The following is a 56,453-nucleotide window of genomic DNA, read 5'->3' as shown; positions in this document are numbered from 1 at the left end:
CTTCGCGTGCCCCCGGTGCCCCCTCTAGCCTGCCACCGCTTCCTTGAGGGCGCGGCGGCAGAGGGCGTCGGCGAGCCGGGTGGAGTGCGGGAGCCGGTAGCGGGGGGCGAGGGCCAGGGTGTGGGCGCAGGCCGTGTCGAGGTCCGTGCGGTGGCCCACGGAGACGAAGACGGGTTTGACGCCGTCCCTGGTGCGCAGCGCGCTGCCGACCGGCTCGGCGCCGTCGAGCAGCGGCGAGCGGGAGCCGCGTGCGGTGGCCGGGTCCGCGTAGGAGAAGGCGAACGGGTTCTTGGCGACCCCGGCCGTGGGCAGCCCGGTGAGCACCCCGAGGTGGCTGGCGAGGCCGAAGCGGCGGGGGTGGGCGAGGCCGTAGCCGTCGCAGAGGACGAGCCCGGGGTCGGCGGCGAGGGCGGCGAGCGCGGACAGCACGGCGGGCAGTTCCCTGAAGGCAAGCAGGCCCGGCACATAGGGGAACGGCACCCGGCCGACCGCGGTGGCCTCCTCGACGACGTCGAGGGTGGCGGCGTCGAGCACGACGGCCGCGGCCGCCACGGTGTCGCGCTCGTCGTCGTAGGCGACGTCGACCCCGGTGACATGCCCTGCGCCGGGCGGCGGTCCGCTCTCGCCGAGTATGACGCGATGGCGCAACTCGTCCTGGGTCGCCCTGGCTTGTACCTCGGTGGCGGGCCAGCCGGCCGGAATCCGTACGGGTCTCATGGTGCGGCGAAGGGTACGCGAAATCCCGTGGCGCGCCACCGGAGGGCAGGTCACGGGGGGTGTGGGGGTTGTCGGGCCCGGCAGGCATGAAGTCGGTGACACAGGTCACTCGCATTCTCGTGCACTGAGCGCGGCGCCGGGCCGTCCTACCGGTAGAGGCCCGTCGCGACCAGCGTCCGCCCGCGGCGACGAGCCCGCCGTCCGAGCCATCAGGGAGCAGGCGATGTCCACCGTCATCGAGCAGGCCGTAGAAGCACGCTTGGTCGCCGCGGCGCCACGCATGCCCACCATCCCCGCCTCGCTGTGCTACGACAGGGACGACCCGTTCGCCGTGCGTATGCGCTTCCCGGCACCGGCGACACTTGAGGGCGTCGAGGTCTGCTGGACGTTCGCCCGCGACCTGCTCGTGGACGGTCTTGAGGGCCCGGCCGGGCAGGGGGACGTACGGGTGCGCCCCTACGGCTACGACCGCACGGTGGTGGAGTTCCGCGCGCCGCAGGGCACGGCGGTCATCCATGTGCGCACCCCTGCGATCCGGCGCTTTCTGCGCCGCAGTACGGCGCTGGTGCCGCGGGGCCGCGAGGGGCGCTACGGCAATCTGGACCACGACCTCGCGGTGCTGATGCGCGGAGCCTGACGGCGGCGCGCCGAGGGGCTGTTCGGCGGGAGCCCGTCGGCGCGGGGTGCGGGTGCCGGGCGCGGAGGCGGGCAGGGGGCGTGCGGCGGGCCGGGGACGCGGGTGGACCGCTCCCCGGCTCCTTTGTGTGCGGCGTTGCGGGGCGGGCGTGTTGCCGGGTGTGCGGCGGGCGTTTCGGCGCTTGGGCGGGCGGGTGTTTCGGCGGGTGCGCCGGGTCAGGAGTTCGCGGCGGCGCTGCTCGCGGCGGTGGCCGCGGCGATCGCGACGGCGGCGCGTACGTCCTGGATGACCCGGCGCAGCGCGGGCGCCGCGTCCCCGCCGCGCTCGGCGAGCGCCGCGATGCGGTCGCGGTACTGGCGCCGCTCCTTGCCTGAGGCGACGGTGCGCAGTTCGCCCGCGGTGGCGAGCGCGATCACGGCGGCGTCCCTGTCGGACACCTCGGCGGTGGGGGTGTCGCCGAGCAGCACCGCCCTGGCCCGCTTGCGCAGCCCGTCCGCGATGCCGCGGTCGGCGAGTTCGTACTGGTGGGAGGGGATGATTCCGAGCAGGCGGCGGGAGCGGTCGTGCAGCAGCCCGTCCTTGGTGAGCTGCGCGACGACGGCGTCGAGGGTGACCTTGGAGCGTGAGGTCACCCAGGACTTCCACTTGCGGGGACGGGACTCCACGACGAGTTCGAGGAGCCCGTCGAGGGCGGGGTCGCCGGTCTCGGCGTCGGGGCTCGCGGGCGTGGCGACACCGTCCCGGTCCAGCAGCAGGCCCCGCTGGGCGAGTTCCGTGAGGGCGGCGGCGCGTACCAGGTGGGCGAGGTAGGGGGTGCCGGTCGATCTGTCCTTCGTGGTGTCCCAGGAGAGCAGGTAGAGCTGCGCGGGCAGGGAGAGGGCCGGTTCGCCGGACACGGGGGCTCCTTCTGGTGCGGGGTACCCGCCACCACACGGTGCCGGGCGCCCGTCGAAATCCTCACTGGGCATCTTCTCCCCCCTTTCCCGACGGTCAAGGGCCGAAGCCCCCGCCCCTTTCCCCCCACACCCCTCACTACTACGTGACGTGTAGTACGCTGCCCGTACTACGCGCCCCGTACTACGCAACGCGTATCACCGGATGCCGGGAGTCGGCTACGGGCGGGGCCGAGGACCACGGACGGGAGGGCCCCCTTGCCCACGAACGACGCCCAACTGCTGGTGCTGAGCGCACTGGCGGAGGGACCGCTGCACGGATACGCGATCAACGCGGCCATCGAACGCCTCTCCGGCACCCGGCTCGGCCCCGGCAGCCTGTACGGGGCGCTGGCCCGGCTGGAGTCCAAGGGGCTCGTGGAAGGGGTGGAGGGGACGGCCGGGCGGGAGCGGCAGCGCCCGGTGCGGCTCACGGACGCGGGACGCGCGCTCCTGGAGGAGACCGCGCAGACGATGGCACGCGTCTCCGACCGCGTCTTCGAGGTCTTCGAGTCCGCGGTGCCCGACAGGACCGGCTACCTGGACCGGCTCGCCGCCACCGAGGAGGCGCGCTCGTACAAGTCGGTGATGCTCAAGGCGCTGGCGCCGCGGCCCGGACAGACCGTGCTCGACCTGGGCTGCGGTCCCGGCACCGACCTGGAGGCGCTGGCCGGGGCGGTGGGCGGCGAGGGGCGGGTGATCGGTGTCGACATGGACCCGGACATGGCCGCGCGGGCGCGTGAGCGCACCGCGGACGTGCCCGCCGTGCAGGTGCGGCAGACGGACATCACCGCGCTGCCGCTGCCCGACGCGGACGCCGACCTGGCACGGACCGACCGGGTGCTCCAGCACGTCGCGGACCCCGCAGCGGCGCTCGCCGAGGCGCGCCGGGTGCTGCGCCCCGGGGGCAGGCTGGTGATGGGCGAGCCCGACTGGGACTCGCTCGCCGTCGACCACCCCGACCTGGAGAGCGCCCGCGGCTACGCCCGCCACATCACCGACCGGGTGGTGCGGCGCGGCGCCATCGGCCGCCAACTGCCCAGGCTGGCCGAGGAGGCGGGCTTCGAGGTGCCCGCGGTGGTGCCGGTGACCTCGGTGTTCCGGGACGTGGGCGCGGCCGACCGGGTGCTCGGCCTTGAGCGCAACACGCGGCGCGCGGTCGAGGCCGGTTATCTGACGGAGCGGGCCGCGGGGGACTTCCTGGCACACCTGGCCGAGCGGCCGTTCTTCGCGGCCGTGACCCTCTACGTCGTCGTCGCCGAGGTGCCGGCGGCACCCTGAGCCGCCCCTGCGGCTGGGCGGCGGCCCGCTCGGCGACGTAGTCTCCGAGCGGGCGAAAGGAGAGAGGCGCACATGAGCGAGGACGACGTCTGGACCGGCCGCAAGGCACACTCCGCACGGGTCTACGACTACATCATCGGCGGCAAGGACAACTACGAGGTCGACCAGGCAGCGGCCGAGGACTCCCTGAAGGTCTGGCCCGGACTGCGCGACAGCATGCTGCTGAACCGCGCCACCATGCGCCGGATGGGGCACTGGCTGGCCACGGAGGCGGGCCTGCGGCAGTTCCTCGACATCGGCACGGGCATCCCGACCGAGCCCAATCTGCACCAGGTCGTGCAGCACGTCGCCCCCGACTCCCGGATCGTCTACGTGGACAACGACCCGGTGGTCCTCGCGCATGCCGCGGCCCTGATGACCAGCACGGCCGAGGGCCGCACCAGCTACATCTCGGCGGACATGCACCGGCCCGAGGCGCTGCTCGACCACCCGGACCTGCACGCCACCATCGACCTGGGCAGGCCGGTGGGGCTGACCATCATCGCGATGCTCCAGTTCGTCGAGGACGCCAGGGGCCTGATCGAGTCCCTGACCGGGCACCTGGTCTCCGGCAGCTATCTCGCGCTGACCGTCCCCACCCACGAGCTCGCGCCCGAGTCCGCCGCGCTGGCCCGCACCTACACCGACCTCGGCATCCCCATGTACCTGCGCGGCAGGGCCGAGATCGAGGGGTGGCTCGGCGGCTTCGAGGTGCTCGACCCCGGTGTCGTCCCCATGTCGCGCTGGCGCCCCGAGCCCGGCGACCCCGTACTGCCCGACGACGCCACCAACATGTACGCGGTGGTGGCCCGCAAGCCCTGAGCCCGCGGGGGCCGCGCTCAGGGCGGGGGCAGCGCGGAGCACAGGGCGGACAGCGCCTCCGCGAAGGCGTGGTCGGGCAGCCCGCCGAAGCCGACCACCAGGCCGTCGGTGGGCGGCACCGGGCTGTCCGGGTGCCGGTGCTGGGCGAGGCCGTCCACGGCGAGGCCCTGCCGGGCCGCGGCGCGCACCGTGTCGGCCTCCGTGCCGGGCGGCAGGGTGAGCACGGCGTGCAGCCCCGCCGCGATCCCGGAGACCGAGACATGCGGGGCCCGCTCCGCGAGGGTGCGCACCAGCAGGTCGCGGCGGTGCAGGTAGACGCGGCGCATCAGGCGCACATGGCGGTCGAAGGCGCCGCGGGTGAGGAAGTCGGCGAGCGTGAGCTGATCGGTGCTCGTCGACCACATCTCGCGGGGCCCCTTCACCGCGAGGACGTCGGGCACCAGGCGCTCGGGCAGCGCCATCCAGCCGATCCGCAGCGCCACGCTGAGGCTCTTGCTCGCCGAGCCGAGGTAGACGACCCGCTCGGGGTCGAGCCCCTGGACGGCGCCGACGGGCTGGCGGTCGTAGCGGAACTCGCCGTCGTAGTCGTCCTCGATGACCAGTCCCCCGCCCGCCCGCGCCCAGTCCACGACGGCGGCGCGCCGCTCCGGGTGCAGGGTGGCCCCGGTGGGGAACTGGTGCGCGGGAGTCAGCAGCACGGCGTCCGCCCCGGCGCCCGCCAGCTCCTCCACCACCGCGCCGCGCCCGTCCACCGGCAGGGGTACGGTGCGGCGGCCCCCGGTCTCGAAGAAGGCGCGGTGCACGCCGAGTCCGTACGCCTCCACGGCGATGGTGCCGGGCAGCGCCAGGCCGAGGAGGTGCAGGGCGCCCGCGGTGCCCGCGCAGACGACGATGCGGTGCGGCGCGGTGCGCACCCCGCGGGCGCGGGCCAGGTACTCGGTGAGGGCGAGCCGCAGCTCAGGGCGGCCCCGCGGGTCGGGCACGGCGAAGGCGTCGTGGGGCGCGGCGTGCAGCGCGCGCCGGGTGGCCGCGATCCAGGCCGTGCGGGGGAAGCGTGAGGCGTCGGGCGAGGTCGGCCGCAGATCGAGTTCCGGCCGGCGCCGCGGCGGCGCGGCGCGGCTCGGGCGCTCGGCGGGCAGCGGGGTGCTGCGCCGCGCCACCCGGGTGCCGGAGCCCTGGCGGGCGGTCAGCCAGCCCTCGGCGACCAGTTCGCCGTAGGCGTCGCCGACGGTGTTCAGCGCCAGGCCGAGGTCGCGGGCGAGGCCGCGGTACGGGGGCAGCCTGGTGCCGGGGGCGAGCCGCCCCGAGGCGATGGCCTCGCGCAGGGCCCGCATGAGCCGGTCGCGCTTGCCGCCGGGGCCGCGCAGCTCCAGGTGCAGATCGGCGCCGGAGCCGGACGGCCCGCCCCGGTCGGCGGGCTGCTCGGTGGGCATGGGGACACCTCCGGGCCGGGACGGGACGCTCGCCGCGGGCACCGCTCCCCCGCGGGCCCGCTGTCGCAGGGCATGCTATCCGCGGGCCGCGCGGCGCCCCTGCGGCGACATGGCGCCCCGGCGGGCGCCGCGGCCCGGACCCCGCCGCCTGGCCTTGGCAGCGGCGTCAGGGCCTGATGTTCTCCAGGTCCGCAAGCAGGCCCGGGTGCTTCGGCTCCCAGCCGAGGGCCCGCCGGGTGTGGGCGCTGGTGGCGGGCTGGTCGGTCGCGAAGATCGTGCCGAGGGGGCCGTAGGTCTCCGGTGCCACCGCCTCGACCGGCAGGCCGAGCCGCCGCCCGATGACCGCGGCGATGTCGCGCACCCTGTCCCCCTCGTCGGCCACGGCGTGCCAGGCGCTCCCGGCTTCGGCGCGCTCCAGGGCGAGCCGGATGAGGACGGCCGCGTCCAGGGCGTGCACGGCCGGCCAGCGCTGCTCGCCGTCGCCCGGGTAGCCGGACACCCCGGAGTCGCGGGCGAACTGGGTCAGGATGCCAGCGAACCCGCCCGCGCCCTCGTTGTGCACCGTGCGCGGCAGGCGTACGGCAGTGCTGCGCACGCCGCGCGAGGACAGCGCGAGGACCGCCGTGACCGAACGGCTGCGGCCCCCCACCGGCCCGCCGGTCGGCAGCGGGTCGGCCTCGGTGGCGGGGCGGCCTGGCACCGCGGGCGTACCGGAGACGGTGACGAAGGGGCGGTCGCTGCCGACCAGGGCCTCGCCGATCGCGGCGAGGGCGGCGGCCTCCTCGGCGACCGCGCGGGCGACGGCCTCCGCGGTGCTGAAGTCATGGCCGAACGCCAGGTGGACCACGCCCTCGGCGCGCGCGGCGATGTCCCGTAGCACGTCCAGGTCGGCGAGGCCGCCCCTGACGGGCTCCGCGCCCGCCTCCTCGGCGGCCCGTGCGGAGGCGTCGGAGCGGGCGAGTGCGAGGACGGTATGGCCGTTGCCGAGGAGTTCGGCGACGACGGCGGAACCGATCAGTCCGGTGCCACCGGTGACGAAGACGCGCATGGGGCTCTCCCGCAAGTGATGGGACTCTTGTCCCGTCACCCTACCAAAGTGATGGGACAAGAGTCCCATCACGTAGGATGGGCGCATGGGGCGGTGGGAACCAGGCGCACGCGAGCGGCTTGTCGTAGCCGCGGTCGACCTCTTCAACGAGCAGGGGTACGACGCCACGACGGTGGCGCAGATCGCCGAGCGCGCGGGGGTCACCAAGAGCACGTTCTTCCGGCACTTCCCCGACAAGCGGGAGCTGTTGGTGGCCGGGCAGGAGACGCTGAGCCGACTGCTGACCGAGGGGATCGCCGAGGCGCCCGAAGACGCGGGCCCGCTCACGGCGGTCACCGCTGGGCTGCTGCGGGCCGCGGGCATGATGGGCCCCGTGAACCGGCGGCTCGCGCCGCGGCTGCGGGCTGCCGTCGCCGCCAGCACGGAGCTTCAGGAGCGCGACGCCCTCAAGAGCGTCAGCCTCGGGGCCGCGATGACGGACGCGCTGATCGCGCGCGGCGTCCCCGACCCGACCGCGGCGGTGGCGAGCGAGCTGGGCGCCCTCGCCTTCAAGCGCGGCTTCGCCCGGTGGTCCGAGGGCGATCAGGAGGGCAAGGACGACCTCGGCGCCCTCATCCTGACGGCCCTGGACGAACTGCGCGCGGCCAGCGCGTCGTTGACCTGAGCGGGACACGCCGCACGGCGGACGCACGCGCCCGCCGTGCGCGAGCCGCGGCGAGGCCCCGCGCGCCCGACCGGGCCGCGCGTGCCCCCGATGTCGCGCGTGCCGCCGTTGTCGCTAACTCGGCGAGCGGCGCAGTGCCATGCGCTCCTTCTCGGAGAGGCCGCCCCAGACCCCGAAGCGCTCGTCGTGGGTGAGGGCGTACTCCAGGCAGACCTCGCGCATGTCGCACAGTTCGCAGATCCGTTTCGCCTCGCGTACGGAGCTGCCGGGTTCCGGGAAGAAGAAGTCGGAGCCGACCTGGGCACACAGCGCGTGCTGCTGCCAGGCCAGGTCGGCCGCGCCTGACCTGTCGATCTGCATGCGGACGATCCTGGTACGCGCCGAAAAACATTTGAGCAACGCGGCGTCAACGAGGGCGTGTCGCGCCTTGCGCGGGCCGCATACGCGGAGTACAAGCGCGGTCACGGTACGGCCGGGTACCGTATCGCGGGCCCCTGCGGGCAGGGGCCGGGGCGCGGCCGCGTGCGGCGTCAGGCGGTGGCGCGCCTGACGAGGGTGGTGCGGGTGACGACCCTGGTGTCGGCCGGGGCGACCGGGCCACGGCCGCCGCCGCGTGTGGTGTCCAGGAGCATACGTGCCATCATCCGGCCCATCTCCTCGATGTCCTGACGGACCGTGGTGAGCGGCGGGTCGGTGTTCGCGGCCAGCGGCAGCATGTCGTCGAAGCCGACGACCGCCACGTCCTCGGGCACCCTGAGGCCGCGGGCGCGCAGGGTGCGCAGGGCGCCGAGCGCGCTCAGGTCGTTGGCGGCGAAGACGGCGTCGAGGCCGGGGTCGCGGTCGAGCAGGGCGGCCATGGCGCGCTCGCCGCCCGCCGTCGTGAAGTCGCACTGCTCCACCAGCGAGGGGGCGCCGTCGCCGACCACCTCGCGGTAGCCGTCGAGGCGGTCCACGGCCGAGGTCTGGTCGAGGGGTCCCGTGAGGTGCGCGATCCGGCGGCGGCCGAGCCCGGCGAGGTGGCGGACCGCGTCCCGGGCGCCGCCGAGGTTGTCGCAGTCCACGAAGGGCACGTCGCGGGTGGTGCCGCTGCTGTCGGGCCTGCCACCGAACACGGTGGGCACACCGGCGGCCCGCACGATCCCGGGCAGCGGGTCGTTCAGATGGAGCGAGAAGGCGAGCGCGCCGTCTACGTGGCCGCCCGCGAGATAGCGGCCCACGCGCGCGTAGTCGTCGCTGTCCTCGGTGAGCAGCAGGACGAGCTGGCAGTCGTGGGCGGTCAGTTCCTTGCTGATGCCGCGGAGCTGGAGCCCGAAGAAGGGGTCGGCGAACACCCTGGTCTCGGGCTCCGCGACCACGACGGCGACGGCGTCATGGCGCCTGGTGACGAGGCTGCGGGCCGCCTGGTTGGGGACGTAGCCCAGTTCGTCGACCGCGCGCCGCACGCGCTCCGCGAGGTTGCGGCGCACCCCCGTGCTGCCGTTGACGACGCGGGACACCGTGGCCCGGGAGACCCCGGCGCGCTCGGCCACCGCTTCGAGGGTGGGGCGCGCATCGGTCGGCTCGCTCACGTTGGGCTACCTCCGGGCGTTTCGTGGGCTGACCCCTGCCACCCTATCCACGCCCGCACCGTCCTGAGAGCGCTCCCCGGCGGGTGTTCCCAGGCCGTCGGAGGCTCGGGGCCCGCGCGGCGCCCCCTACGCCCCGGCGGCCCGCGGGGGCGCGGGCGTCAGGCGGCCTCCCAGGCGGCCTCGACCATCCGGAAGATCTCGTCCACCGCGGCCTGCGGATCGGCGGCCTCGCGGGCGAGCGCGTAGGCGTCGACCGCGAACCGCGCGATCGTCCGGCAGGCCGTCTGCGAGCGCGAGCAGCCGGGGTCGGCGGCGATGGCGGCGGCCAGTGACTCGGCGTGCCGCAGCCGCATGGACTCCTCGTACTCCCGCAGGGCGGGCGTCCCGTCGACCAAGTGCCAGACCGGCGCGGCGCCCTCCGCCGAGCAGTGCCGCACCAGGGCCTCGATCTCGCGGCGCAACGCGGGGACGAGCGGCTCCTGCGGGGCCCGGTCGGTGACGGCCCCGGTGAGGCGGCGCTCGAAGTCCGCGTCACGCTCGAACACCAGCGCTTCCTTCGCGGCGAAGTGGGAGAAGACCGTGGTCACGGCGACATCGGCCTCGGCGGCCACATCGCGGATGCCCACCGCGTCGTACCCCTTCTCCAGGAAGAGCCGCAGCGCGGTGTCGGCGATCCTCTGGCGGGTCGCGGCCTTCTTGCGCTCGCGGCGCCCCGGTTGCACGGTCATGCGCTCACGCTAGCAGATACAAATCCGTAACCGTTTTTTAAAGCTAACCGTTAGTGCTACGGTCGCGGCATGAAGAAAGTGATATTCGCCGAGTTCGGCGGCCCGGATGTCCTGCGCCTCACCGACGCCGAGAAGCCCCACGCGGGCCCCGGCCGCATCCGCGTCGCCGTCAGGGCGGCGGGCGTGAACCCCGTCGACTGGCGGCTTCGCGAGGGGCAGGTGCTGGCGGCCCATCCGACCGAGCTGCCCTCGGGGGTCGGGCAGGACGCCGCCGGGGTGGTGGACGAGGTCGGCGAGGGCGTCGAGGGGGTCGCGGTCGGCGACCGGGTCTTCGGCGAGGGCGCGAGCACCTACGCCGAGTTCGCGGTGCTGTCCGCGTGGGCGCGCATGCCAGGGGGCCTGACGTTCGAGGAGGCGGCCGGCTACCCCTCCGTGGTGGAGACCGCGCTGCGCGTCATCCGCGAAGTCGGCGTGAGGCCCGGGCAGACGCTGCTGGTCAGCGGCGCCGCGGGGGGCGTCGGTTCCGCGGTGCTCCAGATCGCCCGCGAGCGCGGTATCGCGGTGACCGGCACGGCGGGGGCCGCGAACCAGGACTATCTGCGCGGGCTCGGCGCCGCCGCCACCACGTACGGCGACGGCTGGGTCGAGCGGGTGCGGCGGCTCGGCCCGGTCGACGCCGCCCTCGACCTGGCCGGCTCCGGCGTGGTCCGCGAACTCGTGGAGCTGACCGGGGACCCGCGCCGGGTGGTCTCCATCGCCGACCTCGGCGCGCCCGGCCTCGGCGTCCGCTTCTCCGGCGCGGCCGGGAGCATGCGGGACGCGCTCGCCGAGGCAGTCCGCCTCATCGAGGAGGGGCGGCTGCGCATCCCGGTCGAGAAGACGTACCCACTGGCCGAGGCCGCCGCGGCGCACGCCGACAGCAAGGCCGGGCATACGCGCGGGCGGCGGGTGATGGTGGTCTGAGGAGGCGGGCCCGCGCGCCCCGCCACTCATCGCGCCCCCCGCGCCCCGCGCCTGCGGCGAGCGGCGGGCAGGGGGACGACGGGCGGCGGCCGCGGGCGGGGGCGCGGGGCCGAGCGGGCACGGGAGCCCAAGCCCCCCGGGGACCTTCCCCGCCCCCCAGGAACTCGTTACGCCGAGTGATCCATGTGCTCCATCCCTTCCATCCCTTCCATCCCTTCCATGCCCTCCATGCCCTCCATGCCGTCCATCCCCTCCGCACTCTTCGCGCCGTCGCCGCCGGTGGCGCTCTTGTCCGCCGACGGGCTCTTCTTCTTCGAGTCGCCGGACGCGGTGTGGTCCATGTGCTCGTAGTCGGGGATGGAGCCGTCGGTGTTCTTCACCAGGAGCAGCCCGTACATCCCCTGGTCGGAGTGGCTCTGGACATGGCAGTGGTACATCCAGGCCCCGGCGCCCACGCCCTCGCCCGCGATGATCTGGAAGCCGAACGAGTCCGCGGGTCCGACCGTCTTGTTATCGATGACCGGGCTGGGGTCGTCCGGTCCCGTGAGCAGGCCCGTGCGGTTGTCCGCCCAGCGGTGGCCGTGGATGTGGAAGGTGTGGAAGTACTCGCCGTGCGTGATCATGACGATCTCGACGCGGTCGCCGACCGTGGCCTCGAAGTCCGGTCCCGGCAGGGTGTTGTTGACCTTCATGTCGTTGAACACGATGGTGTGGGTGGCGTCGGGCAGCAGGTCGCCCTTGCGGCGGACGACGACGGGTCCGTACAGGCCCGCCCTGATGCCGCCCGAGCCGTGCTCGCCGCCGACCGCGTGGTCGTGGTAGTGCCAGTAGCCCGCGCTGCCCTCGCGCCAGGTGCCGTCCGCGCGGCGCCCGGCGGCGTGGGTGCGCCAGGTGTAGGTGCGCTTGCCGCCCGGCTCGATCTGACTGTGGTTCATCATCGTGCCGTCGCTGGAGACTTCGTAGTCGAGGCCGTGGACATGCAGGCTGGCGTCCACGTCGAGGCTGTTCGTGACCTCGATGTGCAGGGTGTCGCCCTCGTTGATCTCGATCAGGGGCCCGGGGATGGACGCCTTGCCCGGTTCGAGCCCGTAGCCCATCTGGCCGTCGTCCAGCGCCTCCATGTACAGCGACATGTGTCTGACCTCGCCGCCGGGCGGCGCGAGCGCCGCCTTCGGGGCCTTGGGCGCCGCGCTCGCCGACGTCGCCATCGTGCCGAGGCCCGCCGCGGCGGCAGAGCCCGCCAGCAGCCGCCCGGTGAACGCCCGTCGGCCGAGCGCGCCCTGCCGCCCCTCGCGCGCCCTGCCCGTCGCTTCGCTCATCGCCGAACTCCCCCTTGGTACGGAGATTCACGGGGCGCAGCAGCCCCGGGGACGGCCTCACCGTAGCTGCGCGATGTTCGTTTATCCACACTCAGGACAAAGTTTGTACAACTCCGGTGATACCTATTGGCGAACCGCGAAAAGGGGTCTAGCTTCATCGGCGCTGTTGCTATGACCGACGAGGGGTGGGTGTATTCATGCGGCTCAAACCGCATCAGAAACCCTCAGCCGTACCAGGGTTGAGCAGAGCCACATACAGACCGGCCCGCGCGCGGCGGCGCGCGTGGGCCGCGGTAGCCGCCATCGGAGCGCTGGCCGCGGGACTCCTCACGGGTCCCGCGGCCTCGGCGCGCCCGGCAGGGGCGCTCGATCTGCCCTCGCCGCCGGGCACGTCCGACGTGAAGGTCCTGGTGTTCTACGGGTCGGCCGCGGAGGGCGACGAGTCCCCCGCGGTGAACGCGGGCATCGAGGCGATCGAGAAGATCGGCCAGTCGGGCCCCGCCGACCAGCAGTTCACCATCCAGGCCACCGACGACGCCGCCGTCTTCACCAAGGCCAACAAGATGGGCAAGTTCAACTCGGTCGTCTTCCTGACGGGCGGCGGTGACGTCCTGGACGCCGCCCAGGAGGCCGGTCTCAAGAGCTACGTCGAGGCGGGCGGCGGCTTCGTCGGCATCCACGACGCGGCCTCCGCGGAGCCGTACTCGGACTGGTACACCGGGCTGATCGGGGCGCGCCCCGCGGCGGACACCCCGTCGTCGGCGCAGAAGGCGGTCGTCGAGGTCGGCGACCGCAAGAATCCGGCGACCAAGACGCTGCCGCTGGAGTGGAACCGCACCGACACCTGGCCCAACTGGGCGGAGAACCCGACCGGCAAGGTGCACACCGTCGCCAGTGTGCGGGAGTCCTCCTACAAGCCGGGCGAGGGCGCCAACGGGGTGGACCACCCCATCTCCTGGTGCCGCGACTACGACGGCGGGCGGTCCTTCTACACCGGGATGGGCGGCACCGCGACGACGTTCGACGAGGCCGACTTCCGCGACCACCTGCGTGGCGCGCTGCTGTGGACCACGCGTCTGGTACGTGCCGACTGCAAGGCCACCATCAACGCCAACTACAAGGCCGAGCGGGTCACCGTGCCCAACCAGCCGGGCGAGCACGACCAGATCGCCGAGCCGCACGGCATGACGATCGCCCCCGACGGCCGGGTCTTCTACATCGGCCGCGGCGGCGAGAGCAACGACGCGCCGGTGGTCACCGACTGGGACGACCCTGACATGGGCCGGGGCGTGGGCACGATCCACATCTACGACCCCGACACCAAGAAGGTCAAGCTGGCGGCCGAGCTGCCCGTCTTCGGCAACAAGGGCGGCGGCGACGAGCTGGTCAAGATCGAGGAGGGCCTGCTCGGGATCGAACTCGACCCGCACTTCGCGGACAACCACTGGGTGTACGTGTACTACACCCCGTACCGCGACCTCGACCGTGAGAAGCACATGGACAAGCGCACGGTGTCCCGCTTCACCCTCGACCCGGCCACCGACAAGCTCGACCTCGACAGCGAGAAGGTGCTGCTGAGCTGGCCCGCCCAGGTGCACAGTTGCTGCCACGCCGGCGGCGGGATGACCTGGGACTCCAAGGGCAACCTGTACATCGGGGTCGGCGACAACAACTCCTCGCAGTACAGCGACGGCTACTCGGGCAACAACCCGGAGCCCAACTTCCAGGGCGTCTCGTTCGCCGACGCCCGGCGCACCGCGGGCAACACCAACAACCTCAACGGCAAGATCCTGCGCATCCACCCCGAGACGGACGGCACGTACACGCTCCCCAAGGGGAACCTGTTCACCGGCAAGGAGACCGACGAGGGCGGCGGCAAGACCCGCGGCGAGATCTACGCGATGGGCGTGCGCAACCCGGCGCGCATCTACGTCGACAAGAAGACGGACATCCTGTACGCGGGCTGGGTCGGACCCGACGCCCAGGACCCGTCGCCGACGTGGGGACCTGCCAAGTACGACACCTTCGCGGTGATCACCCACGCCAGCAACCGCGGCTGGCCGTTCTGCATGGGCAACAAGCAGCCGTACCGCGACCGCGAGCTGCCCGACCCGACGGTGCCGCAGGACTGGTACGACTGCGACCACCCGAAGAACGAGTCGCCGAACAACGACGGCCTGGTCAACCTGCCGCCGGTGACCGGCAACAACATCTGGTACTCGCCCCAGGGCGGCGCCCCCGACTACCCGCGCGACGAGAACGGCATCCCGTCGTACGACGTCAACGAGGCGCAGTACCTGGAGCCTTGGCTCCAGGGCGGCGGCCAGGCGACCATGGACGGGCCGGTCTACCGCTTCGACAAGTCGCTGAAGAGCGACGTGAAGTGGCCGCAGTACTGGGACGGCAAGTGGTTCGTCGGCGACTTCTACGACGCCACCAACCCGCGGCACGCCGTGCTGATGGACCCGAAGACCCAGGGCGAGGGCGGCATCCCGGTGCACGCGGACTCGCTGCGGCAGATCATCCCGGTCGGTGACGGCGGCATCAGGAACCTCATGGACTGGGAGTTCGCGCCCGACGGGTCGCTGTACGTCCTCGACTACGGGCGCGGCTTCTTCACCTGGGACGACCAGTCCGCGCTGTGGCGGGTCACCTACCACGGCGGGGCGCCCACTCCGGCGGCCAAGGACCTGGCCAGGAAGGACGGATGATGCGCAGCGCACCCCCCGGACGACGAAGAAGAGGTGCGGCGGGTCCGCCGCGCCTGATGGCCCTGCTCATGGGGCTGCTGCTGGTGCTCGGCCTCGGCTCCACGGCGGCGTACGCCTCCGGGGGCAAGGCGAGCCCCAAGGCGGCCGCGGCGCAGACCCTGACCTGGACCGGCGACAACGACATGACCAAGTACGCCTCCGTCCCCGACACGGCGGTGGCGGGCCCGGCGACGATCGTCTTCGAGAACAGCGAGGCGACCGGCAACACCACGGGCATGGCGCACACGCTGACGTTCGACACCTCGGACCCGGCGTACAACAACGACGTCAACGTCAACATCCTGGCGAGTCCGCTGGACTCGGCGGGCGGCAAGCACTCCGTCGAGGTGACGCTGACGCCGGGCACGTACCACTACTTCTGCTCCCAGCCGGGGCACGCCCAGATGTCGGGCACCCTGGTGGTGACGGACGGCGGCGGCGGTGAGGACACCACCGCGCCCGAGGTCGAGGCCACGGTCGACGGGCAGCAGAACGCGGACGGCGCCTACGTGGGCTCCGCGACGGTCGCCGTCAGCGCCACCGACGACAACTCGGGCGTGGACACCGTCGAGTACGCGCTCGAAGCGGACGGCGAGTGGCAGCCGTACACCGACGCGGTGGTGGTGGACACCGTCGGGGACCACACGGTGCGCTACCGCGCCACCGACAAGGCCGGGAACACCTCCGAGGAGAAGTCGGTCGAGTTCGCGGTCGCGGAGCCGGACACCAGCGACACCACGGCCCCGGAGACCTCGGCGACGGTCAGCGGCGACAAGGACGACGACGGCGCCTACGTGGGCAGTGCCACGGTGACCGTGACGGCGTCCGACGACGGCTCGGGGGTGAACACCATCGAGTACGCGATCGGCGCGGACGGCGACTGGCAGACGTACGACGCGCCGGTGCTGTTCGACGAGCCGGGCGACTACTCGGTGCGCTTCAGGGCCACCGACAAGGCGGGCAACGTCGCCGACGAGAAGTCCACGGACTTCACGGTGGTGGCGGCGCCCGTCGAGGACACCACACCGCCCGAGGTCACCGCGAAGGTGTCGGGCGAGAAGAACTCGGACGGCGCCTACGTCAACTCGGCCAAGGTGACGCTCGACGCAACCGACGCGGAGTCCGGCGTCGACAAGACCGAGTACTCGGTCGACGGCGGCCCGTTCCTCGCCTACGCCGACCCGGTCGTCCTCGACCGGGTGGGCTCGCACAGCCTCCAGTACCGGGCGAGCGACAAGGCGGGCAACACCAGCGACGCGAAGTCGCTGTCGCTGCGCGTCGTCCAGGGCGGCGGGGTGCCGACACCGCCGTGCCCCGAGTTCGACGAGCGGGACCACGTGTTCGTGGGCACGGTGGACACCGGTATCCCCAACCGGCTCACCAGCAACCGCTGCCGTATCAACGAGCTGATCGAGGACGAGAAGGAGTGGACGTCGGCGGCGCTGTTCGTCAAGCACGTCAAGACGGTCACCGACAAGCTCTACCTCGACGGTGTCATCGACAAGCGCGAGTACAAGAAGATCAACAAGGCGGCCAAGCAGTCGAACATCGGCAAGCCCGGACAGACCTCGGGCTACACCACCATCTTCGACGGCACCCAGGCGTCCCTGGACAAGTGGGAGCACGTCGGCGGCGGCGCGTTCGACCTCAACGACGACGGCTCGCTCACCACGAGCAAGACCGTCGGCGGCAGCCTCGGCATGCTGTGGTACCCGCAGCGCAAGTACGGGGACTTCTCACTGAAGTTCCAGTGGCGGGACGACGGCGCGGGTGACTACAACTCCAACGGCGGCGCCTTCGTGCGCTTCCCGTGGGTCCACGACTTCCCCCAGGAGTCGAGGCCGGAGTGGGTCGCCATCGAGTACGGCCACGAGATCCAGGTGTACGACGGACCGACCGGCGACATGTACAAGACCGGTTCGGTGTACGGCTTCGACCGGGTCGGCCTCGCCGGCGCGCAGGTGACGCCGAAGGGCACCTGGAACGACTACGAGATCCGGGTCGTGGGCCAGCACTTCTCGATCTACCGCAACGGTGTGCTGATCAACGAGTTCGACAACAACGGCGGGCAGGTCTTCGAGCCGCCGCGGTCGGACGACCCGGGCACCGACGCGAGGCGCTGGGCCGAGGGCTATATCGGGCTCCAGAACCACAGCACGGACGACGTGGTCTCGTACCGCGACGTCCGGGTGAAGGAGTTGTAGCGCTCCACGCGCGGTGCACCGAGCGGGGCCCGTCCCTTGGGGGGCGGGCCCCGTTCTTGCGTGTGGTGGTTCTTCTTGGACCCCGGGCCCGGCGTTCGTCGGGGTGGCGTTCCGTCGTGCGGAAACGTGGTGTCGGTGTGTTGACTTTGGTCTTACGGTAAATCCAAAATCCATTCACCAGGCCATGTCGGCCACCACGGGGCGCGTCCGTCCGCCCCGGCCGGTTCTTCTCAGGTCCCTCCCCCAACTCAGGGAGTTCCCGTGATCGATCTGCAAGGACGTGCCGCGCTCGTCGCCGGGGTTGGTCCGAACATCGGGCAGCGGGTGGCCACCCTCCTCGCCCAGTCGGGCGCGGCGGTGGTGTGCGTGGACCGGGACCGCGAGACCGCAGGGCGGTGTGCCGCGCTGGTCGCCGCCGAGGGCGGGAAGGCGGTGCCCGTCGCGGGCGACGTGGCCTCGCCCGCCGGGGTGTCCGCCATCTTCGAGGAGGTCGCGGACCGGGTCGGCGTGGTGGACGCGCTGGTGAACAACGCCGCCGTGTCGGTGCCCAGGGGCATACTCGACACCTCGTACGAGGACTGGCAGCGGGTGCTCTCGGTGGCGCTGACCGGCACCTTCCTGATGAGCCAGGCGTTCGCCCGCGCGCTGGTGGCGGCCGGGCGCCCCGGCTCCGTCGTCAACGTCGCCTCCACCTCGGGCCACCGGGGCCGCAAGAACGCGGTGGCGTACTGCTCCGCCAAGGGCGGGGTGCTCAACCTGACCCGGGCGATGGCGATGGACCTGGCACCGCACCGGATCAGGGTCAACTCGGTGTCGCCGACCAAGACGGGGCCCGCGCTCGCCGACGACGGCACCACCACGCGGGACTTCTCGGAGATCCCGCTCGGCCGCCTCGGCACCCCCGACGACCAGGCGCACGCGGTCCGCTTCCTGCTCTCGGACGAGGCCGACTTCATCACGGGACTCGACGTCAGGGTCGACGGCGGCACGCTGGCGACCTGGGGCACGAGGTCGTACGCGTCCGCCCGCTGAGGCACCCACACCGTCCGGCGGCGCCGGGCGGCACCGGCTCGCACCCGCGCTCACCTGGCCCGGCAGGGCCGGGAAGGTGGTGGTTTCCGCATGGCCGTACCTTCACGACCGCCGGGCGACCGGCGGCGCCGCACCACCCGCGGGCGGGCCGCCGCCGCGCTCGCCGCGTGCCTGGGGCTGCTCGCCGCCGGGTGCGGCGAGAGCACGTCGCGGCAGCCGGGCGCGCACGGCATGCCCCGGGAGGTGCGGGTGTTCACCTGCTGCGTCAGCGGCACCGAGATCCCGGTGTGGCTCGCCTACGACAAGGGCCTGTTCGCGAAGTACGGGCTCCCCGCCTCGGTGCTGAAGCTGGTGCCGCCGCCCACCGGGGGCGCCGCCCTGATCTCGGGGAGCACCGACATCGGCAACGACGCCCCCTCCGACGTGATCAACGCGACCGCCGCCGGCAACCACGACTTGGAGCTGGTGGCGGGCAAGACCAGCAAACCGGTGTTCCGGATCATGTCGAAGAAGCTGACCGACCCCCGGCAGATCAGGGGCAGACGGCTCGGTGTCTCGGGGAAGTTCGCGCCGCCCGCCCTCGCCGCGTACGCCTACCTGCACGACAGGTTCGGCCTCGAACCCGACAAGGACTACACCGTCGTGCCCGCGGCCCAGATCAGCGACCTGGTCTCCACCCTCGCGGGCGGCGCCGTGGACGCGGCCGTGCTGTCGACACCGCTCAACATCGCCGCGCGGAAGCAGGGCGCGCACGAGGTGGCCGACCTCTCGGGGCAGGTCGCCGAGGCCAACTCGTACGTGATGACCACCAAGCAGTTCGCGAAGGAGTACCCGGCGGCGGTCGAGGCGTATCTGAAGGCCGTCATCGACGCGATGGCGCTGGCGAGGTCCGACAGGCCCGCCACCGTCGCCAGCATCCGCAGGCACCAGCAGGGCCTCACCGAGCAGGCCGCGGAGACCGTCTACGAGGACTACGCCGACATCCTCGACCCGAACATGTACGAGGACGCGCTGCGCACCTACGTCGACTACCCGAGCACCCCGGATGTGGGCGAGGTCGACGTGAAGCCGCTGATGAACGACACCTTCCTCAGGAGACTCGACCGCCAGGGCTTCCTCAAGGACCACGGATTCGCCCTGAAGACAGGGGATGTGCAGTGAGCAGGATCAGCAAGCCGGGCCAGGCCGGCGAACGGCAGCACCCGAGGGTCGGCGTCGTCGGCCTCGGCAAGATGGGCCGCCCGATCGCGCGCCATGTGGCCGCGGGCGGCTTCCGGGTCGCGGGGTTCGACCTCGACGCGGACGCCGCCGAGGCGGCCCGCGCGGACGGGGTGCCGGTCCCCGGCACCCTCGAAGAACTGCTCGCCGAGTGCGACCTGCTGCTGGTCGCGGTCGACACCGAGGCAGCGGTGCGCTCCGTGACGCAGGCCGCCTGCGCCGCGTGGAAGAGCGGGAGGAACGCCGACGGCGCCGCGGGGGACCCGGGCGGCGGCAGGACGCTGGTGGTGCTTGCCACCATCACCGTCACCGCCATGCGCGAACTCGCCGCGCTGGCCGCCGCGTCGGGCGTCGCCGTGCTCGACGGGCCGCTGTGCAAGGGCGAGAAGGCGGCGCTCGACGGCGAACTCCTCGTCCTGGTGGGCGGGGCGCCCGAGGACTACGCGGTGTGCCGCGGGGTGTTCGCGTGCTTCGGCAAGGAGGTGTTCCACCTGGGCGCGGTGGGCGCGGGGCAGGCCGCGAAGCTGGTGAACAACCTGGTGCTGTGGGCGTCGATCACCGCGACGTCGGAGGGCTTCTGGCTGGCCGAGGAGTTCGGCGTCGACCTGGGTCTGATGCGGGAGGCGCTGCTGGAGAGCAGCGGGCGCACCTGGGCGCTGGAGACCTGGTACCGGCCGCGCGACATGCCCTGGGCCGCGAAGGACATGAGCATGGTCCTCGAAGAGGCGGACCGGGTGGGCCTGAGCCTGCCGATGGCGGGCGTGGTGCACGAGGCGATCAAGACGGTGAAGCGGCTCGGGCTGCCGGGCTCCCGGGCGGGCTCCGGGCCGGATTCCGGGCCGGGCTCCGGGACGGGCGGCGGCGCCGGGAGCGGGGCGTCATGAGCGCGGCGGGGGTGAAGGCGGCGCCCGGCGCCGGGCTCGCGGGCGCGAGGACGCTCGGCGGCTGGGCGCGGGCGCACGAGCGGGCGCTGCTCGGGGTGCTGGGCGTCGTACTGCTGCTCGCGGCCTGGCAGGTGACGGCCGCGCTCGAACTGATCAACCCGTTCTTCATCAGCTCGCCCAAGGACGTGGCGGTGGAGGCGGGCACCTATCTGTCCTCTCCACAGGCCGCGACGGACATGAAGACCAGCGGACTTGAGTTCCTGCTCGGCTTCGGCGGCGCGCTGGTGGCGGGGGTGCCGCTGGGCGTGGCGCTGGGCTGGTACCGGAGGTTCGACGCGCTGGCCGACCCGCTGGTGACGTTCTTCTACGCCTCGCCGCGGATCGCGCTGACGCCGCTGATGGTGGTGTGGTTCGGCATCGGCCTTGAGTCCAAGGCGGTGATCGTCGGCACCATGGCGATCTTCCCCATCATGATCAATATGTCGACGGGGGTGCGGGGCGTCGACCGGCAGTTGATCGACGTGGGGCGCGGCTTCCAGGCGAGCGGCCTCCAGACGCTGCTGACGATCGCGCTGCCCGCGTCGCTGCCGTCGCTCGCGGCGGGCGTCAGGCTCGGCATCGGGCAGGCCCTGATCGGGGTGTTCGTGGCGGAGCTGGTCGGCGCGTCCGCGGGGGCGGGCTTCACGATGAACCAGGCGGGCCAGAACTTCCAGCTCAACCTGGTCTTCGTCACCCTCTTCATCATCGCGGGCTTCGGTGTCGTGCTGACGCTGCTGCTGCGCCGGGTGGAGCGGTTCTTCACCAAGTGGGAGGTGTGATGGGCGCGGCACGGCGGCCGGGGGCCGTACGGGAGGCGGGGGCGCCCGGCGCGGAGGACGGCCGGGAGGCGGGCGCGGACGGCGGCATCGTCGTCGACGGGGTGTCGGTCGAGTATGTGGCGCGCAGGTCGCGCGAGGTGGTGCGGGCCGTCGACACGGTGTCGTTCCGGGTGGGGCCCGGCGAGTTCGTGGCGCTGGTGGGGCCGAGCGGCTGCGGCAAGTCGTCGCTGCTGATGGCGGTGGCGGGCCTCACCCCGTGCCGGGGCACCATCACCACCCAGGGGCGGCGGGTGCGCAGGCCCGACCGCTCGGTGGGCCAGGTGTTCCAGTCCGCGGCGCTCTTCCCGTGGCGGAACGTGCTGGGCAATGTGCAGTACGGGCTGCGGGTGCGCGGCGACGGCAGGGCGGCGGCGCGGGCGCGGGCGATGGAGATGCTGGAACTCGTCGGGCTCACCGAGCACGCGCGGAAGTACCCGCACGAGCTGTCGGGCGGTATGCAGCAGCGGGTGAACCTGGCGAGGGCGCTGGCCGTCGACCCGGAGATCCTGCTGCTCGACGAGCCGTTCGCGGCGCTCGACGCGCAGACCCGCGAGGACATGCAGGACGAGCTGCTGCGGATCTGGCAGGAGACCCGCAAGACCACGCTGCTTGTGACCCATCAGATCGACGAGGCGGTGCTGCTCGCGGACCGTGTGGTGGTGCTGTCCCGGGGCCCGGCGAGCCAGGTCCAGGAGACCGTCGAGGTCGGTCTGCCGCGCCCGCGCGACGAGCGGGTCAAGGACGACCCGCGCTTCCTCGACCGCACCAGGCGCATCGACGACCTGCTGCGCAGGGAGCGCGCCGGGACCCCTGACCGCGCGCGCTAGCGGCACGGCGCGCGTGCCCCGGCGGCGGGGCGCGGGGCCGGGCAGGGGCGTACCGAAGGCAGCCACCAGAAGGGACCTCCCGTGGGAACTGGCCGAGACTGGCTGACAGGTGTCGATGTCGGCGGCACGTTCACCGACGCCGTCCTCATCAGGCCGGGGCACGACCCGGTCATGGTCAAGAGCCCCACCAGGCGCGACGATCCGGTACGGGGCCTCGTGGACTGCCTCGACCGGCTCGCAAAGGCCGTCGGCACCGGGCGCGGCGCGCTGCTCGCGCGGGTCGCCAAGCTCGCGTACGGCACCACCCAGGCCGCGAACATGCTGGTGGAGGGGGACGGCGCCAGGACGGGGTTCCTCACCACCAAGGGCTTCAGGGACACCCTGGCCATCGCGGGCATGGGCCGCGACCGCATCGGCCAGGACCTCACCGCGAGCCGCGCCCCGAGCCTCGTACCGCGGCGTCTCGTCCACGAGGTCAGCGAGCGGGTGGTGGCAGGGGGCGAGGTGCTGACGCCGCTGCGCAGGTCCGATGTGGAGGAGGCGATCGAGCGGCTGCGCGCCGAGGGCGTGGAGGCGGTCGGGGTCGGGCTGCTGTGGTCGTTCATGAACAGCGCCCACGAGGACGAGGTGGCGGCGCTGCTGCGGGAGCGCACCGACTGGTTCGTGACGACCTCGTCCGAGTGCGCGCCGCTGATCGGCGAGTACGAGCGCTGCGCCACCACCGCGCTCAACGCCCGCCTCGGGCCCCCGGTGCGCGACCATCTGCTGGGTGTCGCGGACCGGCTCGCCGGGGACGGCCTGGGGCCGCGCCCGCTGGTCATGACGTCGGCGGGGGGCCTGCTCTCGCCCGCGGACGCCGCGCGGTCCCCGGTGTCGCTGCTGTCCTCGGGACCGGCGGGCGGGGTGCTGGCGAGCCGGCTGCTCGCGGAGGGCATGGGCATCTCCCATGTGCTCTGCGCGGACATGGGCGGCACCACCCTCGACGTCAGTCTGATCACGGACGGGCAGCCGGGGCGCAGGGAGCGCGGGGTGCTCGCGGGGCACGAGATCGCGGCGCCGGCGATCGAGATCGTGTCGGTGGGCGCGGGCGGCGGCAGCGTGGCGTGGGTGGAGGACCGCACCAGGCTGCGGGTCGGGCCGCGCAGCGCGGGCGCGTTCCCCGGGCCCGCGTGCTACGGGCGCGGCGGGGAACGCGCCACGGTCACGGACGCCGACTGCGTCCTCGGCCGGCTCAACCCCGACGGGCTCGCCGGGGGCAGCCTGCCGCTGGACCGGGAGGCGGCGGTGGCGGCGATGGGAAGGCTCGGCGGGGAACTGGGCCTCGGCGCCGAGGAGGCAGCGGCCGCGGTCCTGGCGATCGTGGACGCGTCGATGGCGGACGCCGTGCACGGCAGGACCGTCGCGCAGGGCCTCGACCCGCGCGAGTACACCCTGTTCGCGTACGGCGGCTCGGGCGCCCTGCACGCGGCGGCGATGGCCGCCGAGGTCGGCATCGCCCGGGTGGTGGTGCCCCGGCTCGCGCCCGTGCTGTCGGCGTTCGGGGTGGTGGCCTCGCATCTGGAGCACGTGCTGTCGCGGAGCGTGCCGGTGGCGGCGGACGACGTCGCGGCGATCGCGGCGGCGGCAGCGGACCTGGAGGCCGCCGGGCACAGGAACCTGGACATCGACGGGGTACCGCCGGAGCGGCGCTCGATGGCGCGCTCGGCCTCGATGCGCTTCCGCGGCCAGACCCACGCGGTGACGGTGCCGCTGCCGGAGGGCGAGATCACCGGGGAGCTGCTGGCGGGCGCGGTCAAGGACTTCGTCGAGCGCTACGAGACGCGGTACGGGGCGGGCACGTCGTCACGGGACGCGGGGGTCGAGTGCGTGACGCTCACGGTGCGCGCGGTCGGCAGGACGCCGCGCCCCGAGACCCGTCCCGAGCCCGCCACGGCGCACTCCCCCGCCCCCGCCGGGCGCAGGCGCGCCTGGACGGGCGACGGCTTCGCCGAGGTGGACCGCTTCGTGGGGCCGCTGGCGCCCGGCGCGGTGGTCGAGGGGCCCGCGGTGGTCGACCATCCCGGCAACACGGTGTGGGTGCCGCCCGGTGTGACGGCCCGGGTGGACGGGCTCGGCAGTCTGGTCATGGAGCCGGGCGGGGCCCGGCGGACGGGGGGCGCGGCATGAGCGGGATCGCGGACACGATCACCGCGGAGGTGATCCACAACAGGCTGGCAAGGATCGGCCACGAGGGCGGCCTCGTCCTCCAGCGGTGCGCGGTCAGCCCCACCGTGGTGGAGGCGAAGGACCTCGGCTTCAACGTCTCCGACGCCGAGGGCCGCACCATCGTCTACTCCACCTGGATGCCCCGGCACGGCACCACGCTCTCCTACATGCTGGCGAGCTGTAGGGAGACCTTCGCGGGCGACATACGCCCCGGGGACATGTACATGGTCAACGATCCGCACGCGGGTGCGCTGCACTCGCTGGACGTGGCGGTGATCGCGCCGGTCTTCGCCGAGGGCGTGCTCGCGGGCTGGGTGGGCAACGCGATCCACCACATCGACATCGGCGCGATGAGCCCGGGCCGGGCCCCGCTGGCCACCGACGCCCACCAGGAGGGCATCACCATCCGGGGCCTGAAGCTGGTGCGGGAGGGCGTGATCGACCCGCAGGTCTTCGCGCTGTTCTCGGACAACGTCCGCATGCCGCGCCACCAGGACATGGACCTCAGGGCGCAGATCTCGGCGAACCACTCCGCCGCGGAGAAGCTGCGGGCCCTCATCGGGAAGTACGGCCTCGACGCCTACCGCGCGGCCTGCGCGACCTCGCTCGACCTGGCGGAGCGTGCGGCGCGCGAGCGGATCGCCGCGCTGCCCGACGGCCACTACGCGTACCGGGAGACGCTGGACTACGACCGCGAGTACGCGCTGGTGGCCACGCTCGACGTCCGCGGCGGCGCGCTGCGGTTCGACCTCACGGGCACCGATCCGCAGTCGGCCACGTTCGTGAACTCGGCGGCGCCCTGCACGGTCGCGAACATGCACAACATCCTGGCCTGCCAGCTCTTCCCCGATCTGGAGGTCAACGAGGGCACGTTCCGCGCGGTGGACATCACGCTGCCGCCCGGCACCGTGCTCAGCGCCGAGTTCCCCGCGCCCTGCTCGGGGGCCTCCACGCTCGCGGGCTGGAAGGCGCAGCAGTTGGTGCTCGGGCTGCTCACCCAGGCCGTGCTGGGCTCCCCGCAGGAGTTCCGCGCCCAGGCGCAGTGGGGGTGGGCGTTCACGGAGGCGTCCTGGTCGGGGCGGGACGCGCGGGGGCGCTGGTTCAGTATGAAGGGCGACTCGACGATGCACGGCGGCGGCGCCCGCCGGCACACCGACGGCATCGACGTCGCCAACATCGCCGGGTCCACCAACACGGCGCTGCCCAGCGTGGAGTCGTACGAGCTGCGCTACCCGGTGCTCTACCTCTCCCGGGGGCTCGTGCCGGACAGCGAGGGGGCGGGCGAGTTCCGCGGCGGGCTCGCGGGCGAGTGGTCGCGGTGCCTGTTCGGGGTGGCGGAGTGCGACGAGCTGACGTTCTACATCGGCAGGGACCACGGCGCGGCGGGCGCGGCGGGCGGGCTGCCGGGCCGCCCCGCCTCGGTCGAGGTCAAGCGGGGCACGGACGTGGCGGCGCTGCTGCGCGACCACGTACCGGACTTCGACGAGCTGGCCGGTGAGACGGAACTCCTGCCGCAGCAGCCGCGCTCGCTCGCGGGCCGCCTCGGCGCCGCCGACGTGCTGCGGGTCAGGGGCATGGGCGGCGGCGGCTTCGGGCCGCCGGGCGCGCGGGAGCGGGACGCGGTGCTCGGAGACGTGGCCGAGGGCCTGGTGTCGCCGGAGCGGGCGGCGCGGGTGTACGGGGTGGAGTGAGCGCGCGCGGCGGGCTTGCGGGGCCCGGCACGTCTCACTGCGGCGGCGGGTCCTGTCCTTCGCTCTCCGGGGCGCGCTTCGGGCGGGCGCGGCTCGGCTGGACCCGGCTCGGCTCGCCCGGCATCTTCGGGTACTCGGGCGGGTACGGCAGGTCGCCGAGGCCGTGGTCGTGCTCGTCCCTGCGGGCCAGTTCGAGGAGGGTGTCGAGGGTGTGGCGGCGGTCGTCCATCGCGGCGTGCACGTCGCCGAGTTCGGCGTAGCGGCGCGGCATGGTCGCGAGGTCGAAGTCCTCGGGCACGGCGTTGTCGAGTTCCTCCCAGCGCAGCGGCGCGGAGACCGTGGCGCGGGGGCGGGCGCGCAGCGAGTAGGCGGAGGCGATGGTGCGGTCGCGCGCGGTCTGATTGTAGTCGACGAAGATCCGCTCGCCGCGCTCCTCCTTCCACCAGGCGGTGGTGACCCGGCCGGGCAGCCGCCGCTCCAGCTCGCGCCCGCAGGCGATGGCGGCGCGCCGCACCTGGGTGAAGGTCCAGCGCGGCTCGATCGGCACGAAGACGTGCAGGCCACGCCCGCCCGAGGTCTTGGGCCAGCCGGTCAGGCCCAGCTCTTCGAGGAGGGCGCGCAGCTCGCGCGCGGCGCGCACGGCGTCCGCGTAGCCGGTGCCGGGCTGGGGGTCGAGGTCGAGCCGTAGCTCGTCGGGGTGCTCGGTGTCGGCGCGCCGCACCGGCCAGGGGTGGAAGGTGAGGGTGCCGTACTGGGCGGCCCACACCACGGCGGCGGGCTCGGTGGGGCACATCTCGTCGGCGAAGCGGCCGCTGGGGAAGGTGATGTGGGCGGTGGGAGTCCACGGGGGCAGGTTCTTCGGGGCCCGCTTCTGGAAGAACGACTCGCCGCCGACACCCTCGGGGAAGCGCTGGAGCGTGGTGGGGCGGTCCCGCAGCGCCCGCAGGATGCCCTCGCCGACGGCCAGGTAGTAGCGCGCCACGTCCAGCTTGGTGAAGCCGCGCTCGGGATAGAAGACCCGGTCGGGGCTCGACACCCGTACCGTACGGCCGCCCGCGTCGAGGTCGACGGGGGCGGCCTTGCTGGCTGCGCCCATGACGACCACGGTAGGCGGGCCGCCCGCGGCGCGCATATCGGGTGGATCGTCCAGAATCGGCCTATGGACCTACCGGTGATGCCCCCCGTGAAGCCGATGCTCGCCAAGTCCGTGGCGCGCATTCCGCCGGGGATGCAGTACGAGGCGAAGTGGGACGGGTTCCGTACGGTGGTGTTCCGCGACGGGGCCGAGATCGAGCTGGGCAGCCGCACCGGGAAGCCGCTGACCAGGTACTTCCCCGAGCTGGTGGCCGCGCTCCGCGAGCGGCTGCCCGAGCGGTGCGTACTGGACGGGGAGATCGTGATCGCCAGGGAGGGGCGGCTCGACTTCGACGCGCTGACCGAGCGCATCCATCCGGCCGAATCCCGGGTGCGGACGCTGGCGGAGCGCACCCCGGCGTCGCTCGTGGCCTTCGACGTGCTGGCGCTCGACGGCGAGGCACTGCTGGACACCCCGCTTGAGGAGCGCAGGGCACGGCTGGTGGAGGCGCTTTCCGGGGTGGCGCCGCCGGTGCACGTGGCACCCGCGACGCTCGACGAGGAGCTGGCCGGGGAGTGGTTCAGCCGGTTCGAGGGGGCGGGGCTCGACGGGGTGGTGGCGAAGCCGCCGGGGATGGGGTACCGGCAGAACGAGCGGGTGATGTTCAAGGTGAAGCACGAGCGCACCGCGGACTGTGTGGTGGCGGGCTACCGGCTGCACAGGAGCGGCCCGGTGGTCGGCTCGCTGCTGCTCGGCCTGTACGACGCCGAGGGGGTGCTCCAGCACGTGGGGGTGAGCGCGGCGTTCCCGATGCGGCGGCGCGCCGAGCTGATCGACGAGCTGGCGCCCTACCGCATGGAGTCGGTGGCCGGCCACCCCTGGGCGCGGTGGGCCGAGGAGTCGGCGCACGAGTCGGCCAGGCTCCCCGGGGCGCCGAGCCGCTGGTCGGGCACGAAGGACCTGTCGTGGATTCCGCTGCGGCCCGCGCTGGTGTGCGAGGTGGCGTACGACCACATGGAGAACGGGGCGCGCTTCCGGCACACCGCGCGCTTTTGCCGCTGGCGCCCCGACCGGGCGCCGGAGGACTGCGGCTACGGGCAGTTGGAGGTGCCGCCCGTCTACGACCTGGGGGAGGTCATGGGGCTCTGAGGAACGGGCGGGGCCTGCGGCGGGGCGGTCTCCGGTGAGCGGAGGGCCTCGGCGGCGTCCGCCACTCTGCGCAGCAGGCCGAAGAACTGTGCGCGCTCCTCGGCGGAGAGCGGCGCGAGGAACACCTGGTTCATGCGGGCGGTGCGCGGCACCAGCCTGCGGTGGACCTGGGCGCCCTCCGGCGTCAGACGCAGCACGAAGCGGCGGCCGTCGCCCGGGTCGCGCACCTTGTCCAGCAGGCCGCGGCGGGAGAGCCGGGTGATGACCTCCGCGACGGTGGACCGGTCGAGCCCGACCCGCTCCCCCACCCCGCGCTGGTCGAGGCCCGGCTCCGCCATGAGGGCGTTGAGCACGGCGAACTGCGGGGAGGTGGTCTCCTCGGACACCATCGCGTTCCAGAGCAGGTAGTGGCCCTGCTGGAGGCGTCGTGCGAGGTGCCCCGGGTGGGTCGTGAGGTCAACCGCGTCCATGCTCCGCCTCCGCTTCTTTACACCGTGCACGGAACAATACTGCCGCGTACACCTCCCGGCACACTACGGGACACCCGGGGAAAGCCCTCGTTGAACCGGGTATTGACTGCCCAGTCGGACGAGTGGCAGCGTAAGCCCCGCTTCGAAGAATTACTCAGTGCCCTGACTATCTCGGCACTGGGGGCAGGGTGGCACGGCCATGCGACGGAGAGGGCTCGCGGATGGACAAGGTGGTCGCCGGCGCCGCGGAGGCGGTGGCCGACGTCGGGGACGGCGCCTCGCTCGCGGTCGGCGGATTCGGTCTGAGCGGGGTCCCGAACACCCTGATCCAGGCGCTCCACGCCCGCGGTGTGACGGACCTCAGGGTGGTGTCCAACAACTGCGGCGCCATGGAGACCGGCCTCGCGGTGCTGCTCGCCGCCGGCCGTATCGCCCGGGTCACCGGCTCCTACATCGGCGCCAACAAGGAGTTCGCCCGCCAGTACCTCGCCGGGGAGCTGGAGGTCGAGATGATCCCGCAGGGCACCCTCGCGGAGCGGCTGCGCGCGGGCGGCGCCGGGATTCCGGCGTTCTACACGCCCGCGGGGGTCGGCACCCAGGTCGCGGACGGCGGACTGCCCTGGCGCTACGACGGCGCGGGCGGGGTGGCGCTGCCGTCGCCGCCCAAGGAGGTGCGCGAGTTCGACGGTGTGCCGTATGTGCTCGAACACGGCATCAGGACCGACTTCGCCCTGGTCAGGGCGGCCCGCGGGGACCGGCACGGCAACCTCGTCTTCGCGAAGGCGAGCCGCAACTTCAACCCGCTGGCCGCGATGGCGGGCCGTGTCACCGTCGCGGAGGTGGAGGAGCTGGTGGAGCCCGGCGCCCTCGACCCCGACGCGGTGCACCTGCCGGGCATCTTCGTGCAGCGGGTGGTGCCCCTCACCCCCGAGCAGGCCCGGGACAAGCTGATCGAGAAGAGGACGGTGTCCGGCTGATGGCGTGGACGCGTGAGCAGATGGCGGCGCGGGCGGCGCGCGAACTGGCCGACGGCAGCTACGTCAACCTCGGCATCGGGCTGCCCACCCTGATCCCCAACCACCTCCCCGCGGGCGTCGAGGTGGTCCTCGAATCGGAGAACGGCATCCTCGGGGTGGGCCCCTACCCGGCCGACGACGAGGTGGACCCGGATCTGATCAACGCGGGCAAGGAGACGGTCACGGTGCTGCCGGGCGCCGCGTTCTTCGACTCCGCGCTCTCCTTCGGCATGATCCGCGGCGGCCACATCGACGCCGCTGTGCTGGGCGCCATGCAGGTCTCCGCCCGTGGCGACCTGGCGAACTGGGCGGTGCCCGGCAAGATGATCACCGGCATCGGCGGCGCCATGGACCTGGTGCACGGGGCCCGTACGGTGATCGCGCTGATGACCCACACCGCGAAGGACGGCTCCCCGAAGATCGTCGAGGAGTGCGACCTGCCGCTGACCGGCAGGGGCTGCGTGGACCGCGTCATCACGGACCTCGCGGTGCTCGACGTGACCGCCACGGGGCTCGTGCTGCGCGAGTGCGCGCCCGGCACCACCCCGGCCGAGGTCGCCGAGCGCACCGGGGCCGCGGTCACGGTCCCCGCGGGCCTCGCCGCCGCCCGGGCGCGCTGACCCGACGCGCGGCACACCCCGCACACCCATCAGACAGGGCAGAAGGAACGCACCCCCAGGGACTCCCATGGCTCTCACCCAGTCGGACATCAACCACGAGGTCGCCGACCTCCAGAGCGCGTACGACAAGGCCGTCGCCGACGGCGCGCCGCACCGCAGCCACCCCCGGCGCGACTACCGCCCCTACCGCAGCTCCGTGCTGCGCCACCCCACCCGGCCGCCGGTCGCCGTCGAGGGCGGCGACCCGGAGACGGTGGAGCTGTCCGGGCCGGTGTTCGGGCCCACCGACGTCACCGACACCGACAACGACCTCACCGTGCAGCACCAGGGCGAGCCGCTCGGCGAGCGCATCACCGTCACGGGACGGCTGCTCGACCGCTCCGGCAGGCCGGTGCGCGGCCAGCTCGTCGAGGTGTGGCAGGCGAACGCGTCCGGGCGCTACGCCCACCAGCGCGACCAGCACCCCGCCCCGCTCGACCCGCACTTCACCGGCGTCGGCCGCACCCTCACCGACGACGAGGGCCGCTACCGCTTCACCACCATCAAGCCCGGCGCCTACCCCTGGCGCAACCACGACAACGCCTGGCGGCCCGCGCACATCCACTTCTCCTTCTTCGGGACCGCGTTCACCCAGCGCCTGGTCACCCAGATGTACTTCCCCGGGGACCCGCTGTTCGCGTACGACCCGATCCTGCGGTCGGTCACCGACACCGCCGCGCGGGAACGCCTTGTCGCCCACTACCGGCACGAGCTGTCGGAGCCCGAGTTCTCGCTCGGGTACGAGTGGGACGTGGTGCTCGACGGCCCGTCCGCCACCTGGGCCGAGGAGGGACGCTGATGAGCGGGCAGGCCGAACAGACAGCGGGGGAAGGGCAGTTGGCACCCACCCCGTCACACACCGTGGGCCCGTTCTACGGCTACGCGCTGCCCTTCCCCGACGGGGGCCGCATCGCCCCGCCCGGGCACCCCGACACCGTCGTCCTGCACGGCACGGTCCTCGACGGGGCGGGCGACCCCGTGCCCGACGCGCTGCTGGAGTTCTGGCAGGCCGCGCCGGACGGCTCGCTCGACGGGAAGCCGGGATCGCTGCGTCGCGACCCGGTCGACGGCGGCTATCTGGGGCGCAACGGCACCGACTTCACCGGCTTCGGCCGGGTCGGCACCGACGCGGACGGGCACTACGCGCTCTTCACCCTGGAGCCGGGCGGGGCCCCGTACATCAGCGTGTGCGTGTTCGCCCGCGGCCTGCTGCACCACCTCTACACCCGCGCCTACCTGGGCGACAGCGGCGACGCGCTGCTCGCCTCGCTGCCCGCGGAGCGGCGCGCCACGCTGGTCGCGGTCCCCGAGGAGAACAGGACGTACCGTTTCGACATCCGCCTTCAGGGCGAGGGCGAGACGGTCTTCCTGGAGTTCACGTGAGCCTCGGCGACACCCAGGACCCCGCGGGCGGCGCGGGCGGCGACGTCGCGCTGCTCGCGCCCGGCATCGCGGGCACGGCGGCCGAGGCCGCCACCTCGGACACGGCGGTGCTCGGCGCGCTGCTCGCCGCGGAGGCGGCGCTCACCAGGGCCGCGGCCACCGCGGGCCTCGCGCCCGCCGCCGCGGCCGACACGGTGGCCGCCGCCGCGGCGCGGCCCGCGGCGTTCGACGCGCGGGGCATCGCGCTGCGCGCCCGCGCGGGCGGCAACCCGGTGATCCCGCTCGTCGGGGACCTGCGCGAGGCGGTCGGCGCGGAGCACGCGCCCCATGTGCACCACGGCGCCACCAGCCAGGACATCCTGGACAGCGCGCTGATGCTGCTCGCCGCGGGTGTCCTCGACACCCTCGCCGCGGACCTGGAGCGTGCCGCGGGCCACCTCGGGCGGCTCGCCGCGGCCCACCGCGACACCGTGCTGCCGGGACGCACCCTCACCCAGCACGCCGTACCGACGACGTTCGGCCTGAAGGCGGCCGGATGGCGCTCACTGCTGCTCGACGCGCGCGACCGGGTGCGCACGGTGCGCGCCGCGCTGCCCGCGCAACTCGGCGGCGCCGCCGGTACGTTGGCCGCCTTCCTGGAACAGGCCGACGGCCGTGAGGAGCCCGTACGGGCCCTGTCCGAGGCATATGCGCGGGAGTTGGGGCTCGCGGCGGCGCCCCTGCCCTGGCACACCCTGCGCACCCCGCTCGGCGACCTCGCGGGCGCGCTGGCGTTCACGGCGGGCGCGCTCGGCAAGCTCGCCGCCGATGTGCTGCTGCTGTCGCGCACCGAGACCGCGGAGGTCGCCGAGGGCGCGGGCGGCGGCTCGTCCACGATGCCGCACAAGTCGAACCCGGTGCGCGCCACCCTGATCGCCACGGCGGCCCGCAGGGCCCCGCAGTCGGCGGCGGTGCTGTACGGGGCGATGGCCGCGGAGGACGAGCGGCCCGCGGGGGCCTGGCACGCCGAGTGGGAGCCGCTGCGCGACCTGCTGCGCACCGTCGGCGGCGCCGCCGAGGCCGCCGTCGGCCTGACCGGGTCGCTGCGCGTGGACGCCGCGGCGATGCGCACCCATCTGGGCCTGACCAGAGGCCTGATTGTCTCGGAGCGGCTGACCGCGGCGCTGGCTCCGGTGCTCGGCGCGTACCGCGCCCGCGCCCTGCTGACCCGGGCCGCGGCGACCGCACGCGAGACCGGCCGCCCGCTCGCCGACGTGCTCGCGGAACTGCTCTCCGACGCGCCCGGGGCCGCCGGGCTCGACCTGGCCGCCCTCACGGAACCCGACCGGTACACCGGCCTCGCGGGGCCGCTGACCGACCGCGCCCTGAAGCGCCCGTGACACGGCCCCGGCGACCACCCGGGCCCGAGAAGGCCCCCGCACACCGCCGACCGCTCCCGCACCCACCGCCCCCCTTCCCGACCCGCGCCGCCCGAGAGAGGACGCACCCGTCGTGACCGCAGAACGGCTGCCGCACCACCGCGCCGAGGGACCGCCCACCGCTCCCCCGCTGCTGCTCGGCCCCTCCCTCGGCACCTCCCTCCGCCTGTGGGACGCCGTCGCGCCCGAACTGTCCGCGTCCCACCGGGTGATCCGCTGGGACCTGCCGGGCCACGGCGGCTCCCCCGCGGCTCTCGTCGGGGCCGGAGCCACCGTCGGGGACCTCGCGGACCTGGTGCTCGGGCTCGCCGACTCGCTGGGCGTGGAGCGGTTCGCGTACGCGGGCGTGTCGCTCGGCGGCGCGGTGGGCCTGCACCTCGCCGTGCACCACCCGGAGCGGATCACCTCGCTCGCGGCCGTCTGCTCCTCCGCGGACTTCGGCGGCGCCGAGCGGTGGCACGAGCGTGCCGCGCTGGTGCGCCGCGAGGGGGTGGGCCGGCTGGCCGAGAGCGCGCCCGAGCGGTGGTTCACACCCGGGTTCACGGTGCCGGGACTGGTCGAGGACCACCGCCGCGTCGACCCGGAGGCGTACGCGGCGTGCTGTGACGCGCTCGCCGCCTTCGACATCGCCGACCGGCTGGCGGACATCACCGCGCCCACCCTGCTGATCGCGGGCCGCGCCGACCCCGCGACCCCGCCCGAACATCTGCGCAGGATCGCCGACGCGGTGCCCGACGCCACCCTCACCGAGCTGAACGGCGCCTCCCACCTGGCGCCCGCGGAGCGGCCCGAGGCGGTGCTGACGGCGCTGCGCGCCCATCTGGCGGGGGACGCGGGCCGCGGCATGGCGGTGCGCAGGACGGTGCTCGGCGACGCCCACGTGGACCGCGCGCAGACGGCCACCACGGCGCTCACCGCCCCCTTCCAGGACTTCATCACCCGCTACGCCTGGGGCGAGATCTGGACCGACGACACCCTGTCGCGGCGCGAGCACAGCATGATCACGCTCACCGCGCTGGTGGCCCACGGCCACTTCGAGGAGCTGGCGATGCATGTGCGCGCCGCGCTGGGCATCGGGCTCAGCCCCGGGGAGATCGGCGCGGTGCTGCTCCAGACCGCGGTGTACTGCGGGGTGCCCGCCGCCAACACCGCCTTCGCGGTGGCCCGCAGGGTGCTCGCCGAGGAGGCCGACAAGGCCGGGGAAGAGCGCACGGGCTCCTGACGGGGCGCCGCGGGCTCCTCACGGGGTGCTTTGCCGGGGCCCCGGGAGCGCCGCCGCGCCGTCCCCGCGGTCGCTACGCCGTCTCGTCCAGGAGGCGTGCGGCGCGGTGGGCGAGGCCGTCGGCCGCGCACCGGGTGGCGAGTTCGAGTCCGCGGCGCAGTGCGGACCCGTCGCGGGCGGCGGCGCCGAGGTCGACGAGGGCCCTGGCGTGCTCGTAGCGGCAGGGCGAGGCTTCGAGCCGGGCGACGGCGGCCTTGTGGAGCGCCAACGCGGCCGGTCCCGTGGCGAGTCGGGCGCGGCCCCGGAGGGCTTCGCCGACGGCGGTGTCGGTGCCGAAGCGGTCGGCGTCGATCGTGGCCCGCTCGGCGAGCGCCGCGGCCCGCAGCGGGTCGTCGGCCGCCACCGCCCTGGCCAGCTCGCCCGCCCAGGGCGCCATCACGGTGTTGTGGCTGCCGCGGACCCGCGCCGCGTGCTCGGCCGCCTCCAACTCGTCGACGCCCTCCTTGGTGTGGCCGGCGGCTATCAGCAGCCGGCCGCGCACGGAGCGCGCGTCGGGCAGGACGAGGATGGCGGGGTAGGGCGACCCGAAGCCGTAGCGGTCGGCGATCCGCCTGGCCTCGTCGACCCGGCCGCGGGCGAGCAGGGTCTCGATGAGCATGCAGGCGGCGTCCCAGTGCATCGGCAGCCGCTGTCCGACCCGGTCGGCGAGCCGCAGCGCGTCGCGCAGCCACCGCTCGGCCTCGGCGAGCCTGCCGCTCCTGCGGCGCACATATCCGACGAAGGCGTGCGCGACGGCGAGGTGGCCGCCGCTCCAGCCGGCCCGCTCGTAGGTCCCGAGCGCCTCGGTGAACAGGGCGTCCGCACGTGCGAGGCGGTCGCAGAAGAGGTAGCAGCTACCGAGCATGACGAGCAGTTCGAAGCTCCACTCGGTGTCGGTCCAGCCCATTCCCGGCGCGAGCCGGCCGTCCACCAGGGCGCGGTCGCACAGTTCGACGACCAACTCGGCGCGCTCCCCGCGGTTCAGGGCCTCGAAGGCGTAGAGGATCAGCAGCGCGCGCTCGGGGTTGTCGCGCCCGGGCAGCGGTGCGGCGAGGGCTTCGAGGCTGCGGTAGCGGCCCTTCGGGTCCTCGCCCGCGGCGTGCATGCCTTCCCAGAGGTAGTGCATCGCCTGGAGGCGCAGCCGCGCGGGTCCCGGTGGCAGCCGGCCGGCCTCCGCGTCGACCTCGCGCACCGCCTCCCGTACGTCGTCGTTGTGGACGAGGGCCTGGGAGAGCCTGCACACCGCGTCCACCCGTATGTCCGGGGTGAGTCCGCCGGGCAGCGCGAGCGCGGTGCGCAGGTGGTGGATGGTGGCGTCGGGCGAGGTCAGCAGGGTGGCGCAGCCGAGTTCGTACTCGACGAGTGCGTGGACGTCGGGGGTGGGCGGTTCCCGCAGCGCGCGTTCGAGACAGCGGCGGGCGGCCGCCGGGGCGCCGACGGCGAGGTGTTCCCTGGCCGCGCGGCGCAGTACGTCGACGGTCTCCGGGTCCTCGTCGGGGTGGAGGCGCAGCAGGTGCGAGGAGACCGCGGCGGCGGAGTGCCCGTCGCCGAGGAGGGTGTCGGCGACGAGGCCGTGCAGCGCCGTGCGGGTGGCCTCGGACACGGAGCCGTAGACGGCGTCCGCGATCAGCGGGTGGACGAAGTCGCAGCCGTCCTCGGCGTCCAGGGCGAGTATGCGCGCGGCGCCGAGGCGGGCGGCGCAGTCCCGGGCGGTGTCCTCGTCGAAGCCGCACATCCGGGCCGCGAGCGGCAGCGGCACCCGGGTGCCGACGATGGCGGCGATGCGGGCGAACTGCGTTGCCTCGGGGCCGAGTTCTTCGAGCCGGGCGACCAGTCCTCCGCCACGCGACGAGCGGGCGAGTGCGCCGAGCGCGGGTGCGTGGCGCGCGAGCGGCGGCGTGGCGGTGTCGCGCACCTTGGCGAGGAGTTCCACGGTCTCGTACGGGTTGCCCCGGGTGACCTCGGCCACCTCGCGGCAGAACGCCGCGTCGGCGTCGGCGCCGAGGGTGGCACGGGTGAGGCCGGTGACGGCGGCCGGGGTGAGGGCGCGCAGGGTGCTGCCCGGGACGTCGGCGGCGCGCTCGGCGAGGAAGCCGGTGTCGGCGGCGACCGCGTCGCCGGGGCGGTGCGCCACCACCAGCAGGACGGGCAGCGCGGCGATGTCGCGGGTGAGGGCGTCGAGCCACTGGACGGTCTCCAGGTCGGCCCACTGGGCGTCGTCGACGAGGAGCACCAGGGGCCTGCCGCGGCGCGCGATCCGTCCGGTGACGGCGGCGAGCCCGTCGGTGACCCCGCCGGGGTCGGCCTGCCGCTCGCCGGGCTCCGCGAGTCCGAGCGCGGGCGCGGTGATCTCGAAGTGGTCCCCGAAGCAGGCGGCGCGCTCCTGCTCCGGCATGGCCATCAGGAGCGGGCCGAAGAGCTGGCGTACGACGTGGAAGGGCACCGACGCCAGGGTCTCGCCGCCGCGTGCCGTGCAGACCGTGCACCGCGGTCCCGCGACCCTGCGCACCTCGCCGAGGAGCGCGGTCTTGCCGATGCCCGCCTCGCCGCGGAACACGATCAGGGTCCCGGGCCCCGCACCGGCACGCAGGGCGTCGATCGCGTGCCCCGCCGCGGCGAGCGCGTCGTCGCGCTCCCACAGCGGGCCCTGGGCGGAAGTTGGCGGCGGGCTCTGGGTCATCCGCTTCCTCCTGGGGCGGCGTACGCCGGTGCGTGGGGACACCGGCGGTTCGTTCCTACGTGTGGACGTGGACGATGTTCCGAGCCTAGCCCGAGGGATGGCTCCGCCGCGCCTCCTCGGACGACCGTGGGACGGCCGCCGTGTGATCAGGCCGCCGGGCACCCCCGCGCCCCCGTCGGGCGCGCGGCGAGCAGGGGGGAGCGCGCGTTACCGGCACGCGCCGTCCGTGCCCGCCCTCGCGCGCCCGCGGGGCCGGTACGGGCTCGCGCTCCCCCGGGGGCCTCTCATGGGGATCTCACGCGGGGCTCCTACTGTGACGTCATGACGCAGGCGACTCCTCCCGGCTGGTACCCCGACCCCGGGCAGACGAATGAAGGACCGCGCACGGAGCGGTGGTGGGACGGCTCGGCGTGGACGGAGCGGATACGCACCGAGGCGGCTCCCGGCTGGGGACCGCCCGGGTACCCCCCGCTCGCCCCGCCGCCCGCGGGCCGCAGCGGCGCGCGCAGGGCGCTGGCGGCGGCGATCGCGGTGGTGGTGCTCGCGGGCGTCGGCGTGGGGGCGTACGCGCTCTCCACCGACGACGGCGGCGAAGGTTCCGGCGACACCGCGGCGGGGGACAGGACCCCGGGCGGCAAGCCCACGGGCCCCGACGGCGGCGACGGGGGCGGCGGGCAGGACGGCGGTGGCGGCGGGCTGCCGGGCGATCCGTCCCAGGGGCCCGGGGAGGGCGACGGCGGCGACGGTGACATCCCCGGTCTGGAGAAGGGGTACGCCACCGACCTCGCCAGCGGGATCAGCATCAAGGTGCCCGAGGGCTGGAAGGGCCAGTCGGGGGCGGCGGGCGCGGGGGTGACCACCGGGTCCTACCCGTGCCCGGGCGACTCCTCGCAGTCGTGTGTGCGCGGCGGTGTGTTCTCCTCGCCCGCGCAGGTGCTGAAGCTGACGTCGACGAAGCCCGAGGCGGCCGCCAAGGAGGACATCGAGAAGAACGCGGAGGAGTCGTACGGCGACGTCTACGGCGGTGTCAGCAAGCACGACGAACTGGCGTCGAAGGCGGTCGAGGTGGCCGGGCAGCAGGGCTACCTGGTCCGCTGGAAGGTGACGACGAGCAAGGGCGACGACGGCTACGTGGAGTCCCTGGCGTTCCCCTCCCCCGCGAGCGAGAAGGTGCTCGTGGTGGTCCGCTTCGGCTTCGACGCCACCAAGGACTCGCCCGGCGTCGGGCAGATGGACAGCATCGCCAAGGACATCAAGAAGGCGGCGGCGGGTGCCGGGGGCTCGGGCAAGGGTGCCTGAGCCGCTGCCCCGCCGCCCCGTGGTGTGGAACAGATGGCGGGGGCGGGCTGTTGGGGCCGGTATGACCGTGACCGAGGACGCCCTCACCACCGACGTACTGCGCTACACCGCGTTCACCGACGACCCGGCCGGGGGCAACCCCGCCGGTGTCGTCCTGGACGCGAGCGGCCTCGACGACGCCGCGATGCTCGCCGTCGCCGCCCGCCTGGGCTACTCGGAGACCGCCTTCCTGACCCGTCCGGCGGAAGGCGGCGCGGGCCGACGGGACTTCGCCGTGCGCTACTTCAGCCCGAAGGCGGAGGTGTCCTTCTGCGGGCACGCCACCGTCGCCGCCGCCGTCGCGCTCGCGGAGCGTGTGGGCACGGGCGACTTCGTCTTCCACACCCAGGCGGGGCCCGTCCCCGTGTCGGTCGCGGACGACGGCTTTGGGGCCCCGCACGCGACGCTGACCAGCGTCGAGCCGTCCGTCGAGCACGCCGACGAGGCCGACGTCGCGGAGGCGCTGGCGGCGCTGCGCTGGGAGCGCGGCGACCTGGCCGCCGCGCTGCCGCCGCGTGTCGCCTACGCGGGCGCCCGCCACCTCGTGCTCGCGGCGGCGTCGCGCGGCCGACTGGCCGAGCTGGACTACGACTTCGAGCGTCTCGCGGCGCTGATGCGGCGCCTCGGCCTGACCACGCTCCAGTTGGTGTGGCGGGAGTCGGCGTCGGTGTTCCATGTGCGCGACCCGTTCCCGGTGGGCGGTGTGGTGGAGGACCCGGCCACCGGGGCGGCCGCCGCGGCGTTCGGCGCGTATCTGCGCGCCCTGGGGGCGGTCGGCGAGCAGGCCAGGCTCACCCTCCACCAGGGCGGCGACCTGGGCCGCCCGTCCCGGCTCACGGTGGAGCTGCGGGCGGGCGACCCGCGGGTGCGGGTGAGCGGCGCCGCGGTGCCGGTCACCGCCGCCTGAGCCGCACCCGGCACGACGCCGCGCCTCGTCTCGTCCCGTCTCGCTGCGTCTCCTGGTGCCTCCCGGCGCCTGTCACGTCTCCAGGCGCCGGTGGGCGGTCTCCGGGAGCCGCCAGTACACGGCCGAGGACGCCAGGCACAGCACCGCCACGTACCAGGGGAAGAGCCCGGCGTGCCCGATGTCCTTGAAGAGGGTGCCCACATAGGGGGCGGTGCCGCCGAAGAGCGCCACCGTCAGGGAGTACGGGAAGCCGATCCCCGCGGCCCTGACCCGGGCGGGGAACACCTCCGCGTTCACCGCCGCCGAGATGGAGGTGAAGCCGGTGAGCAGCACCATGCCCGCCAACTGCACCAGCAGCAGGGTGGTGAACGACCCGTCGAGGGCGTGCAGCAGCGGCACCACCGCGACCGCGAAGCCCAGCCCGAAGAACAGCAGCAGGGGCCTGCGGCCCCACCGGTCGGAGAGCCTGCCGCCGACCGGCTGCAACAGCCCGAAGAAGGCGAGCGAGCAGGTGCCGGCGAGCAGCGCGTCGCCCTTGGACACGTCGGCGTTCAGCTCGGCGTACGTGGGCAGGTAGGAGGTCCACGTGTAGTACGCGAGGGTGCCGCCCGCGGTGATGCCCGCGATCAGCAGGGAGGCGCGGGGGTGGCTGCGCAGCGCGTCGAAGAGGCCGGGGCGCTCCTCGCGCGCGGCGGCGCCGCGGGTCTCCACGGCGCCCCTTCTGATCCAGAAGCCCGCGAGGCTGAGCACACCGCCGAACCAGAACGGCACCCGCCAGCCCCAGCCGTGCATCTGCCCGTCGTCGAGGAGCCGTACGAGCAGTTCGGCGACGCCGGAGGCGAGCAGTTGGCCCGCGGTGGTGGACACGTACTGGAAGCTGGCGAAGAGGCCGCGGCGGCCCGGCCGCGCCGACTCCACGAGGAAGGTGGTGGAGGCGGCGAACTCGCCGCCCACCGAGAGCCCCTGGAGGAGCCGGGCGAGCACGAGCACCACGGGCGCGAGGAGGCCCGCCGCCGCGTAGGTGGGGGTGACGCCCACCAGGAGGCTGCTCGCGCCCATCATCAGGATGGTCACGGTCAGCGCGGCGCGCCGGCCCCGCCGGTCCGCCACGGCGCCCATCAGCAGTCCGCCCACGGGGCGCATGAAGAACCCGACGGCGAACACCGCGAAGGTGGACAGCAGCGGCACCAGCGAGTCGTCGGCGCTCTTCGGGAACACCTCGTCGGCGATGTAGGTGGCGAGGTAGGTGTACGCGTACCAGTCGTACCACTCGACGGCGTTGCCCACGGACGCCGCGAGGAGTTGCCGCGCGGGCCGCACCGCGCCCGGCTCTGTCCCTGTCATGCCCGCGATGTTCCCCAGCCGGGCGGGGCTCCACACGCCCCGCCCGGCACGCGCGTACCACCCGCCCGGTTTTCATACCGCCGTCACAAACGGGGGTGGCACGCCACGGGGTTACTGGCCGGGCTCGGGCCAGGCGTCGCAGTCGTCCCAGGTGGTGTCCCAGCCGGAGTTGCCGCCCGCGTCGTCGAGGGTGAAGGTGCCGGAGCCCGCGGGGAAGGGGCAGTTGTAGATCCCTGCGGGGCCGATGTCGGAGGCGGTGACGTTGCCGATGGTGGCCTGGCCCTGGGTCTCGGCCTGGACGACGACCGTGCCCGCGCCGTTGACGCTCGCGCCGTCCACGGTGATGTTCTTCGCGGCGAGCCCGGTGCCGCCGCCGGAGACGAACTCGAAGACGCTGTACGGGCTGTCGTTGAAGGTGTTGTCGTCGATGTTCACCTGCGCCTCGATGGCGCTGTCGTAGGAGTCGACGCGCAGCGCGCCCATGGGGTGCTGCCAGTTGGGGTTGAGGGCGCCGGTCCTGTCGAGGGTGTTGCCGGAGACGGTGATGGTGCCGGAGAGCGGGTTGAAGGGGTCGGCGAACTTCTGGTTGGAGACGGCGATGCCGCTGCCGAGGGCGTTGGTGTCGGAGACGTGGTTGTTCTCGACGGTGATGTCGGTGCCGCCGTAGATGGCGATGCCGTTGGCGAGGTTGGGCTGCGAGATGGTGTTGCCGGAGAAGCTGCTGCCGGTGTCGGGGGCGCCCAGGGACCACATGGCGAGCGAGTCGTCGCCCTGGTTGCGCAGGAAGTTGTTCCGTACGGACACGTCGTGGGCGTTGCCATTGAGGTTGAGGCCGTCGGCGGTGGTGTCCAGGATGCGGTTGTTCTCGACGACGAGGTCGTCGTTGTTCCCGGTGAGCCAGAAGCCGCACTTGAGGTGCTGGAGCCACATCCCGGACACGGAGGAGCCGGGGCCGAGGGAGCCGTTGACGAAGTTGTCGGGGCTTGAGTCGTTGCGCTCGGTGACCTCGCCGAAGACGGCGAAGTCCTTGATGTGGACGCCGCCGCTGCCGCCGGTCTGGTCGATGAAGTGCGAGGAGTGCACCACCGAGTGCCAGGCTCCGGCGCCCTGGAGGGTGACGTTCGCGAGGCCCTGGAGCGCGGAGCCCACCTGGTAGTCGCCCGGCGGAATCCACACCGTGCCGCCCTGGGCGGCGGCGATGGCGTCGCGGAACGCCTGGGCGGAGTCGGCGGCGCCGGTGGGGTCGGCGCCGTGGTCGACCACCGACACGGCGCCCGCGGGTGCCTCGGCCGCGTCCGCGACCTGCTCGAAGTCCGCGACGTCGACGGTGACGTCGCCCGACGCCTCGAAGGCGACGGTGTCGCCCTGGGCGACGTCCCTGCCGAGCAGGGTCCTGGTGTTGTCGAAGAGGTGGTGGGTCTTGGCGCCCGCGATCCAGGGGGTGTCGACGTAGGAGTACTTGGCGGTGAGCGGCAGGGTGGCGTCGGTCTTCTCGCCGTTGACGTACACGGCGAGGGAGCCGGTCTGGCCGTCGGGGACGTTGTACGAGACGTTGACCGCGTTGGCGGCCGCGGGCGCCGTGAACTCGACGCGCTGTCCCGCGCTCAGCTTCACGGCCTTGCGGCCCGACGCCTCCGAGGCGAGGGTGCCCTGGGTGTAGTCGGGTCCGACGACGGAGCCTTCGCCGCCCGCGGACTCGGCCTCGACCGAGGTGAACGGCAGGTCGGCGCCCGCGGTGGCGGCGGTGGGGGCCGCGGCCTGGGCGGGGGCCACCGCCACCAGGGTGCCGCCCGCAAGGGCGACGGCCGCGGCGGTGGCGAGGAGGCGCGGGCGGGCGCGCCGTGGTGAGGTGTGCATGGTGCTCCCCTTTCTGGGGGTTCGTGGGGGTTGCGTGGGGGTGCGTGGGGATTCGTCGGTGGGGTCCGGGGGTGGGTGCCGGTCGTGGGTGCCCGCCGTGGGTGCCCGTCGTGGGGTCAGGCCCGCAGCCAGGCCGCCGTGTCGGCGGGCAGCCTGCCGGTGTCGTCCAGGGGGCCGCTGGTCAGCAGGGTGTCGGTGTGGCAGGGCAGGGCGGCGGGGGCGGTCCCGAGGTTGACGACGCAGATCAGCCCGCCGGGCCGGGTGAAGGCGAGGACGTCGCCGCCCGCGGGCAGCCAGCTCATGGGGCCGTCGCCGAAGCCGGGGGTACGGCGGCGGAGGGCGAGGGCCCGCCGGTAGAGGGTGAGCAGCGAGCCGGGGTCGGCGGCGGCCCGGTCGGCGGCGTAGTCGGACCAGAGCGCGGGCTGCGGCAGCCAGGGCTCCTCGCGGGAGCCGAATCCGGCGAACGGCTCGTCGGCGGCCCAGGGCAGCGGCACCCGGCAGCCGTCCCTGCCGGGGTCGCGGCCCTCGGAGCGGAAGTACATCGGGTCCTGGATGCGCTCGCGCGGGATGTCCGCCTCGGGCAGGCCGAGTTCCTCGCCCTGGTAGAGGTAGACGGAGCCGGGCAGGGCGAGCGTGAGCAGTGCGGCGGCGCGCGCCCTGCGAGTGCCGAGGGCCAGGTCGGTGGGGGTGCCGAAGACCTTGGACGCGAACGAGAAGGAGGTGTCGGCGCGCCCGTAGCGGGTGACGGTGCGGGTGACGTCGTGGTTGCACAGCACCCAGGTGGCGGGGGCGCCGACGGGGGCGTGCTCGGCCAGGGTCTCGTCGATGGAGGCGCGCAGTTCCGCGGCGTCCCAGGGGCGGGCGAGGAAGTTGAGGTTGAACGCGGTGTGCATCTCGTCGGGGCGCAGGTAGCGGGCGAACCGCTCGGCGTCGGGCAGCCACACCTCGCCCACGAACACACCGCCGTAGTCGTCCGCGACGCGCCGCCAGGACCGGTAGATGTCGTGGAGTCCGTCCCGGTCGACGAAGGGGCTGGGGTCGCGGCCCGGGACGAAGTCGGGCATCGCGGGGTCCTTGACGGGCAGCACCGCCGAGTCGATCCGCACACCGGCGACGCCGCGGTCGAACCAGAACCTGAGGACGTCCTCGTGCTCCTGGCGCACGATCGGGTTCTCCCAGTTGAGGTCGGGCTGCTCGGGGGTGAACAGGTGCAGGTACCACTGGCCGTCGTCGACCCGGGTCCAGGTGCCGCCGTCGAACTCGGATCGCCAGCCGTTGGGCGGGAGTTCACCGTTCTCGCCGCGGCCCTCACGGAAGTGGAACAGGTCGCGCTCGGGGCTGCCGGGGCCGGCGGCGAGCGCCGCCCGGAACCATACGTGCTGGTCGGAGACGTGGTTGGGCACGATGTCGACGATGGTGCGGATGCCCAGCTCCCCGGCCTCCGCGATCAGCTTCTCGGCCTCAGCGAGGGTGCCGAACGCCGGGTCGATGGTGCGGTAGTCGGCGACGTCGTAGCCGCCGTCCCGCATCGGGGAGAGGTACCAGGGGCTGAACCAGAGGGCGTCCACGCCGAGGTCGGCCAGGTACCGCAGCCTGCTGCGGACGCCCGCGAGATCTCCGGTGCCGTCGCCGTCGCCGTCGGCGAAGCTGCGGACGTAGACCTGGTAGATGACGGCGGAGCGCCACCACCGGTCGTCCTCGGAGCGGGGTTTCTGGGCAGGGGAGGGCTGTCCCACGGTGCGTGCCTTTCGGAATGTGCCGTTGGTGGGGGCAGTTGGCGGGCGGTCGGGCGTAGTCAGCCCTTGGTGCTTCCGGCGCTGATGCCTGCGATGATGTGGCGTTGGAAGATCAGGAACATCACCACCATGGGGATGCTCGCGATGACCATGGCGCCCAGTTCCACCGGGAGTTGGATGTTCCGGGAGAGCTGCACCAGCGCGACGCTGATCGGCATCTTGGTGGTGTCGGGGAACACCATGAGCGGCCAGAGGAAGTCCTGCCAGACGGCGACGAGCGCGAAGATGGACACGACGCCGAGCACGGGCCGCGACATCGGCAGGACGATCGACCAGAGGGTGCGCAGCCTCCCGGAGCCGTCGATCTCGGCGGCCTCCAGCACGTCGCGGGGGATCTGGTCGAAGAACCTCTTCAGGAGGTAGAGGTTGAACGCGTTGGCGACGGCGGGCAGCCAGATCGCCAGCGGGTTGTCGAGGAGGCTGGTGTGGATCAGCGGCAGGTCGGCGACGGTGAGGTACTTGGGGACGACGAGCGCCTGCACCGGCACCATCAGGGTGGCCAGGATGCCGCCGAGTACGACCTTGCCGAAGGCGGGCCTGAGTTGGGAGAGCGCGTAGGCGGCCGCGGTGCAGAACACGATCTGTAGCAGCCAGGCGCCGGCGGCCTGCACCACGGTGTTCCACAGGTGCTGCGGTAGCTGCATCAGGTCCCAGGCGTCGGTGTAGCCGTCCAGGGAGGCGTGGTGCGGCAGCAGTTGGGGCGGGGTGGCCACGACGTCGGTCGCCGACTTCATGGCGCCGGTGGCCATCCAGTAGACGGGGAACAGGAAGGCGGCCGCGAAGAGCAGGACGACCAGGCAGAAGACGGTCCAGTAGACCGCCCGGCCGCGGGGCCTCGCCAGGGTGAGCGGCGAGACCAGGGTGCGTACGGCGCGTTCGGCGCCTGCGGTGTCGTACGCCATCAGTCCTCACCGCCCCGGGTGAGGCGCAGATAGGCCGCGGAGAAGAGGCTCAGCAGCACGAGCAGCAGCACGCTGAGCGCGCAGGCGCCGCCGAAGTCGTGGTAGATGAACGCGTACTTGTAGATGAGGTAGAGGACGGTGACGGTCGAACTCTCAGGACCGCCGCCGGTGATGACGAAGGGCTCCGTGAACACCTGCATGGTGGCGATGATCTGAAGGAGCATCAGCATCAGCATGATGAACCGGGTTTGCGGGATGGTGACATGGCGCACCCGTTGCAGGATGCCGGCGCCGTCCAGCTCCGCCGCCTCGTACAGCTCCCCCGGGATGCCCTGGAGGGCGGCCAGGTAGATCAGCACGGTGCCGCCCATGTTGGCCCAGGTGGCGACGATGACGAGGGAGACAAGCGCGGTGTCCGCGCCGTTGGACCAGTTGGAGGTGGGCAGGTGCAGGCCCCGCAGGGCCTCGTTGGCGAGGCCGCCGCCCGGGTCGTAGAACCACTTCCACAGCAGTGCGCTGACCACGGGCGGGATCATCACGGGCAGGTAGACGACGACCCGGAAGAAGGCCCTGGCGTGCCGGATCTCGTTGAGGACGAGCGCCATCACGAACGGCACGGCGAAGCCGAGGAGCAGGGCGAGCACGGTGAAGGTGAGGGTGTTGCGCCAGGCCGCGCCGAACTCGGGGTCGTGGAAGACCTGGGTGAAGTTGTCGGTGCCGACCCACTCGGGGGACGATCCCGGGGTGTACTTCTGGAAGGCGATGATGACGGCGCGTACCGCCGGGTACCAGGAGAACAGCGCGAAGCACAGCACTCCGCCGATCAGGAACGCCCAGGCGCGTGACTGGTCGGCGAGCTTCCTGCGCAGCGGCGAGTCCTGGCCGCGGCCCGCCGCGGGCGCGCCCGGGGCGGGCGGTGCGGGCGCGGCGGGCCGTGGACCGGCCGCGGGGGCCGGGTTCTCTGCGGTCTTCATGGTGGGTCAGCCCCGGGAGAGAACGCTGTCGATCTTGCTGGAGGCGTCCTTCAGCAGGCCGTTCACGTCGGCGTCCTTCTTGGTGAGCACGGCGGACACGGCCGCGTCGAGGACCTGGTAGATCTGCTGGGCGTTGGGCGGTTCGATCTTCAGGTCGAGGTTCTTGTTGCCTTCCAGGAAGAGCTGGTAGTTCTCCTGGGGGACGTTGGCGCTGGCCTTCTTGAGCTGGAGGTCCTTCGCGTCGGCGGCGCCGTCGAAGAGCCGGGGCTCGGGCAGGCCCACGGGCCCGTCCTTGGACTTGGTGCGGGCGTAGTTGTTCTGGTAGCCCTGCCCCGGGGTGAGGAAGTTGTACTCAAGCCACTTCAGACCGGCCCTGATCTGCTCGGGGCTGTCCTTCTTGTTGAACATGTAGCCGTCGCCGCCGAGGAGGGTGGCCTTGCCGCCCGGCATGGGGCCGATGGCGATGTCCTTGTAGTTGCCGCCCTTCTCCTTGACGAGGATGGGGATGTTGTCGGGGGCGGCGAGGTACATCCCGAGCTTTCCCGAGCCCATCATGAGCTGTACGTCGTTGAGGACGAGCAGTTGCTTGCTGCCCATGGAGTCGTCCTTCCAGCGCATGTCCTGGAGCGTCTGGAGGACGGCCCTGCCCTCGGGGGTGTCGACGTTGGCCTTCTTGCCGTCGGGGGTGACGACGTCGCTGCCGCGGCTGTACGTCTCCGCGGTGAAGTGCCAGCCGCCCTGGCCCTGGGCGCTGTAGTCCGCGTAGCCGACGGTGCCGTGGCCGAGACCGGCTATCTTCTTGGCGGCGGCGCGGATGCCCTCCCAGGTCGTCGGCGGCTTGTCGGGGTCGAGCCCGGCCTGCCGGAAGAGCTTGCGGTTGTAGATGAGGCCCATGGAGTAGCCGGTGCGGGGCACGCCGTAGACCTTGCCGTCGACGGTGTACGTGTCCCGTAGCTGCTTCTGGATGGACCGGTAGCTCTTCATGTCCTTGACGTACGAGGTGATGTCGGCCGCCTGGTCGATGTCCACCACGTGCTCGACGTCGGTGAAGTACGTGTAGAACACGTCCTCCATCTGGCCTCCGGCGAGTTTGGCGTCGAAGGTCTGGGGGTCCTCGCAGGGGAAGGCGTCGCGCGCGGTGACCTTGATGTCCGGGTGCTTCGCGGCGAACGACCTGAGGTCCTGCTCGAAGAACGACCGGTCGATCTTGGCGCTCTTCGGCGGCTCGCAGTTGACCGTGATGCCGGTCTTGCCGTCCGCGCTGCCCCCGTCGTCCCCTGAGCCACAGGCCGCGACCGCGGTGAGGGCGAGGGCCGTGGCCATGGTGGCGGTGGTGCGGCGAAACCCGGGACTTCTCATCGGTGGACCCCTCGGTGGGCGGGTGGTGTAGACGCGCGGCAGCACTGCGGCGCGGCAGCGCGCAGGACGACGGCGGTGCCGTGAGGCGCGCCCTGCCGTGGTGGCGCCCGCCACTCAACCATCCCGGCCAGGAGTCCGCAATATGTCGCGCCTATCTTGTAAATATTGAACAGCCGGGTGCCGTCCGGTGCGGGTGCCGGCCCCGCCTCTTTCCCGCAAGCCACCGCAACGGGGCGCAAGGCGGCGGCTCTTGGCATGAGTAAGCCCCGCCGGAGCGGAGCCCGGCGGGGCTGTGGACGCGCCGCGGTAAGAGGGCGCGCCGGGGAGGTGAGGTGGGGTCAGGAAGCCTTGGGGGCCTGCCCGGTGGAGCCGCGCACCACCAACTCCGGTTCGAAGAGCAGTTCTTCCGCGGGCACGGTGCCGCCGCCGATCTGTGCGTACAGCATCTCGACCGCGGCCCTGCCCATCGCCTCGATGGGCTGGCGCACGGTGGTGAGCGGGGGCTCGGTGCAGTTCATCAGGGCCGAGTCGTCGTAGCCGACCACGGAGACCTCGCCGGGCACGGAGAGGCCGCGACGGCGCGCCGCCCGTACGACCCCGAGGGCCAGCGGGTCGCTGGCGCAGATGAACCCGGTGACGCCCTGGTCGAGCAGCCGGGTGACGGCCGCCTGGCCGCCCTCGATGGAGAACATGGCGCGGGCCACGTGCGCGTCGGGCAGTTCGCCGCCCGAGGCGGAGCTGATGGCGCGGGCCGCGGTGAGCTTGCGCTGTGAGGGCATGTGGTCGCGGGGGCCGAGGACGAGCCCGATCCGCTCGTGCCCGAGCGAGGCGAGGTGGCGCCACGCCTGCTCCACGGCGACCGCGTCGTCGCAGGAGACCCCGGGGAAGCCGAGTCTGGCGATGGCCGCGTTCACCAGCACCACCGGGATTCTGCGGTCGGCGAGCTGGCGGTAGTGGTCGTGCGGGGCGTCGGCCTGGGCGTAGAGGCCGCCGGCGAAGACCACCCCCGACACCTGCTGCTGGAGCAGCAGTTCCACGTAGTCGGCCTCGGACACCCCGCCCTTCGTCTGGGTGCACAGCACGGGGGTGAGGCCGAGTTGGGCGAGGGCGCCGCCGATCACCTCGGCGAAGGCGGGGAAGATGGGGTTCTGCAACTCGGGCAGCACCAGCCCCACGAGCCTGGCCCGCTCACCGCGCAGTTGGGTGGGCCGCTCGTAGCCCAGCACGTCGAGGGCGGACAGCACCGCCTGCCGGGTCGCCTCGGAGACCCCGGGCTTGCCGTTCAGCACCCGGCTGACCGTGGCCTCGCTGACCCCGACCTTCTTGGCCACCTGAGCAAGTCGTCGCGTCATACACGCAAGAATAGCGCAAGCATTTGCAAGGAGCTTGCGGGGTGGGCGGGACGCCCGGCCAGGCGGTCAACTGGCGTGGTGCGGAAGGGAGTCGGAGGGCGCCGACGCACTCACCTGCCGCCGATGCGGGCGTGCGCCCGGAACCGGCCCGGCGCCGTCGTGGCAGTGCCGTCAGCCCCCGGCGGGCACCGCCCGCAGATGTCTCCGGCTGCCGTGCGGCGCCCTGCGCGGGCGCTCGCGCAGCACCAGTGTCAGATGCCGGTACCCCATGCCCTCCAGGGCGCGGGGCGTCGCGCCCACCACCCGGCAGTGCGTGTGGCCCCACCGCGGGTCGGGGTGGCGCAGCGGCCGTACGGAGCCGTCGTGCTCCACGGCGCGCTGCCCCACCGCGCGCAGCCAGTGCGGCAGCCCCTGCCGGTACGCCGCCTCCATGATCGGGTCGCGTGCGATCTCCCGCCGCACCGACTGGAGCACACCGTCCTTGGGGTGCTCCTCCACGGCCCGCGCGAAGTGCGCCAGCATCGGCAGGCACCAGCTCGCCTCGTGGTCACCGAGCACCCTGCCCGCGTCGGGGTGGAAGAGCACGAACCGCAGGAAGTTGTCGTCGGGCATCGCCGTGGGGTGCGCACCGACCTCGCCGAAGAGCGCGTCGAAGGCGGAGTTGGCGAGCACCACGTCCCAGCGGTGGTCGAACACAGCGGAGGGGAAGGGCACCGAGTTGACCAGCAGCTCGTAGTCCCTCAGATAGGCGAGGGCGCCTGGGTCCCGCGGGTCGCCGGGCGCGGCACCGCGCTCCCGGCCTCCGGCCCGGTGTGCCATCGGGACGTCACCCCCATCACCGTTCCGCCCGCCCCGCGCCCGCCTCGGCCGCCGGTCCGACGGATCATCACACCCGCGCGGCGATCCTTCTGCCACCGCGCGGTCATGTCAATTATCGTGGCATTCAAGGCTCCTTGACGCCGTAATCGCGCCACAGTTGTGGCGAATCCTGGCTGCGGCGCGGGCCAGCCGTTACCATCACCCAGAGTTCCCCGCCCGGAACGTTCGGTCACGGCGCCAGGGCCGCCCCGCACCGCACCGGCACCGCGCCCCCACCACCACCTCCGCGCGGACGGACGCACACTCCCACCCCACCCCCGCGGCCCGCGGCGCGACTGAGGAGAGGAACCACCGGTGACGGATGACTTCTCGGTTCCCGACGCGTCGGCCGACGGCCCGCTCACGGCCGTGCAGGACCGCGTCACCAGCCTCGTCGAACGGCTCGGCCTCAGCGGGCGCGAGGCCGCCGAGGTCTTCGACCACCGGCGCCTGTCGACCGTCTCCGGGGTCCCCGAGGAGCGGGTCGGCGCGCTGCTCGCGGGGCGCCCGGTGCGGGACACGGATGTGCAGACCCGCTTCCTCCAGCGCATCGAGCTGCTGCGCCGCACCCGCAGGAAGCCCAACGGACGCCCCTGCACCCAGCAGGAGATCGCCGACGGCGCCGGGATGTCGCGCCAGCAGGCGGGCGCCCTCATCAACGGCGACCGGCGCCCCACGATGGAGCACTGCGCCGCCATCCAGCGCTTCTTCGGGGTGCACGCCGGCTTCCTCACCGCCGAGGACACGGACGCGCTCGCCTACGCGCTCGCCGCCACGGAACGTGACCTGCTCCAGCGCCTCGACCGCGAGGAACGCGGCCCCGGCGCCGCCGCCGACCCGCTGCGGGAACTTTTGCGGCGGCACGGCGTGCGCGACATCGCCTGGCGCGCGGCCCAACTCCCCACCGACCAGCACCGCGAGAAGGTCGCGGAGTGGCTCGACATGCTGCTGGAGAGCGTGACCCCGCGCCGCGACCGGGGCCCCGACGAGCCCTCCTGACGACCGGCCGCCCGGCCCGTACGACGCCGCGCGCGCCAAGAGCGGCCACCCCCGCGGTACCTGACGGGGGGGTCGATGTCAGTGCCGGGCGGCATGCTGGGGGGCGCGGTGGCCTGACCGGGTCCCGCCGCCCGTCCGCCGACCCGCAGCACCGGGAGCGCCCCATGGACCAGACCCACACCGTCCCCGCCCTCACCCCGCGCGAACGCGCCGCGGCCCAGGCGTACCTGCGCCTGCTCGGCACCGTACGCGCGGCGTTCCGCACCGCCCCGGAGAGCGCCGCACCGCTCGCCGTGCCACCGGCCGCCCTCAAGGAGGCCGAGGAGGCCCTGACCGCCGCCGGGCTCAAGGGAAACGAGCCGAGATTCTTCACCCTGCTCCTGGGATACGCGGGCGGGGGCGGGGCGAGCCGCGGTACGGGGTAGGGGGCGGGGGCGATGTGCCGGTTTCACCCCCCGTCGCACTCCGCCGCGCCGCGCCACAGGGCGCCGTACCGCCGGAACCCACTCCCCCGCTTTGCTGCAACCGTTGCCACGGGCCGCGCGGCGCCGCGGGGGTTTCCCTGAGCCGTACGCGGCGGGCTCCGCGGGCGTCTGGTTTCGGCCGCCGGGCGCCCCCGGCGGGCTCCCGCCGGGGCCGCCCGCCCCTGTGCCACGCCCTCCGCCGTGAACTGGTAGGACTGAACTCGCCGCACCCGCCCTGATGACGGTCGGGGCCGCGGGACGGTACGGTCCGTGATCGCAATCACCTCGTTCCGCAGGCCGCCGAATATGGTGGAGCGCGGTGACCGGCAGGTAATCTGGAACGGCTTCCAGAGTCCGTACGCAGGCGCGATGGTCACGGGGTCAGGAGGCGGCTCCCGCGGTCGGGGAGGGCACCGGGAGTCGGGGCGGCGACCTCGCGGACGGTCGGCATGTCCGGCCGGACGAGGTCCGCGGGGAAGGCGCCGGGGCGGCAGGGAAGGATGCGTGTTCGCGGGTGAATACCAAGGTGCGGCCAGGAACGGACCGGGGATTCCCAGGGGGACGCCCCGGGGCGGCGCCGTCGGCCCGCGGTGCGGGACCACTGGCCGGGGCCCTTGCGCGCTCGCCGCGCACCGCACGGCCGGACCGTTGCGCGGCGTACGTGGGGTTTCGCCAGGCACCCCGGTGCGGGCGCTCGGGCACCGGGCGCGTCCGAGGGCGCGGGGAGGCGCGGTGAGCCCCGCCAGGCGTACGCGGCGGCTGCGCGGGCACCCCCGAGGAGACGGGGTGGCTTGAATGTGCTCCGCGCGCGAGGCGAATGACGACGCAAATCCCTGTCTCTGATGGAGAACCGGTGAAAGATCCTGCTAAGGCCCCCGCGGGGCGCGCGCCGACGCTCGACGAGGTGGCGAGGGCGGCCGGAGTCTCCCGGGCCACGGCCTCCCGCGCGATCAACGGCCTGCCGTACGTCAGCAGCAGCGCGCGGGCGGCGGTGGAGGAGGCGGTACGCAGCCTCGGCTACCGCACCAACCAGGTGGCGCGCTCCCTGGCGACCAAGCGCACGGGCTCCGTCGCGCTCGTCGTCTCCGAGTCGGAGAAGTTCGTCGTCAGCGACCCCTTCTTCGCCCGGGTGATGCGCGGGATCTCCGGCGGCCTCGGCGACAGCGGGCTGCAACTCGCCCTCCTCATGGCCAAGGAGCAGTACGGCGAGGAGGGTTCGCTGCGCTCACTGCGCGAGGGCCATGTGGACGGGGTGCTGCTGGTGAGCGTGCACGGCGGGGACACCCTCGCCGGCCAGCTCCTGGAGTCGGGGCTGCCGCTCGTCGTCGGCGGGCGCCCGCTGACCCGCGGCGACGTCCCCTACGTGGACGCGGACAACTTCAACGGCGCCAGCATGGCCGCCCGCCACCTCATCGACACCGGCAGGCGCCGGGTCGCCACCATCGCCGGGCCCCGGGACATGGCCGTCGGCATCGACCGGCTCAGCGGCTGGCGCCGCGGCATGGCCTCCTCGGGTCTGCCCACCGACGCCGTCGAGCACGGCGACTTCACCATGGAGAGCGGGGAGGCCGCGATGCGGCGGCTGCTGGAGTCCCACCCCGACCTGGACGCCGTCTTCGTGGCCTCGGACCTGATGGCGGTCGGCGCGATGCGGGTGATCCAGGCGTCCGGACGCAGCATCCCGGGCGACGTCGCCGTGGTCGGCTTCGACGACTCCGACATCGCCGAGATGGCGAGCCCGCCCCTCACCACGATCCGCCAGCCCATCGAGGAGCTGGGCCGCACGATGGCGTGGCGCCTCCTCGCCCAACTCGCGGGCGACCCCGACCTGCCGCCGTCCATCCTGCTCCCCACGGAGTTCGTGGGCCGCGCCACGACCTAGACACCGGCGCCCGTCCCCGAAGAGCTGCGCAGCCCGCCCCGCGCGGCCCCACCAGGAGCCTCGCACCCCCGCCGGGGAAGCACGGGCCACCGCAGCCTCAACCCGGCTGGCTGGCTTGGGCGTTGGTCGCCCCGCTGCCCCGTGCAACCGCTTCCAGGACACCTCCCGCGAACCCGGCACGCTCCGTTTACACGCGCGTGACCCCTGGGTATCGTAATCCTGGAAGCGCTCCCAGCCTTCGTCGGCGGATATGTCATGCCTGCGACAAGCACTGCGGGCCGAGAGCCCGAGGCTTCCACTCACCCCACCCAGGCGGCGCCCCGCCACGGTCCGGCGGCGGCGGAGCCCCCCTGGGGACCTCGCCGAAAGGTAACGACGTGCGAAGACGAAGAAGACTCTCGCTGCTGACCACCCTTGCCACCCTGCTCTCGGCCCTGGGGCTGCTCCTCGTCGGGCAGGGCTCGGCGCAGGCGCACGGCGTGGCCATGATGCCGGGCTCACGCACCTACCTCTGCTACAAGGACGGCCTGGCGGGCGGCAACGGGGCGATGAACCCCAAGAACGCCGCGTGCAAGGCGGCCGTGGCGCAGAGCGGGACCAACTCGCTCTACAACTGGTTCGCCGTTCTGGACTCCAACGCGGGCGGCAAGGGCGAGGGTTACGTCCCCGACGGCACCCTGTGCAGCGCGGGCGACAAGTCCCCGTACGACTTCTCCGGCTTCAACCTGGCCCGTGACGACTGGCCGAGGACGCATCTCACGTCCGGCTCGACGATCGGGTTCGAGTACAGCAACTGGGCGGCGCACCCGGGCGACTTCCGGGTGTACATCACCAAGCAGGGCTGGTCCCCGACCACCCCGCTCACCTGGTCAGAACTGCAACTGCTGGACACCGTCAGCAACCCGCCCCAGGAGGGCTCGGCGGGCCAGGACGGCGGCCACTACTACTGGGACCAGGCGCTGCCCTCGGGCCGCACGGGTGACGCGCTGATCTTCGTGCAGTGGGTGCGCTCGGACAGCCAGGAGAACTTCTTCTCCTGCTCCGACGTCGTCTTCGACGGCGGCAACGGCGAGGTGACCGGCGTCGGCGAGACGACCACCACCCCGCCCGACGACCCGGGCGACCCCAGCGACCCGGGGGACGACCCGGGCATGGGCGCCTGCATGGCCGTGTACAACGTCACCAACGAGTGGTCGGGCGGCTTCCAGGGCGAGGTCGAGGTCATGAACCACGGCACGTCCCCGCTCAGCGGCTGGACGGTGAGCTGGAAGCCGGGCGACGGGGTGAGCATCAACAGCGCCTGGAACGGCACCCTGAGCACCGCGTCCGACGGCACGGTGTCGGTGACCAACGCCGCGTCGAACGGCACGGTGGAGGCCGACAGCGAGGTCACCTTCGGCTTCACGGCGACCTCGTCGGGCAACAACTTCCCCATCGGCTCGATGAGTTGCAGCAGCCCCTGAGGCGGGCGCACCCCCGGGAGGGGGTGACACGGCGCTGACACCCCCGCCCGGCTGAAGGCCGCGGCCACCGGCTCCCCCGGCGGCCGCGGCCATGCGCGTGCCCCTCCCCCGGCCCCGGGGAGGCACGGGTGCGGATCGAGGCGATCGGCCTGAACAGGGCCGAGGCGCTGTTCCGCGCCGACCGCTATATCGAGCGGGTGCGGCGGCTGCCCGCCCGGCTCGGCAACGAGGCCGCCGGGGTGGTCGAGGCGGTGGGCCCGGGGGTGGCCGGCTTCGAGGAGGGGCAGGCGGTGAGCGTCGTGCCCAGCTTCTCGCACAACGACTACGGCGTGTACGCGGAGCGCGCCCTGGTCCCGGCGGGCGCACTGTTGCCCCGCGGCCCGGGGGTGGACGCGGTGACGGGCGCCGCGGTGTGGATGCCCTTCCTCACCGCGTACGGGGCGATGGTCGCGGTCGGCGGGGTGCGGGCGGGCGCCGCCGAGGTGGTCGTCTCGGACGAGGAGGACGTGCCGGCGCGCCTGCTCGACCTGACCGGCGGCCGGGGCGCCGAGTTCGTCTTCGACGCCGTCGCGGGGCCCGGCGTCGCCGCGCCGGCGCGGGCGGTGGCCCCGGACGGCACCGTCTTCCTGTGGGGCGCGCAGAGCGGGCAGCCCACCCCCTGTCCCGGTTTCGATCTGGGCATGCCCGCGCTGAACCTGCGCACGTACACCATGCTGGAGGTCACCGGGGACCCGCGAAGGATGTTCCGCGCGACCGCCTTCATCACCTCGGGGCTGCGCACCGGGTCGCTGAGCGCGGTGGTGGACCGGGTGTTCCCGCTGACGGAGATCGTCGAGGCACACCGCTCCATGGAGGCCAACGAGCAGTTCGGCGAGATCGTTGTCAGCACCATGGCGTGATGCCCCAACTGACCTGGAGCAGTGGCCGTTTGGGGCCGATACGGGAGCCCGTTCCCCCGCGTTGTCGGGGCGGGGGAACGGGCTCGGTGCCGTACGGCCGGGGCTCAGTCGCAGCCGAGGGGTGCCGTGCCCACCGCGACATCGTCGAACCAGAGGGTGTCGTCGCCGTCCGCGTAGCTCTCCCAGCCGAGCCGCAGGTCGGTCGGGGCGGGCGACCAGCCGCCCCTGGCCAGCCACTGCTGGTCGACGTCCGGCGTCGGGGTGCCGTCGGCGACCAGGCCCTCGACCTCGGTGCCGTCCACCCAGGTCGCCAACTGCCCTGCGGACTCGTCGATCTGGTACTCGACGCAGGACCAGGTGCCGGTCGGCAGCGGGATGCTCTTGGAGACGCCCACCGGGCTCTGCGCGGGCAGGGTCGCGTCGTCGGACTCGCGGTTCCACTGGAGCGCGCCGTTCTGCCCGCCCATCCTGAGGTCGCGGTCGTTGTCGTTCGGGTCGTGCATGGCGGCGAACGCCACGTGCCCGGCGGGCAGCGCCGTGCTGTGCTTGATCCAGAAGCGCACATACAGCGAGGCGGAGACGGGGACGTCGGTGATGTCGGTGCCGACGAACGCGTGGTTGCAGTAGCCGGTCTTCCCGTCCACCCGGATGGAGGTGGTGCCGCTGTGCGCCTCGGTGGAGTCGACGGTGGCGGCGCCGGTGCCCGAGCAGTCGCGGACGTCGGTGTTCCAGCGGCCGGAGGGTGTGGTGCCCGTCTGCGACTCGAAGTCCTCGCAGAAGCCGCCCGCGGCCGTACAGTCCGCCGCGGTGGAACCGGCGCCCGCGGCGGCCGGCTGGGCGGTGAGTCCCGCGGCGGCCGCCGCGGTGAGGGCGAGCGCGGCGGTGAGGACGGCCGGGGCGCGGCGGCCCGTGCGTGCGGTGCGGCGTGACGCCATGGGAACCTCCGGGGTCGTGGGGGCGGTGCGGTGTCCAGGGGCGGTGTGCGTCGTGTGCGGTGACGGGCCCGGGAGGCGGTCCTGGCCCGTCGGCCGGAGAGGTGCCGCCGGGGGGGGGGGGCCCCCCCCCCCCCCCCCCCCCCCGGGGGGGGGGGGGGGCGCCCCCCCCGCGGGCGGCCCCCGCGCGCCCCGCG

48 protein-coding genes and 1 pseudogene are annotated in these 56,453 nt (G+C 73.5%); 29 read left to right on the top strand and 20 right to left on the bottom strand.

Translation table 11 applies throughout. From position 1 onward, the window contains the following. Positions 1–24: 24 nt before the first annotated feature. Complete coding sequence (locus tag ACIBIW_RS26460) at positions 25–717, bottom strand: endonuclease V (RefSeq protein WP_399339545.1); 693 nt, start codon at positions 715–717, stop codon at positions 25–27. Positions 718–940: 223 nt separating this feature from the next. On the opposite strand from ACIBIW_RS26460, the gene ACIBIW_RS26455 reads away from it, so the two are divergent. Further along, positions 941–1,354, top strand: a complete 414-nt coding sequence (locus ACIBIW_RS26455) for an SsgA family sporulation/cell division regulator (protein ID WP_399339544.1) — start codon at positions 941–943, stop codon at positions 1,352–1,354. A 215-nt stretch (positions 1,355–1,569) separates the two neighbouring features. Here ACIBIW_RS26455 and ACIBIW_RS26450 read toward each other — a convergent pair whose 3' ends face one another. Then, positions 1,570–2,250, bottom strand: coding sequence for a GPP34 family phosphoprotein (locus tag ACIBIW_RS26450; protein ID WP_399339543.1), 681 nt, complete (start codon positions 2,248–2,250; stop codon positions 1,570–1,572). A 255-nt stretch (positions 2,251–2,505) separates the two neighbouring features. On the opposite strand from ACIBIW_RS26450, the gene ACIBIW_RS26445 reads away from it, so the two are divergent. Continuing rightward, positions 2,506–3,567: a methyltransferase domain-containing protein gene (locus ACIBIW_RS26445; RefSeq protein WP_399339542.1), complete on the top strand. Its 1,062-nt coding sequence runs from the start codon at positions 2,506–2,508 to the stop codon at positions 3,565–3,567. Positions 3,568–3,639: 72 nt separating this feature from the next. Then, positions 3,640–4,428, top strand: coding sequence for an SAM-dependent methyltransferase (locus ACIBIW_RS26440; protein WP_399339541.1), 789 nt, complete (start codon positions 3,640–3,642; stop codon positions 4,426–4,428). Positions 4,429–4,445: 17 nt separating this feature from the next. Here ACIBIW_RS26440 and ACIBIW_RS26435 read toward each other — a convergent pair whose 3' ends face one another. Both ACIBIW_RS26435 and ACIBIW_RS26430 read right to left on the bottom strand, forming a co-directional pair. Continuing rightward, entirely contained in the window at positions 4,446–5,861 is a 1,416-nt protein-coding gene (locus ACIBIW_RS26435) for a PLP-dependent aminotransferase family protein (protein WP_399339540.1), read from the bottom strand. A 166-nt stretch (positions 5,862–6,027) separates the two neighbouring features. Then, a complete protein-coding gene (locus tag ACIBIW_RS26430; RefSeq protein WP_399339539.1) occupies positions 6,028–6,909 on the bottom strand; it encodes an NAD-dependent epimerase/dehydratase family protein in 882 nt (293 codons plus the stop codon). Between the two features lie 85 nt (positions 6,910–6,994). On the opposite strand from ACIBIW_RS26430, the gene ACIBIW_RS26425 reads away from it, so the two are divergent. Beyond that, on the top strand, positions 6,995–7,573 hold the full coding sequence (locus ACIBIW_RS26425) for a TetR/AcrR family transcriptional regulator (protein ID WP_399339538.1): 579 nt from the start codon (positions 6,995–6,997) through the stop codon (positions 7,571–7,573). A 114-nt stretch (positions 7,574–7,687) separates the two neighbouring features. On the opposite strand, the gene ACIBIW_RS26420 is transcribed toward ACIBIW_RS26425, so the two are convergent. From ACIBIW_RS26420 to ACIBIW_RS26410, 3 genes are all read right to left on the bottom strand, one after another. Then, positions 7,688–7,933 carry a WhiB family transcriptional regulator gene (locus tag ACIBIW_RS26420; protein WP_399339537.1) on the bottom strand — a complete coding sequence of 82 codons (246 nt, stop codon included), beginning with the start codon at positions 7,931–7,933 and terminating at the stop codon, positions 7,688–7,690. Between the two features lie 170 nt (positions 7,934–8,103). Then, on the bottom strand, positions 8,104–9,141 hold the full coding sequence (locus ACIBIW_RS26415) for a LacI family DNA-binding transcriptional regulator (RefSeq protein ID WP_399339536.1): 1,038 nt from the start codon (positions 9,139–9,141) through the stop codon (positions 8,104–8,106). 158 nt (positions 9,142–9,299) lie between these two features. Next, entirely contained in the window at positions 9,300–9,869 is a 570-nt protein-coding gene (locus ACIBIW_RS26410) for a TetR/AcrR family transcriptional regulator (protein ID WP_399339535.1), read from the bottom strand. A 69-nt stretch (positions 9,870–9,938) separates the two neighbouring features. Between ACIBIW_RS26410 and ACIBIW_RS26405 the strand changes: the two genes are divergently transcribed. After that, positions 9,939–10,832: an NADP-dependent oxidoreductase gene (locus ACIBIW_RS26405; protein ID WP_399339534.1), complete on the top strand. Its 894-nt coding sequence runs from the start codon at positions 9,939–9,941 to the stop codon at positions 10,830–10,832. Between the two features lie 167 nt (positions 10,833–10,999). On the opposite strand, the gene ACIBIW_RS26400 is transcribed toward ACIBIW_RS26405, so the two are convergent. Further along, on the bottom strand, positions 11,000–12,151 hold the full coding sequence (locus ACIBIW_RS26400) for a multicopper oxidase domain-containing protein (RefSeq protein WP_399339533.1): 1,152 nt from the start codon (positions 12,149–12,151) through the stop codon (positions 11,000–11,002). A 197-nt stretch (positions 12,152–12,348) separates the two neighbouring features. Between ACIBIW_RS26400 and ACIBIW_RS26395 the strand changes: the two genes are divergently transcribed. The 9 genes from ACIBIW_RS26395 to ACIBIW_RS26355 all read left to right on the top strand — a co-directional run bounded on the left by ACIBIW_RS26395 (position 12,349) and on the right by ACIBIW_RS26355 (position 25,819). Further along, complete coding sequence (locus ACIBIW_RS26395) at positions 12,349–14,862, top strand: ThuA domain-containing protein (RefSeq protein WP_399339532.1); 2,514 nt, start codon at positions 12,349–12,351, stop codon at positions 14,860–14,862. A 56-nt stretch (positions 14,863–14,918) separates the two neighbouring features. Next, positions 14,919–17,105, top strand: a complete 2,187-nt coding sequence (locus ACIBIW_RS26390; RefSeq protein ID WP_399339531.1) for an OmpL47-type beta-barrel domain-containing protein — start codon at positions 14,919–14,921, stop codon at positions 17,103–17,105. Between the two features lie 261 nt (positions 17,106–17,366). After that, complete coding sequence (locus ACIBIW_RS26385; protein WP_399339530.1) at positions 17,367–18,137, top strand: SDR family NAD(P)-dependent oxidoreductase; 771 nt, start codon at positions 17,367–17,369, stop codon at positions 18,135–18,137. Between the two features lie 90 nt (positions 18,138–18,227). Further along, a complete protein-coding gene (locus tag ACIBIW_RS26380) occupies positions 18,228–19,298 on the top strand; it encodes an ABC transporter substrate-binding protein (protein ID WP_399339529.1) in 1,071 nt (356 codons plus the stop codon). Beyond that, positions 19,295–20,239, top strand: coding sequence for an NAD(P)-dependent oxidoreductase (locus tag ACIBIW_RS26375; RefSeq protein WP_399339528.1), 945 nt, complete (start codon positions 19,295–19,297; stop codon positions 20,237–20,239). Before ACIBIW_RS26380 ends, ACIBIW_RS26375 begins: the two co-directional genes overlap by 4 nt. Continuing rightward, positions 20,236–21,057 (top strand): ABC transporter permease, encoded by an 822-nt coding sequence (locus ACIBIW_RS26370; RefSeq protein ID WP_399339527.1) that lies wholly within the window; start codon positions 20,236–20,238, stop codon positions 21,055–21,057. Before ACIBIW_RS26375 ends, ACIBIW_RS26370 begins: the two co-directional genes overlap by 4 nt. After that, positions 21,057–21,923 carry an ABC transporter ATP-binding protein gene (locus ACIBIW_RS26365; protein ID WP_399339526.1) on the top strand — a complete coding sequence of 289 codons (867 nt, stop codon included), beginning with the start codon at positions 21,057–21,059 and terminating at the stop codon, positions 21,921–21,923. The genes ACIBIW_RS26370 and ACIBIW_RS26365 overlap by 1 nt, the downstream gene beginning before the upstream one ends. A gap of 81 nt (positions 21,924–22,004) precedes the next feature. Beyond that, the gene (locus ACIBIW_RS26360; RefSeq protein WP_399339525.1) at positions 22,005–24,089 is read left to right on the top strand and encodes a hydantoinase/oxoprolinase family protein; all 2,085 of its coding nucleotides are present in this window, start codon (positions 22,005–22,007) and stop codon (positions 24,087–24,089) included. After that, entirely contained in the window at positions 24,086–25,819 is a 1,734-nt protein-coding gene (locus ACIBIW_RS26355) for a hydantoinase B/oxoprolinase family protein (RefSeq protein ID WP_399339524.1), read from the top strand. Before ACIBIW_RS26360 ends, ACIBIW_RS26355 begins: the two co-directional genes overlap by 4 nt. 34 nt (positions 25,820–25,853) lie before the next feature. Here the strand turns inward: ACIBIW_RS26355 and ligD are convergent, their stop codons facing one another. Further along, positions 25,854–26,915, bottom strand: coding sequence for a non-homologous end-joining DNA ligase (ligD, locus tag ACIBIW_RS26350; protein WP_399339523.1), 1,062 nt, complete (start codon positions 26,913–26,915; stop codon positions 25,854–25,856). Between the two features lie 63 nt (positions 26,916–26,978). Between ligD and ACIBIW_RS26345 the strand changes: the two genes are divergently transcribed. Beyond that, positions 26,979–28,043 carry an ATP-dependent DNA ligase gene (locus ACIBIW_RS26345; RefSeq protein ID WP_399339522.1) on the top strand — a complete coding sequence of 355 codons (1,065 nt, stop codon included), beginning with the start codon at positions 26,979–26,981 and terminating at the stop codon, positions 28,041–28,043. On the opposite strand, the gene ACIBIW_RS26340 is transcribed toward ACIBIW_RS26345, so the two are convergent. Next, positions 28,013–28,513, bottom strand: coding sequence for a MarR family winged helix-turn-helix transcriptional regulator (locus ACIBIW_RS26340; protein ID WP_399339520.1), 501 nt, complete (start codon positions 28,511–28,513; stop codon positions 28,013–28,015). The two genes, ACIBIW_RS26345 and ACIBIW_RS26340, sit on opposite strands and share 31 nt — an antisense overlap. A gap of 221 nt (positions 28,514–28,734) precedes the next feature. Here ACIBIW_RS26340 and ACIBIW_RS26335 point away from each other — a divergent pair, with 221 nt between their 5' ends. The 6 genes from ACIBIW_RS26335 (at position 28,735) to pcaD (ending at position 34,211) form a co-directional block, all read left to right on the top strand. After that, positions 28,735–29,490: a CoA transferase subunit A gene (locus ACIBIW_RS26335; RefSeq protein WP_399339519.1), complete on the top strand. Its 756-nt coding sequence runs from the start codon at positions 28,735–28,737 to the stop codon at positions 29,488–29,490. After that, entirely contained in the window at positions 29,490–30,149 is a 660-nt protein-coding gene (locus ACIBIW_RS26330; protein ID WP_399339518.1) for a CoA transferase subunit B, read from the top strand. Before ACIBIW_RS26335 ends, ACIBIW_RS26330 begins: the two co-directional genes overlap by 1 nt. A 67-nt stretch (positions 30,150–30,216) precedes the next feature. After that, positions 30,217–30,987 carry a protocatechuate 3,4-dioxygenase subunit beta gene (pcaH, locus tag ACIBIW_RS26325; protein WP_399339517.1) on the top strand — a complete coding sequence of 257 codons (771 nt, stop codon included), beginning with the start codon at positions 30,217–30,219 and terminating at the stop codon, positions 30,985–30,987. Beyond that, positions 30,987–31,571: a protocatechuate 3,4-dioxygenase subunit alpha gene (pcaG, locus tag ACIBIW_RS26320; protein WP_399339516.1), complete on the top strand. Its 585-nt coding sequence runs from the start codon at positions 30,987–30,989 to the stop codon at positions 31,569–31,571. The genes pcaH and pcaG overlap by 1 nt, the downstream gene beginning before the upstream one ends. Then, positions 31,568–32,950, top strand: coding sequence for a 3-carboxy-cis,cis-muconate cycloisomerase (gene pcaB, locus ACIBIW_RS26315; protein WP_399339515.1), 1,383 nt, complete (start codon positions 31,568–31,570; stop codon positions 32,948–32,950). Before pcaG ends, pcaB begins: the two co-directional genes overlap by 4 nt. Positions 32,951–33,062: 112 nt before the next feature. Continuing rightward, positions 33,063–34,211, top strand: coding sequence for a 3-oxoadipate enol-lactonase (gene pcaD / locus ACIBIW_RS26310; protein WP_399339513.1), 1,149 nt, complete (start codon positions 33,063–33,065; stop codon positions 34,209–34,211). A gap of 73 nt (positions 34,212–34,284) precedes the next feature. Here the strand turns inward: pcaD and ACIBIW_RS26305 are convergent, their stop codons facing one another. Next, the gene (locus ACIBIW_RS26305) at positions 34,285–36,930 is read right to left on the bottom strand and encodes an ATP-binding protein (RefSeq protein WP_399339512.1); all 2,646 of its coding nucleotides are present in this window, start codon (positions 36,928–36,930) and stop codon (positions 34,285–34,287) included. A gap of 321 nt (positions 36,931–37,251) precedes the next feature. Here ACIBIW_RS26305 and ACIBIW_RS26300 point away from each other — a divergent pair, with 321 nt between their 5' ends. Both ACIBIW_RS26300 and ACIBIW_RS26295 read left to right on the top strand, forming a co-directional pair. After that, positions 37,252–38,229, top strand: coding sequence for a DUF2510 domain-containing protein (locus tag ACIBIW_RS26300; RefSeq protein ID WP_399339511.1), 978 nt, complete (start codon positions 37,252–37,254; stop codon positions 38,227–38,229). Between the two features lie 61 nt (positions 38,230–38,290). After that, positions 38,291–39,175 (top strand): PhzF family phenazine biosynthesis protein, encoded by an 885-nt coding sequence (locus ACIBIW_RS26295; RefSeq protein WP_399339510.1) that lies wholly within the window; start codon positions 38,291–38,293, stop codon positions 39,173–39,175. A gap of 72 nt (positions 39,176–39,247) precedes the next feature. On the opposite strand, the gene ACIBIW_RS26290 is transcribed toward ACIBIW_RS26295, so the two are convergent. The 8 genes from ACIBIW_RS26290 to ACIBIW_RS26255 all read right to left on the bottom strand — a co-directional run bounded on the left by ACIBIW_RS26290 (position 39,248) and on the right by ACIBIW_RS26255 (position 49,578). Next, the gene (locus ACIBIW_RS26290) at positions 39,248–40,519 is read right to left on the bottom strand and encodes an MFS transporter (RefSeq protein ID WP_399339509.1); all 1,272 of its coding nucleotides are present in this window, start codon (positions 40,517–40,519) and stop codon (positions 39,248–39,250) included. A gap of 111 nt (positions 40,520–40,630) precedes the next feature. Next, entirely contained in the window at positions 40,631–42,376 is a 1,746-nt protein-coding gene (locus ACIBIW_RS26285) for a glycosyl hydrolase family 28-related protein (protein WP_399339507.1), read from the bottom strand. Between the two features lie 116 nt (positions 42,377–42,492). After that, positions 42,493–44,112, bottom strand: coding sequence for a glycoside hydrolase family 13 protein (locus tag ACIBIW_RS26280; protein WP_399339506.1), 1,620 nt, complete (start codon positions 44,110–44,112; stop codon positions 42,493–42,495). A gap of 59 nt (positions 44,113–44,171) precedes the next feature. Then, on the bottom strand, positions 44,172–45,074 hold the full coding sequence (locus tag ACIBIW_RS26275) for a carbohydrate ABC transporter permease (RefSeq protein WP_399339505.1): 903 nt from the start codon (positions 45,072–45,074) through the stop codon (positions 44,172–44,174). Beyond that, on the bottom strand, positions 45,074–46,048 hold the full coding sequence (locus tag ACIBIW_RS26270) for a carbohydrate ABC transporter permease (RefSeq protein WP_399339504.1): 975 nt from the start codon (positions 46,046–46,048) through the stop codon (positions 45,074–45,076). The genes ACIBIW_RS26275 and ACIBIW_RS26270 overlap by 1 nt, the downstream gene beginning before the upstream one ends. Positions 46,049–46,054: 6 nt before the next feature. Next, complete coding sequence (locus ACIBIW_RS26265; RefSeq protein ID WP_399339503.1) at positions 46,055–47,407, bottom strand: ABC transporter substrate-binding protein; 1,353 nt, start codon at positions 47,405–47,407, stop codon at positions 46,055–46,057. 338 nt (positions 47,408–47,745) lie between these two features. Beyond that, a complete protein-coding gene (locus ACIBIW_RS26260; RefSeq protein ID WP_399339502.1) occupies positions 47,746–48,759 on the bottom strand; it encodes a LacI family DNA-binding transcriptional regulator in 1,014 nt (337 codons plus the stop codon). 171 nt (positions 48,760–48,930) lie between these two features. After that, a complete protein-coding gene (locus ACIBIW_RS26255; protein ID WP_399339501.1) occupies positions 48,931–49,578 on the bottom strand; it encodes a hypothetical protein in 648 nt (215 codons plus the stop codon). Positions 49,579–49,932: 354 nt separating this feature from the next. Between ACIBIW_RS26255 and ACIBIW_RS26250 the strand changes: the two genes are divergently transcribed. The 6 genes and pseudogenes from ACIBIW_RS26250 to ACIBIW_RS26225 all read left to right on the top strand — a co-directional run bounded on the left by ACIBIW_RS26250 (position 49,933) and on the right by ACIBIW_RS26225 (position 55,324). Next, positions 49,933–50,616 carry a helix-turn-helix domain-containing protein gene (locus tag ACIBIW_RS26250; RefSeq protein WP_399339500.1) on the top strand — a complete coding sequence of 228 codons (684 nt, stop codon included), beginning with the start codon at positions 49,933–49,935 and terminating at the stop codon, positions 50,614–50,616. 164 nt (positions 50,617–50,780) lie between these two features. Beyond that, positions 50,781–51,041, top strand: a complete 261-nt coding sequence (locus tag ACIBIW_RS26245; protein WP_399339499.1) for a hypothetical protein — start codon at positions 50,781–50,783, stop codon at positions 51,039–51,041. A gap of 892 nt (positions 51,042–51,933) precedes the next feature. Beyond that, positions 51,934–52,962 carry a LacI family DNA-binding transcriptional regulator gene (locus ACIBIW_RS26240; protein WP_399339498.1) on the top strand — a complete coding sequence of 343 codons (1,029 nt, stop codon included), beginning with the start codon at positions 51,934–51,936 and terminating at the stop codon, positions 52,960–52,962. A 377-nt stretch (positions 52,963–53,339) separates the two neighbouring features. Continuing rightward, positions 53,340–54,425 (top strand): lytic polysaccharide monooxygenase, encoded by a 1,086-nt coding sequence (locus tag ACIBIW_RS26235; RefSeq protein ID WP_399339497.1) that lies wholly within the window; start codon positions 53,340–53,342, stop codon positions 54,423–54,425. Between the two features lie 122 nt (positions 54,426–54,547). After that, positions 54,548–54,784: pseudogene (locus ACIBIW_RS26230) on the top strand (alcohol dehydrogenase catalytic domain-containing protein); the annotation flags it as partial. Between the two features lie 57 nt (positions 54,785–54,841). After that, positions 54,842–55,324 (top strand): zinc-binding dehydrogenase, encoded by a 483-nt coding sequence (locus ACIBIW_RS26225; protein ID WP_399339709.1) that lies wholly within the window; start codon positions 54,842–54,844, stop codon positions 55,322–55,324. 104 nt (positions 55,325–55,428) lie between these two features. Here the strand turns inward: ACIBIW_RS26225 and ACIBIW_RS26220 are convergent, their stop codons facing one another. Further along, entirely contained in the window at positions 55,429–56,259 is an 831-nt protein-coding gene (locus ACIBIW_RS26220; RefSeq protein WP_399339496.1) for a hydrolase, read from the bottom strand. Positions 56,260–56,453 lie beyond the last annotated feature (194 nt).

This window comes from Streptomyces sp. NPDC050560 (genome assembly GCF_044457285.1).
GTDB lineage: Bacteria > Actinomycetota > Actinomycetes > Streptomycetales > Streptomycetaceae > Streptomyces.
The sequence above is the reverse complement of the archived record's forward strand: the minus strand, read 5'-3'. Positions and strand labels throughout refer to the sequence as shown.

What these genes read in the sequence shown, in the direction of transcription:
- ACIBIW_RS26390 (WP_399339531.1), top strand. Translation starts at nt 14,919, where the DNA reads ATGGCCCTGCTCATGGGGCTGCTGCTGGTGCTCGGCCTCGGCTCCACG.
- ACIBIW_RS26270 (WP_399339504.1), bottom strand. Translation starts at nt 46,048, where the DNA reads ATGAAGACCGCAGAGAACCCGGCCCCCGCGGCCGGTCCACGGCCCGCC.
- ACIBIW_RS26355 (WP_399339524.1), top strand. Translation starts at nt 24,086, where the DNA reads ATGAGCGGGATCGCGGACACGATCACCGCGGAGGTGATCCACAACAGG.
- ACIBIW_RS26295 (WP_399339510.1), top strand. Translation starts at nt 38,291, where the DNA reads ATGACCGTGACCGAGGACGCCCTCACCACCGACGTACTGCGCTACACC.
- ACIBIW_RS26425 (WP_399339538.1), top strand. Translation starts at nt 6,995, where the DNA reads ATGGGGCGGTGGGAACCAGGCGCACGCGAGCGGCTTGTCGTAGCCGCG.
- ACIBIW_RS26405 (WP_399339534.1), top strand. Translation starts at nt 9,939, where the DNA reads ATGAAGAAAGTGATATTCGCCGAGTTCGGCGGCCCGGATGTCCTGCGC.
- ACIBIW_RS26435 (WP_399339540.1), bottom strand. Translation starts at nt 5,861, where the DNA reads ATGCCCACCGAGCAGCCCGCCGACCGGGGCGGGCCGTCCGGCTCCGGC.
- ACIBIW_RS26255 (WP_399339501.1), bottom strand. Translation starts at nt 49,578, where the DNA reads ATGGCACACCGGGCCGGAGGCCGGGAGCGCGGTGCCGCGCCCGGCGAC.
- ACIBIW_RS26420 (WP_399339537.1), bottom strand. Translation starts at nt 7,933, where the DNA reads ATGCAGATCGACAGGTCAGGCGCGGCCGACCTGGCCTGGCAGCAGCAC.
- ACIBIW_RS26305 (WP_399339512.1), bottom strand. Translation starts at nt 36,930, where the DNA reads ATGACCCAGAGCCCGCCGCCAACTTCCGCCCAGGGCCCGCTGTGGGAG.
- ACIBIW_RS26440 (WP_399339541.1), top strand. Translation starts at nt 3,640, where the DNA reads ATGAGCGAGGACGACGTCTGGACCGGCCGCAAGGCACACTCCGCACGG.
- ACIBIW_RS26245 (WP_399339499.1), top strand. Translation starts at nt 50,781, where the DNA reads ATGGACCAGACCCACACCGTCCCCGCCCTCACCCCGCGCGAACGCGCC.
- ACIBIW_RS26340 (WP_399339520.1), bottom strand. Translation starts at nt 28,513, where the DNA reads ATGGACGCGGTTGACCTCACGACCCACCCGGGGCACCTCGCACGACGC.
- ACIBIW_RS26335 (WP_399339519.1), top strand. Translation starts at nt 28,735, where the DNA reads ATGGACAAGGTGGTCGCCGGCGCCGCGGAGGCGGTGGCCGACGTCGGG.
- pcaH (WP_399339517.1), top strand. Translation starts at nt 30,217, where the DNA reads ATGGCTCTCACCCAGTCGGACATCAACCACGAGGTCGCCGACCTCCAG.
- ACIBIW_RS26400 (WP_399339533.1), bottom strand. Translation starts at nt 12,151, where the DNA reads ATGAGCGAAGCGACGGGCAGGGCGCGCGAGGGGCGGCAGGGCGCGCTC.
- ACIBIW_RS26275 (WP_399339505.1), bottom strand. Translation starts at nt 45,074, where the DNA reads ATGGCGTACGACACCGCAGGCGCCGAACGCGCCGTACGCACCCTGGTC.
- ACIBIW_RS26260 (WP_399339502.1), bottom strand. Translation starts at nt 48,759, where the DNA reads ATGACGCGACGACTTGCTCAGGTGGCCAAGAAGGTCGGGGTCAGCGAG.
- ACIBIW_RS26430 (WP_399339539.1), bottom strand. Translation starts at nt 6,909, where the DNA reads ATGCGCGTCTTCGTCACCGGTGGCACCGGACTGATCGGTTCCGCCGTC.
- ACIBIW_RS26395 (WP_399339532.1), top strand. Translation starts at nt 12,349, where the DNA reads ATGCGGCTCAAACCGCATCAGAAACCCTCAGCCGTACCAGGGTTGAGC.
- ligD (WP_399339523.1), bottom strand. Translation starts at nt 26,915, where the DNA reads ATGGGCGCAGCCAGCAAGGCCGCCCCCGTCGACCTCGACGCGGGCGGC.
- ACIBIW_RS26460 (WP_399339545.1), bottom strand. Translation starts at nt 717, where the DNA reads ATGAGACCCGTACGGATTCCGGCCGGCTGGCCCGCCACCGAGGTACAA.
- ACIBIW_RS26265 (WP_399339503.1), bottom strand. Translation starts at nt 47,407, where the DNA reads ATGAGAAGTCCCGGGTTTCGCCGCACCACCGCCACCATGGCCACGGCC.
- ACIBIW_RS26300 (WP_399339511.1), top strand. Translation starts at nt 37,252, where the DNA reads ATGACGCAGGCGACTCCTCCCGGCTGGTACCCCGACCCCGGGCAGACG.
- ACIBIW_RS26225 (WP_399339709.1), top strand. Translation starts at nt 54,842, where the DNA reads ATGCCCTTCCTCACCGCGTACGGGGCGATGGTCGCGGTCGGCGGGGTG.
- ACIBIW_RS26345 (WP_399339522.1), top strand. Translation starts at nt 26,979, where the DNA reads ATGGACCTACCGGTGATGCCCCCCGTGAAGCCGATGCTCGCCAAGTCC.
- ACIBIW_RS26220 (WP_399339496.1), bottom strand. Translation starts at nt 56,259, where the DNA reads ATGGCGTCACGCCGCACCGCACGCACGGGCCGCCGCGCCCCGGCCGTC.
- ACIBIW_RS26380 (WP_399339529.1), top strand. Translation starts at nt 18,228, where the DNA reads ATGGCCGTACCTTCACGACCGCCGGGCGACCGGCGGCGCCGCACCACC.
- ACIBIW_RS26410 (WP_399339535.1), bottom strand. Translation starts at nt 9,869, where the DNA reads ATGACCGTGCAACCGGGGCGCCGCGAGCGCAAGAAGGCCGCGACCCGC.
- ACIBIW_RS26290 (WP_399339509.1), bottom strand. Translation starts at nt 40,519, where the DNA reads ATGACAGGGACAGAGCCGGGCGCGGTGCGGCCCGCGCGGCAACTCCTC.
- ACIBIW_RS26330 (WP_399339518.1), top strand. Translation starts at nt 29,490, where the DNA reads ATGGCGTGGACGCGTGAGCAGATGGCGGCGCGGGCGGCGCGCGAACTG.
- ACIBIW_RS26370 (WP_399339527.1), top strand. Translation starts at nt 20,236, where the DNA reads ATGAGCGCGGCGGGGGTGAAGGCGGCGCCCGGCGCCGGGCTCGCGGGC.
- pcaG (WP_399339516.1), top strand. Translation starts at nt 30,987, where the DNA reads ATGAGCGGGCAGGCCGAACAGACAGCGGGGGAAGGGCAGTTGGCACCC.
- ACIBIW_RS26285 (WP_399339507.1), bottom strand. Translation starts at nt 42,376, where the DNA reads ATGCACACCTCACCACGGCGCGCCCGCCCGCGCCTCCTCGCCACCGCC.
- ACIBIW_RS26455 (WP_399339544.1), top strand. Translation starts at nt 941, where the DNA reads ATGTCCACCGTCATCGAGCAGGCCGTAGAAGCACGCTTGGTCGCCGCG.
- ACIBIW_RS26365 (WP_399339526.1), top strand. Translation starts at nt 21,057, where the DNA reads ATGGGCGCGGCACGGCGGCCGGGGGCCGTACGGGAGGCGGGGGCGCCC.